Source organism: Solibacillus palustris (assembly GCF_022549215.1).
Lineage (GTDB): Bacteria > Bacillota > Bacilli > Bacillales_A > Planococcaceae > Solibacillus > Solibacillus daqui.
Genome location: NZ_JAKZFC010000008.1, coordinates 57,672 through 115,342, shown reverse-complemented (window position 1 = coordinate 115,342; position 57,671 = coordinate 57,672). Strand labels below are relative to the sequence as shown.

Sequence of the window (57,671 nt, the reverse complement as noted above, 5' to 3'; positions counted from 1 at the left end):
CCTAATGTATAGTCGACGAATTCTAATGAAAGATTTCCTGTAAAATCTTCGATTGGAGAAATGTCGTGGAACATCTCACGCAATCCTTCTTCAAGGAACCACTCATAAGATGCTGTTTGGATCTCGATTAAATTCGGAAGTTCCAGCACCTCACTAATACGCGCAAAGCTTCTACGCTGGCGGTGTTGTCCGTACTGAACTAGTTGACCTGTCAACTCATTCACCCCTCAATAAAGCGATAATAGGTCTTTGCAAAACCTTACAAATAGTGTATGATTTCGAAAGACAAAAAGAAAACGAGACTTTTTATAAAACCTCATTTTCGGTTAAACTTAACTTATTCTTAGTAAGTATACCCGTAATAATGTTTAAGTTATGCAAAAGGGCATACTACCTCAAAATAATAATTTTGCATTGTATCATGTTATCATAGTCGATTTGTCAAGTCAATATTTGAAACGAATCTTACTTATTTTTTTGCACGTACAATCCAATATCCTTTTTTCTTCTCAACAACTTCTACTTCCGTAAATAGCTCTTCTAAATGACTTACCGTCGATGGCGCACCTTGTTTCTTCTGAATCACTACCCACAGCTCACCATTCGTCACTAACAATTCATAGGCTTGATCATAAAATCTAAAAATCGTTTCTTTCCCTGCACGAATCGGCGGATTTGTTAAAATGGCAGCAGCTTGTGTTCCAGCTTCCACAGCACTTAGGCCATCACTTTCAAAAATACGCACATTTTGAATCCCGTTTAGTTGGGCGTTTTTTTGCGATAAACCAATAGCACGTGTATTAATATCCATCATTAATACTTCACGCTCCGGATGATCCTTTGCGATTGATAAACCAATCGGTCCATAGCCACAACCTACATCAAGCACAACACCTTCTACTTCGGGCATTTCAAAGGCATCAATTAACACACGGGAACCAAAATCTACTTCGCTTTTACTAAATACACCGGCATCTGTTTCAAATGTAAATGTATATCCTAATAAAGTAAACTTCCATTGGCGTGGTTTACTTTCCGTTTGAGGTTTATTTGAATAATAATGTTCAGACATGTGTAACACGCCTCCTAGATAGATGTAAATAAAGAAAAGCTCGCCGCAAAATTGTGACGAGCTTTCCTTATACAACTAAGCACACGACTTAGTAAAGTAAGTTAAACTAAAATTATTTAACTTCTACTGAAGCGCCAACTTCTTCAAGTTTAGCTTTAATAGCTTCAGCGTCATCTTTAGAGATTCCTTCTTTAAGAGCTTTAGGAGCGTTGTCAACAACCTCTTTAGCTTCTTTAAGACCTAAACCAGTGATTTCACGAACCACTTTGATTACTTTGATTTTTTCAGCACCAGCAGAAGCTAATACTACATCAAATTCTGTTTTTTCTTCAGCAGCGCCAGCAGCACCACCAGCAACTACAGCTACAGGAGCTGCTGCTGTTACACCGAATTCTTCTTCGATTGCTTTTACTAAATCGTTTAATTCTAGAACTGTCATAGCTTTGATAGCTTCTAAGATTTGCTCTTTGTTCATTTTAATTTCCTCCTATTGGATGTTTATTGTTTTTTTAGGCCGTTAAGCCGAGATTGGAAGTTAAGATGCAATTAAGCGCCTTGCTCTTCTTTTTGTTCTGCAACAGCTTTTGTTGCAAGTGCGAAGTTGCGCACTGGAGCTTGAAGTACAGATAAAAGCATTGATAATAGACCTTCGCGAGATGGAAGTTCTGCAAGAGCTTTAACGTCTTCAACAGATGCGACAGTACCTTCGATGATACCAGCTTTAATTTCTAACGCTTCGTTTTTCTTAGCGAACTCGTTGATGATTTTAGCTGGAGCTACTACGTCCTCGTTAGAGAATGCGATAGCGTTTGGACCAGTTAAGAATTCGTTGATTCCTTCTAAACCAGCGGCTTCAGCAGCACGACGAGTTAAAGTGTTTTTGTAAACTTTAAACTCAACACCAGCTTCACGTAATTGCTTACGTAATTCTGTTACTTGTCCTACAGTTAAACCACGGTAGTCAACTACTACTACAGATGCAGCAGCTTTGAATTTATCAGCGATTTCTCCAACTTGAACTTTTTTAGTTTCGATTGCTTTGCTCATGATGACACCTCCTATTAGAATGAGTCATTTATACCGACAAAGAAAAGCCTCTATATCATAATAGACACAGAGGCTGAAAGTACATCATCTTAAAAAGAATCCGAACTCCGATGTCCTCGGTAGGATCATTAAGTGACAAGTCACTCCTACTGTCTACGGTACAAATGGATGATTCACAACAGCATCCATCTTACCAAGTAAGCGGGCCGTTGTCAAGTAATTCAATCAAAACAATTAATAGAATTGTTTTGATTATTTAACTGTTACGTTAGAAGCGTCAACTTTTACAGCAGGACCCATTGTAGTTGTAACGTTTACAGACTTCATGTAAGTACCTTTCGCTGCAGCTGGCTTAGCTTTTTGAACTACTTCAAATACAGTTAAGAAGTTTTCTACTAATTTTTGAGTATCGAAAGAAACTTTACCGATAGGAGCGTGGATGATACCAGCTTTTTCAGCGCGGTATTCTACTTTACCAGCTTTAATTTCTTCGATAGCTTTAGTTACGTCAAAAGTAACTGTACCAGTTTTAGGGTTTGGCATTAAACCTTTTGGTCCTAATACACGACCTAATTTACCAACTTCACCCATCATATCAGGTGTTGCTACGATTACATCGAAATCGAACCAACCTTGTTGGATTTTGTTAACCATATCTGAATCGCCTACGTAGTCAGCACCAGCAGCTTCTGCTTCTTTAGCTTTCTCACCTTTAGCGAATACTAATACTTTTTGAGTTTTACCAGTACCGTGTGGTAATACTACCGCACCACGGATTTGTTGGTCATTCTTACGAGTGTCGATACCTAATTTGAATGCTACTTCTACAGTTGCATCGAAGTTAACTGTAGATGTTTTTTGCGCTAATGCTACTGCTTCTTCTACAGAGTATAAAGTAGCGCGATCGATTAATTTAACTGCGTCTTGCAGTTTTTTACCTTTTTTAGCCATTATAAATTTCCTCCTTGATTGTGGTTGTAACGGATTTGACCTCCCACGAATAAAGGTTGCGCACTCTTCTAAATGAATATCCGAGCGCAGCAACCTTCCAAAAACAAAAACATCATCAAGTGTGAAGATGGGATTAGTCTTCGATAACGATACCCATGCTTCGTGCAGTACCTTCAACCATTAACATTGCAGCTTCAACTGAAGCAGCGTTAAGGTCTGGCATTTTTTGTTCAGCGATTTCGCGAACTTTATCACGTTTAACCGTTGCAACTTTCTTACGGTTTGGTTCACCAGATCCAGATTGGATACCAGCTGCTACTTTAAGTAATACTGCTGCAGGTGGAGTTTTAGTAATGAAAGTGAATGAACGGTCTTCGAATACTGAAATTTCAACTGGAATGATTAAACCAGCTTGATCAGCAGTACGAGCGTTAAATTCTTTACAGAATCCCATGATGTTAACACCTGCTTGACCTAATGCAGGACCAACCGGTGGTGCTGGGTTTGCTTTACCAGCAGGGATTTGAAGTTTTACAACTTTAATAACTTTTTTAGCCACGAGACACACCTCCTTAAGTCCGTGATGTGGTAATTGGGTTGCCCCTCCCACTCAAATATCTGTTCGTCAGCTAACTTGCCGATAACATTAAAACTAATTTTATATCACACGTCATTTTATGACAGTCTGACCTATGAAATGATAACACTTTTAAAAAGCTTAATCAAGTATAAATAAATCTATATTTTTTGAATTTGGTTAAAGTCAAGCTCCATCACTGTTTCGCGACCGAACATATCAACTAAAACTTTTAATTTAGCTTTTTCGATATCTACTTCTTCAACGCGACCTTGGAAGTGTGCGAATGGTCCTTCAAGAACTTCCACAACTTCACCTACAGTAATTTCAACTTCACCTAATCGTTGTTCGTTCATGCCCATTTGAGCAAGTAAGCGCTCAGCTTCTTCCGGTAAAAGTGGAGTTGGTTTTACGCCACCACCCGAAGACCCGATGAACCCCGTTACACCTGGCGTGTTACGTACCACATACCATGCATCATCAGTCATGATTAGTTCTACCAATACATAACCAGGGAAGATTTTACGCATTACTGCTTTTTTCTTACCATCTTCTTTTACGTCGATTTCTTCGTGTTCTGCTACGATAACACGGAAAATTTTATCTTGCATTCCCATCGTTTCCACACGTTTTTCAAGATTTGCTTTTACTCGGTTTTCATAACCAGAATAAGTATGCACTACATACCAATTTTTTTCCATATTAGGTAGGACTAAATCGTCCGTCCCTCCTTTATATTAAAAGTGTTAAGGCGTGTTTCCCTATTTACTTACTTCAATTACACCTCGGCGTAATTGCGTCCAGATTTTTTCGAGCGAACTCGAAAAAATCCTCTAAAAAATCTATTTCTTCAAACAAAACGTATTTGTTTTAAAACAAATGAAAAAACCCGTTATTTGAAATGGACGGGCTCTTTCGCAATATTAACATGACCTAGCTTATAGAGACAAGAACCAACGGAATAATTCTGAGACTCCTAGATCTACAACTGTAAAGAATAACGCCATTACGATTACTGTTGAAATTACAACAACCGTATATTTCGTTAGCTCTTTGCTTTTTGGCCAGCTTGTTTTACGCATTTCAGAGCCGACTTCTTGTAAAAAGTTCGATACCTTACTCATTTTCGCCTACCCCCGAACAACAAATTAATCTATGTTTCGTTTATAACGTTTGTTTATGCATTGTATGTTCATTGCAATGCGAGCAAAACTTTTTAAGCTCTAAACGCTCTGTAGTTCCTTCTTTTTTCGGAATACTATAGTTTCGAGAGCCGCATTTTCCACAACTTAAAACGACTTTTTTTGCCATAATTTATCACCTTTTCGGCATTTTGTCCTTTAAAGACTAACACCTAATTTTGTCAATGTCAACAAAGGCTCATATGCTTTAGGTCATTTCTTTTAGCTCTAAATGACGCTCTAATTTCCGCTTGACGCGTTGCAATGCATTATCGATAGATTTGACGTGGCGATTTAATTCTTCAGAAATTTCATTATAGGATTGCCCCTCTAAATAGCGAGTTAGTACTTGTTGTTCTAGCTCGCTCAGCACTTCTCCCATCTTTTGTTCTAAATAATGATAATCCTCACGATTAATCATCAAATACTCCGGGTCATCTGAAATCGGACTTGTAATTATGTCCATTAGTGTACGCTCCGATTCCTCATCATAAATCGGCTTATCGAGCGATACATAGGAATTCAGCGGAATATGCTTTTGACGTGTAGCTGTTTTGATTGCTGTAATGATTTGTCTTGTAATGCACAGTTCAGCAAATGCGCGAAACGATGCAAGCTTATCCTCTTTAAAATCACGAATTGCCTTGTATAAACCAATCATGCCTTCTTGAATAATATCTTCTCGGTCCGCTCCTACTAAAAAATAAGACCGCGCTTTCGATTTCACAAATAATCGATACTTTGAAATCAAAAAATCTAACGCTTCTGTATTGCCTAGATGCACTTGCTCTACAAGTTGTTCATCTGATAAATGTCCAAATTGCCGTACGATTTGTAACTTCTCACTTTTAAGCAATGAAAATCACCTCGAGCTACGTCAGAATAAATTAGGAACAGTATAACTTAATTGGAAAAATCGAGCAAACTATTATTTAAGCCCTCTTCTCCACTTTTCAAATTGCAACTCTACTTCCTTTGATAATTTAATGCGTGAAGCAGGTTTTTCATCGCGCGCTTCTTTTACTTTCGATGAAATTTTCGATTGAATAATTTGCATTTCAATTTCAAGCTCACGTGCTGATTTTCGCAGCGCACCATGACCAAAGACAACATTTTGTTCAGTCATATCAGATGTGGCTACATGAATTTGAACTTTGCGGCCTTTTAACTCATTGGATAATTTTTCAATACGCTCATCCGCAGTTTCATTTTTGCGGGTATAAATCACTTCAACAGCATGCTGAATATAAAGCTGCTCCGTACCAGGAACAAGATGCGCATCAAAGACAACAATGACGCGCCAACCTGTATGTGCTTTATATTCCGCCATTCGCTCAATTAAGCGATCGCGGGCATCTTCAAAATGTGGCTCACGCAGAGGACGAAGCTCACGCCAAGCGCCAATCATGTTATAGCCGTCTACTAGCAAAATATTTTGCATATTAGCCGTTTACTTCTTGGCGTTTACGGTACACTTCGTACATTAGTAGCGCTGCCGCAACTGAAGCGTTTAACGATGTTACATGACCGATCATTGGTAAATGGTATAAGAAATCACATTTATCATTTAATAGACGGCTCATTCCTTTACCCTCACTACCAATAATTAAAGCTAGCGGCAATGTTGCATCCATTTTGCGATAATCTTGAGAACCTTTCGCGTCTGTACCAGCAATCCATACACCGCGATCTTTTAGCTCATCTACTGTTTGTGCTAAATTTGTCACACGAACAACAGGAACATGTTCAATTGCGCCTGTTGAAGCTTTAGCTACAACAGCTGTTAAACCTACCGCGCGACGTTTCGGGATAATGATCCCATGTGCACCAATTGCATCTGCTGTACGCATAATGGACCCTAGGTTATGCGGGTCTTCCAACTCATCTAAAATGATGAAAAATGGGTCTTCATTTTTTGCTTTGGCGACAACAAATAAATCATCTAGCTCTGCATAATCATACGCCGCGACAGAAGCGACAATTCCTTGGTGATTATCTGCTAATTTATCAATCTTTTGCTTTGGAACGAATTGCACTAATACACCTTGTTCTTTTGCTAAATCGATTAATTCTTGAATCCCTGTTTTCTTTACACCTTCAGCAATCCATACTTTGTTAATTTCACGCCCAGAACGTAATGCCTCAAGTACTGGATTTTTACCTGCAATCATTTCCCCATTTACTACTTCGGGAGCATTTTGCGGCTTGTCCGGCTGTTTTTTCTCTTGTGTTTTAAAGGCCGGCTTTTTGTCACGGCCTTTAAAATCACGTGGCGCTTTATGATTTCGATCTCGTTGTCTTTTTTCCGCCATAATTACACTCCTTTTGACTGCTCTACAATAACAATTGCATAGTCGATAATTTCATTTGCCCGCGCTAGCTCTTCACATAAAAATAGATAGCCTAATACCGCCTCAAAGCCCGAGCTATTACGATATGTGCGTACGTCTGTATTTTTAGGAACAGAGCCGGATTTCGCATTACGTCCTCTACGAAATACCGCCTGTTCCTCTTCTGTTAAAAAATTTTCATCAATCATTCGGTGTACAATATTTGCTTGCGCTTTTGCTGATACATACTTTGTGGCTTCTTTGTGCAATGTATGTGGCTTTGCACGACCTAATAAAATTAAATGCTTGCGAATGCGTTGTTCTAGCACGGCATCGCCCATATAGGCAAGTGCCAATGCATTTAATTGCTTTATTTCATGAGATGATTGCATTATTGGCCTCGTTTCCAGCGCGTCCCTTGACGAGTATCTTCCAATACGATATCCATGCTAAGTAATTGATCACGAATTTCGTCTGAACGTGCAAAATCACGATTTTTACGCGCTGCATTACGTTTCTCGATTAACGCTTCAATTTCTTCATCAAGTAAACCAGCCTCTACTTTTACTTGAATCCCTAATACACCACCAATTGTATCGAACATCGTCAAGATAGCTTGTAGCACAGCTTTATCCGTATTTGCTTCGTTTAAGTAGACGTTAGCAATACGAGATAGTTCGAATAATACTGAAATCGCATTTGCCGTGTTGAAGTCATCGTTCATCGCTAGCTCGAAATCAACTTTTGCTTGGTTCACCTTTGCAATCCATTCTTCACTATTATCTCCCAAACTTGCAGATGAAGCTAATCGGTGCTCTACGTTCGCATAAGATGTACGGATACGATCTAAACCATTTTTCGCGGCTTCCACTAAATCTTGCGCAAAGTTGATTGGATGACGGTAATGTACAGATAGCATGAAGAAACGGAGTACTTGTGGGTCGATTTGTTGGCGAATGTCATGAACTAAAATAAAGTTACCTAAAGACTTCGACATTTTTTCGTTATCGATATTAATATACCCATTATGCATCCAGTAACGCGCAAATGTTTTGTCATTATGCGCTTCTGATTGCGCGATTTCGTTTTCATGATGTGGGAATGTTAAATCTTGCCCACCAGCGTGAATATCGATTGTATCACCTAAGTGCTCACGTGCCATTACTGAACATTCAATATGCCAACCTGGACGCCCAGCTCCCCATGGTGAATCCCATTTCACTTCTCCTGGCTTTGCCGCTTTCCATAGTGCGAAATCTAATGGGTCTTCTTTTTTCTCGCCCGCCTCAATACGTGCCCCGACCTTTAAATCATCAACAGATTGTTGGCTTAATTTTCCGTAGCCATTAAACTTACGTGTGCGGTAGTAAACATCGCCTTGAGATTCATATGCATAGCCCTTGTCAATTAGCACTCGAATAAACTCAATAATATCGTCCATATGCTCAGTTACACGTGGATGTGCATCTGCTTTTTTGCAGCCTAATGCTGTAATATCTTCAAAATACGCCGCGATAAAACGCTCTGTTAATGCTGATGTTTCCTCACCTAACTCATTTGCCGCTTTAATAATTTTGTCATCAACGTCTGTAAAATTTGATACGAATTTTACATCGTAACCTGCGTATTGCAAATAGCGTCGCACTGTATCATAGACGATAACTGGACGTGAATTCCCAATATGAATGTAGTTGTATACGGTCGGTCCGCATACATACATGCTTACTTTGCCTTCTTCTAATGGCACGAATGCCTCTTTTTGTCGTGTTAATGTATTAAAAATTTGAATGCTCATAATCATTGCTCCTTTTTTAAGTTTGCAATTTCTTGCTGTAATTGTTCAAGTGTTTTTTCTAATGAATCACAGCGATCACCGACTGGGTCAGGGATGTTTTGGTGATCGAACTTTTTCGCTTCTGTCCGAACGCCGTCAATCATAACAACCTTACCCGGAATCCCAACAACAGTTGCATTTGGCGGCACTTCTTTTAAGACAACTGAGCCCGCGCCAATTTTACTGTTTACACCAATAGTAATCGAGCCCAGTACTTTCGCTCCCGTCGCAACTAATACCCCGTCTTCTAACGTTGGGTGACGTTTCCCCTTTTCCTTACCCGTACCACCAAGTGTCACTCCTTGATAGAGCGTAACATCGTTGCCGATTTCACATGTTTCACCAATCACGACTCCCATACCGTGGTCAATGAAAAATCGGCGCCCAATTTTTGCACCTGGGTGAATTTCGATACCGGTAAAGAATCGACTAATTTGAGAAATGGCACGTGCAACAAAGAAAAATTTACGTTTGAAAAAACAATGCGCAATTCGATGTGACCAAATGGCATGTAAGCCCGAATACGTTAATACAACTTCAAATACGCTACGTGCTGCCGGGTCATTTTCAAAAATATTATCGATATCTTCCCTTATTCGTTTAAACATGCTCTTGCCCTCTCTCTTTTTTCTTTTTAGAAAAAAAAAAAAAAAAAACGCCTCTGCCACCTAAATAGGATGACAGAGACGCATAATACGCGCGGTTCCACTCTGGTTGAAGAAAGCTACATGTTTCTTCCACTTGAAAGTCCGGTAACGAGGACAAGGCGATTTAACCTACTATTAGTTCAATTAAATACTCGAAGGTGCACTTCTGCTTTGCCTTGACCTAGATCACTTTCAGCCGGTGATGATCCTCTCTAAAAGGTATGCGCTGCGTACTTCTCCCTCTCGACGTGTTAACGTTATAATAAATTGTACATTTATTGTACATTTATTTTTTAAAAAATCAATCAATTTGTTTATTCGAAAAAGCAATTAAACGGAAAATTTCCCTACACGTACAATCGCCTTTTCTTTACCGATTAAGGCAATCGCATCTGCTAATTCTGGACCGTGTGTTTGACCTGTTGTCACAACACGGATTGGCATGAATAAGCCTTTACCTTTTACACCCGTTTCTTTTTGAACAGCCTTAATTGCCGCTTTAATTGAAGCTGCGTCAAATGACTCTAATGATTCTAATTGTGCCTTAAATGCAGCCATTACTGTTGGAACAGTTTCACCAGCTAATACTTCTTTCGCTTCTTCATCATATGAAATTTCTTCTGTGAAGAATAGGCTCGATAACTCAACGATTTCTGCACCGAAACTCATTTGCTCATGGTAAAGACCGATTAAGTCAGACGCCCAAGCTTGTTGTTCGGCAGATAATTCTTCCGGTAAAAGTCCAGCTTTTTGTAAGTGTGGTAATGCTAACGCCACAACCTCTTCGCGTGGTAATTTTTTGATGTATTGGTTATTCATCCAAGTAAGCTTTGTTTTATCAAACATAGATGCTGATTTTGATAAACGCTTTTCATCGAACATTTTGACGAACTCATCATGTGAGAAGATTTCTTCTTCACCTTCTGGAGACCAGCCAAGTAACGCGAAGAAGTTAAACATTGCTTCTGGTAAGTATCCAAGGTCTTTATATTGCGTAATGAATTGGATAATCGATTCATCACGTTTTGATAATTTTTTACGGTCTTCATTAACGATTAATGTCATATGACCGAAGCGTGGATACTCCCAGCCAAATGCATCAAAAATCATCATTTGTTTTGGCGTGTTTGATAAATGCTCCTCCCCACGGAATACATGTGAAATTTCCATGAAGTGATCGTCTAACACTACAGCATAGTTGTAAGTTGGAATACCATTAGCTTTTACTAATACCCAATCCCCAATATCTTTCGATTCGAATGATACATCCCCACGAACTAAGTCATTGAATTTATACGTAACGCCTTCTGGAACTCGCATACGAATTGTATGAGCAATACCAGCAGCCTCTTTTTGAGCTACTTCTTCTGCAGTTAAGTGACGGCATTTACCATCATAAGCTGGTGCAGCTACGCCTTGTGCTTTTTGCGTTTCACGAGATGCTTCTAATTCTTCAGAAGAACAGAAACATTTATATGCTTTGCCTTCTGCTAATAATTTGTCAGCGTGTTCTTTATAAATATCTAAACGCTCCATTTGTCGGTATGGTGCGTATGGACCACCGATGTCAATAGACTCATCTGGTGTAATACCTAACCAACGCAAGTTATCTAACTGAGAAGCTTCGCCGCCCTCTACGTTACGCTCGATATCTGTATCTTCAATACGTACTACGAAAGTACCGCCATGGTGCTTAGCATATAAATAGTTGAATAAAGCTGTACGTGCGCCACCGATGTGTAAAAATCCTGTTGGCGATGGTGCATAACGAACGCGAACTGGTTTCGTCATAATATTGCCTCCTAAATTTAAGCGTCAAATAAAATCGACCCTTTTAACTTTGTTCATTTTACCACTTGAAGTTGTTAAATAAAAGTGGTGCACGTCGAAATGTGACGCACACCTTCTTGATTAGGCTTTTACTAAAAGTATTGTTGCCATTGAGGCAATCCCTTCTTCACGACCAACAAAACCTAGTTTTTCAGTTGTCGTTGCTTTCACATTGACTTGTGATGAGTCGGCATTTAACAATTCTGCAATACGATTGCGCATTGGCTCGATATACGGTGCCATCTTTGGGCGTTGTGCCATAATCGTGCAATCCACATTACCTAATTTATAACCTCGTTCCTCAACCATTTTCCAAATGTACGATAGTAATTTCGCTGAATCCGCATCTTTCCATTCTGGATCTGTATCTGGGAAATGACGTCCGATATCACCTTCACCGATTGCGCCTAGTGCTGCGTCTGTTACTGTGTGTAGTAATACATCTGCATCTGAATGCCCTAATAATCCACGCTCATGTGGAATGGTAATACCGCCTAAAATTAATGGACGTCCTTCTGCAAATTCGTGAACGTCAAAACCTTGCCCAATTCGAAACATATATCCGCTAGCTTAAACTAATAAAGCTAGCCTTCACCTTCTTTCTCGTAATCTCATTAGTTCTAGTATAATCAACTTCTTGTGAAAAAGCACATTTCGTAACAAATTGACAATCAATTACGCTAAGGCGTAATTGCGAACAGGTTTTTTCCCTTTGAGTGAAGGACATACTTGGCATTCATCCCCCACTTTTAGAAATGGGGGATGAATGTACCTGTCGCTTTACGCGTGGTACAAAAAGAATTTGCTGAAGCAAACTAAAATACCTTGAAAAAACATTCACATTTTTCAAGGTATTTTTATTAAATGATTTGCTTTCGGCGATTTAAAATAGCCTCACCGAAAATTAAATCTTCCTGCGTGGTCATTTTGACGTTCTCATAGCTGCTTTCAACAATATGAATATCATGCCCTAATCGTTCCACAAGCATCGCCTCATCCGTCCCTAAAAAGCCAACCTTCTCAGCAACATCTTCTGCTTGGGCTAACAAATCAAATCGGAATGCTTGTGGTGTTTGAATCATCCAAAGCGATTCACGATCTACCGTTTCTTTAATCAAACCATGTTCAACAACTTTCATCGTATCCTTCGCATGTACACCGGCAATAGCCGCACCTTTACGATAGGCGACATTTGTCAGTTCCGTAATCGTTGGTAATGTAATAAACGGACGTGCAGCATCATGGACAAGCACCACTTCAACTGCTTGCATTTCCTTGATACACGAATGTACCGAATGCTGACGTTCTGCTCCACCAGTAGGTAAGCCTTTTACTTTTGTAATATTGTAATTTGCTAACAATGACTGAACAAACGCTCGCTCTTCATCTTTTACCGCAAGCCAAATACCTGAGCAGTTTTCATCACTTTCAAAGACAAGTAATGTGTGCACTAAAATGGGCTTGTCGACTAATGTTAAAAATAATTTATTTTGCCCGGCACCCATACGCTTTCCGCTTCCTGCTGCTGGCAAAACGACTTCATAACGCAAAATGCTTCACTTCCTAATCCTCTTTTGGCTTGGCGAAAATCATACGGCCTGCTGACGTTTGCAGTACGCTCGTTACCGATACTGTAATTACCTGACCAATATAACTTCGACCACCCTCAACAACAATCATTGTACCATCATCTAAATAAGCAACACCTTGGTTATGCTCCTTACCTTCTTTAATGACGACAACTTGCATATCCTCACCCGGAATAACGACTGGCTTCACCGCATTGGCTAAATCATTAATGTTTAACACTTCCACACGATGCAAATCACATACTTTGTTTAAATTGAAATCATTCGTTAAAATTTTGGCGTCCATCTTTTTCGCTAAACGCACTAATTTTAAATCTACTTCTGATACATCTTCAAAGTCAATTTCTGTAATTAATACAGTAGATGCACGCTCATCTTGTAGACGTTTTAAAATATCTAACCCCCGTCGACCACGCGTACGTTTTAACGTATCGGACGAATCAGCAATATGCTGTAACTCCGTTAATACGAATTGCGGTACGACTAAAATCCCCTCAACAAAGCCTGTTGCCGAAATATCTGCAATACGGCCATCAATAATGACACTTGTATCCAATAATTTATATTGCTCTTGGATATCTGCATCCTTTCCAGGCGCATCTCCAATCCGTTTCTTAGAAGATTTACCAGAAAACATCTGTAATAGCTCTTCACGCTTTGTAAAACCTAAACGGAATCCTAAATAACCAAGAATAATCGATAAAATCGCTGGGACTACCGAGGTAATCGAAGTAATAATTGGGATATTCATTTGATTAATCGCTACACCGGCTAATGTCGCCACACTTAAACCGACGATTAAGCCAAGTGTACCGAACAATAAATCTGAAGCGGGCAATTTAAATAGCTTTTCTTCTGACCACGTAATCAGCTTTACAAAGTAATCCGATAACGCAAACGATAATACGAATAATAGAGCAGCACCTATCGCAACACTAAAATATGGATTATTAAGCCAAGGATGGGATGATAAATTCATAAATTCGTATAATGGCGGTAAGAAAATCAGGCCTAATGCTCCACCGATAAATAAAAATGCTACTTGAATTACTTTCTTTAACATACAATTCACCTCCATATAATAATTATACATACAACCCTCATTTGTTGCGAAAAACAGCACTCATTTGTGTACTACAACAGGAAAAAACATTTTTATCTACCTTATAACAAAATAAGCTATTTCATTGAACTATTCTCTAAATTCGAGCGCTTTTTTCGAATAAAACTTTTGTTAAATTTGCATTATATCTTTTTGATAATGACTAACTTCCTTCAAAATTATACCAACCTCTAGTTTATATTGTTATTTTAGTATATTATCCGCATATAACAGGAAAAAAACACCCTGAGATAGGAGAATACGTTTTGAATTCAACAAAAGAAATAAAAATTTCTACCGCTGATCCATCGGCTATTGGTTTATTCGGTTTAGCCATTGTAACATTCGTTGCTTCAACTCAAAAACTAGGTTGGACAGAAGGTGTAAGTTTAGTTATTCCTTGGGCGATTTTCTTAGGTGGTATCGCACAGTTTTACGCATCGGTTTTAGACTCGAAGCATAATAATACATTTGGTACAACTGCATTTGGCGCGTACGGTTTATTCTGGATGGGCGTTGGGATGACTTGGTTCATCCAAGCAGGTGTTTTCGGTGAAGCATTACAAGCTTCAGTAGATACACATCAACTTGGGGTTGTGTATCTAGGTTACTTAATCTTTACCCTATTTATGACGATTGGTGCAGCAGAAACAAACAAAGTTTTATTTGCAATCTTCGTTATGATTGATTTCCTATTTGTCGGTTTAGCATTAAGCTCATTTGGTATTATGGAGCACGGTATGCACTTATTAGCTGCCTACTCTGAATTTATCATTGCCCTATTATCATTCTATGGGGCTGGCGCAAACGTACTAAACAAACACTTTGGCTTCAACTTCTTACCACTTGGTCGTCCATTCGGTATTTTCAAGAAGGAAGCATTCGAGAAAAAATCTAACGACGTAAAAGCTCATTAAGGCCGACTTATTTTTTCAGGTATATATCGAAAGGAAGTTCGCTCAAAAAGTGAACTTCCTTTTTTATAGAACGTTATAGATCCCTAAAAGATGCACGTAATGCGTCACTAATTGTTTCGACACCTACTACTTGAATACCTTCCGGAAAGTCCCATCCACCAATATTTGATGCTGGAATGACCGCACGACGGAACCCTAATTTCGTAGCTTCTTGCACACGCTGTTCAATACGAGAGACTCGGCGTACCTCACCCGTTAATCCAACCTCACCAATAAAGCAGTCAGTTGGATTTACTGCTTGATCTTTGAAGCTTGAAACAATGCTCGTTAAAACCGCTAAATCAATTGCTGGTTCGTCTAGCTTTACACCGCCTGCTACTTTAATATACGCATCTTGTGCCTGAAGCATCATGCCCATGCGTTTTTCAAGTACGGCCATCAGTAACTGCACACGGTTTTGATCGACACCAGTCGCCATGCGCTTTGGATAATTAAAGCTCGTTGGCGTAACGAGCGACTGAATTTCAACTAAAATTGGGCGCGTACCTTCCATTGAGGCTACTATCGTCGAACCTGGAGCACCTTGTGAACGCTCTTGTAAAAACAACTCGGACGGATTTAATACTTCCTTCAACCCACCTTGTAGCATTTCAAAAATCGCAATTTCATTTGTCGAACCAAATCGGTTTTTTTGACTGCGTAAAATACGATGATTATGATGACGTTCACCTTCAAAGTAAAGCACTGTATCTACCATATGCTCTAAAATACGTGGACCCGCAATTTGTCCTTCTTTCGTTACGTGACCAACTAAGAAAATCGCAATATTTTTCGTTTTCGCGATTCGCATTAGCTCTGCCGTACATTCTCGTACTTGCGACACACTTCCTGGTGCACTTGTAACTTCTGGATGATGCACTGTTTGAATCGAATCGACAATCACAAATTTCGGTTGAACTTCTTCAATTGTTTGATTTAAAAATTCTAAGTTCGTTTCTGAATAAATATAGAGCTCCGGGGATTTGACACCTAAACGTTCTGCTCGTAGCTTCGTTTGACGTACCGATTCCTCACCAGAAATATATAATACGCGCATGCCTTGGTTTGATAATAATGCCGATACCTGAAGGAGTAACGTTGACTTACCGATACCCGGATCACCACCGATTAATACGAGTGAGCCAGGCACAATTCCGCCACCAAGTACACGGTTAAATTCATCCATTTGTGTGACGATGCGTGTTTCTTCCTGTGCTTCAACTTGAATTATTGGCGTCGCCTTTGTTGTAGTCGATGAATGTTGGAATGCTCCGCGTGGCCCTTTGGAAATGACTTCGATTTCTTCATTCATCGTGTTCCACTCACCACAGCCCGGACAACGCCCCATCCATTTTGCTGCCTCATAGCCACAGCTACTACACATAAATTTCGATTTCTTTTTTGCCATATATCTTTAACCCCTTCGAATGTTTGTTCTTATTTTCTATTGTACACGATTGCATAGCCGTTCACCTAGCTAATCGTTGAAACTGTCTTTTTAACTTGCTTCAGCAAATTATTTTTGTACCATATGCAAAGCGACAGGTACAGAAGTTCTCCATTTCTATAAGTGGGGGATAAATGCCAAGAATGTTCATTATGCAGAGAGTTTTCAAACCCAAACTTAATAGATGAACTTAGGCTAAGAGCACCTCGTCGTGCGGCAAAGTCTAAGTGACCAACGTCGTGTTGGCCCAATGTCCTTGGCGGATGTCACAGATTTTTAGAGGAATTTTTCGAGCAAACTCGAAAAAAATCTCGACACAATTACACCGAAGCGTAATTGATCAAAAAAAAACGAGGTGAGCTTGCTGCTCACCTCGCTTGAATTAGTTTGCTACTTTTACTGCTGTTGTTACGACAAACTCATCATTTGTGTAATCTAATACGACTGTTTGCGATTTGTCTAACGTGCCCTTTAACAGCTCTTCAGATAGACGGTCTTCCACATTTTTTTGTAATGCACGACGTAATGGACGCGCACCATATTGTGGATCATAGCCTTCCTCTGCAATTTTTTCTAACGCTGAGTCTGTAAACTTTAATTGGATATCTTGCTCTTTTAAGCGTTTCGTCAATGAATTTGCCATTAATGAGACGATTTCTTTTAAGTGCTCTTTTTCTAATGAGTGGAACACAATCATTTCATCAATACGGTTTAAGAACTCTGGACGGAATGCTTTTTTCAATTCTTCTAGCATTGTTCCTTTCGCATTTTTGTTTTTCGAAGCAACATCTTCTGCCCCAAAACCTACATGCTTACGGAATTTCAATGCCTCTGCACCGACGTTTGATGTCATAATCACAACCGTATTACGGAAATCGACAACGCGCCCTTTTGAGTCTGTTAAGCGACCATCTTCTAACACTTGTAATAAAATGTTGAACACATCTGGATGCGCTTTTTCAATTTCATCTAATAACACAACTGAATATGGCTTACGGCGAACTTTTTCTGTTAACTGACCACCATCTTCGAAGCCTACATAGCCTGGAGGTGAACCAACTAAACGAGAAGTAGAATGTTTCTCCATGTATTCAGACATATCAACGCGAATCATTGCATCCTCATCGCCAAACATTACTTCAGCTAATGCACGTGCTAGCTCCGTTTTCCCTACACCTGTTGGACCTAAGAAGATGAATGATCCGATTGGACGTTTTGGATCTTTGAGCCCAGCACGCGCACGACGAATCGCACGAGAAATCGCTTCAACCGCTTCACTTTGACCAACTACACGCTTGTGTAATTCTTCTTCAAGATTTAATAGTTTTGCAGATTCTTCTTGTGCAATTTTCGAAACTGGAATTCCTGTCCACATTGCTACAACTTGTGCAATATCATCCACGCAAACTGTTGATTCTTCTTTGCCTTGTTTTTCTTTCCATTCTTTTTTCAGCTGTTCTAATTCTTGTTTTGCTTTTTGCTCTGAATCGCGGAGCGCCGCTGCTTTTTCAAACTCTTGACTTGATACAGCTGCATTCTTTTCAGATTTAATACCTTCTAATTTATTCTCAAGTTCTTTTAAGTTTGGTGGCACTGTGTACGAACGTAAACGTACTTTAGAGCCAGCCTCATCGATTAAATCGATTGCTTTATCAGGTAAGAAACGGTCTGAAATGTAACGGTCTGATAATTTTGCCGCTGCTTCTACTGCTTCATCTGATATTTTCACGCGGTGATGTGCTTCATAACGATCACGTAAACCTTTAATAATTAGAATGGTTTCTTCGACTGACGGCTCATCTACTTGAATCGGTTGGAAACGACGCTCTAATGCAGCATCTTTTTCGATGTATTTACGGTATTCATCTAACGTTGTCGCACCGATACATTGTAATTCTCCGCGAGCTAGTGACGGTTTTAAAATGTTTGATGCATCAATTGCACCTTCTGCACCACCAGCACCGATTAATGTGTGAAGCTCGTCGATGAATAAAATGATATTGCCTGCTTGGCGAATTTCATCCATCACTTTTTTCAGACGGTCTTCGAATTCACCACGATATTTCGTACCCGCAACAACTGTCCCCATATCTAATGTCATTACGCGTTTATCACGTAAAATTTCTGGTACTTCATTATTGATGATTTGTTGTGCTAAACCTTCTGCGATTGCTGTTTTACCAACGCCTGGTTCCCCGATTAATACTGGATTGTTTTTTGTGCGTCGTGATAATACTTCCACAACACGTGTAATTTCTTTTGAACGGCCGATAACTGGGTCAAGTGAACCTTCACGTGCTACTGCCGTTAAGTCGCGCGCTAAGCTATCTAATGTTGGTGTATTCACTGCCTGTGTTGACACTGAACCACCGTTACTATTCGTGTCGTTATTACCGAGTAATAATAACACTTGCTGACGCGCTTTATTAATACTCACACCTGTATTGGCTAATACACGTGCTGCTACCCCTTCACCTTCTCGAATTAATGCCAGTAAAATATGCTCTGTTCCAACATAAGCATGACCTAGTTTGCGCGACTCATCTAATGATAATTCGATTACTTTTTTCGCACGCGGTGTATAGTGTACAATCGGCCCCACTTCTTCTGTACCTTTACCCACGAGCTCTTCAATACCTGATTCAATCATTTGTGGGCTAATATTAATCGCTTCTAACGCCTTAGCTGCTATGCCGCCACCTTCTCGAATTAGCCCAAGTAAAATATGCTCTGTTCCAATTTCTTTATGCTTTAGGCGAATGGCCTCTTCTTGTGCAAGTTGTAACACTTTTTGAGCACGCTGTGTGAATCGATTAAACATCATAAGAATCCTCTCCTTTTTCCCCATTATTACTTGTTTGTTCATTCAATTTTTCTTGTAATAGCTTTGCGCGGTACATATCACGTTCAGTTGACTGAAGTGTCGCTCCGGCATACTGCTGAATAAGCCCTGGTTGCATAATTAACATACATTCATTTAACTTGCGCTGTGAGATTGGTTCAAGTAATCCTAAACTTACTCCAAGACGCACATTCGATAAACAACTTGCCGCTTCCTCGCTCGTTAAAATTTTGGCATATTTTAGCGTACCTAGCGAACGACTTAAACGGTCTTCTAAAACAGCAGGTGCACGCAACAGTAAATTTTTGCGGGCTAATTGCTCTTTTTGAATAATTTGCTCGACAACTTTTTCAAGTTCCTGCAAAATAACTTCTTCGGATTTCCCTAAAGTGATTTGGTTAGATATTTGGTAAACATTACCCAAATTATCACTACCTTCCCCATATATACCCCTTACGACCATTCCTAATCTTGTCATCATTTGAATTAATGCATTCATCTGTTTGGTCATTGTTAACACAGGTAAATGGAGCATTACCGAAGCACGTAAACCGGTTCCAACATTCGTAGGACAGCTTGTTAAATAGCCATAACGATCTTCATAAGCGTAAGCAATAGACTTACTTAAGTAGCGGTCTACTTTTTTGGCTTCTGCATATGCTTGCTGCAAATTCATCCCCTGTGCCAAACTTTGAATACGAATATGGTCTTCTTCATTTACTAATATGCTAATCGACTCGTCTTCTGTTAAAAAAAACGCCCCAATTTTTTGACGACGCGCTAAATTCGGGCTGATTAAATGCTTTTCAACTAATATTTGGCGCTGTAAATGCGGCATATCTTTCACTTTAAAATACGAAAATCGGTTTGGATTCTCACGATTTATCGCTAATAATGCATTCATTAACTGGTGTTCTATTTGTTCGGCATCTTGTTCTGTAAAGCTAATTGGAAATCGAACGTTCGCAATATTTCGAGCAAGTCGAATGCGCGTACTAATGACGATATCTGAATCGCTTTCGTATTGCATCCAACTTGGATTGGCATTCGTTAAAAAATGCTCAATGTTCATGCATGTTCCTCTCCTTGCTCGACTTTACTTTCGAGTGCTCGAATGTCATCACGTAATTTTGCAGCATCTTCAAAACGTTCTTCTGTAATAGCTTGCTGTTGCAATGTGCGAAGTTCACTTATTTGCTGATTGATTTTTTCTTTTAAGTGCGTTTCTTCAACATAGCCTACATGCTTCGTACCTGCTTGGATTTTTTCTAGTAATTGTGGTAGCTGTTCACTGAATGTTTTGTAACAATCACCACAACCGAATTTTACTTGCTTTAAAAACTGACGATACGTATTGCCACACGTTGGGCACGCTTTTGTTTTTGCCGTGCTCCCCGCTACATTTTCTTTTTTTAAGATTGGCACAAAATTAAACCAGTTCGTCATGAGCTGCTGTAATGATGCGGGCTCTTCTTTCATTTCAAATTGAAACGGATGATACTGTGCAGCACACACGTCGCAATAATGTCGCTCCATCTGTTGACCGTTTTGTATTTGTGTCACCGTTACATTGGCATGGCGTTGTTTGCAATGTTCACATATCATGATAAAACACCTCTATTTTTCAAAAGAAATCGTTTGTAGCATCGCGTGCAATAAGCGGGCTCGCACTTCATCACGGATTGGTAAACCTAGTCGTAATGTTGTACGATCTAGTGCAGCTCTCATAATACTTGCCTCTCGTTCACTTACAATATCTTCGTCTAATAAACGATAAAGTATGCGTTCCGCGTTTGCTTGTGCAATCGTTTCACCAATTTGCTCTTCCATTTCGTCTAATAAGTTTTTCTTTGAGTGGATCGTTACACGCAAAATCCGAATATAGCCCCCACCACCACGCTTACTTTCTACAAAATAACCGTGCTCTGTCGTAAAACGTGTATTAATGACGTAATTGATTTGTGAAGGTGCACAAGCAAACTGCTTCGCTAATTCATTACGCTTTATTTCAATATGTCCTTTTCCATCTAATTCAATAACTTCCTTCAAATACCCTTCAATTATGTCAGATATATTCCTCATGCTGTCCTCACCTCTCAACAACTGACTTTGACTATCTTTGACTTAAATATACAATAGCTGTTTTTTGAATTCAAATAATCACTCTCAAAATACTTTTCCCTAATCACTTCAAATAAATCCCCAAAAATGTAAAAAAGCTGCGGGGAACTTTTTCCCCACAGCCTTTTAATCCATACCCCGCTGAATCAAATTAAATCCAGCGACCTACAATTGGATAATTCCAATTTTTGTCTGATAAAGCTTTGACAATGCCAATGATTGGAGCAATCCAAAAGATTGCTATAAATATTAAGAAGAATGGTAATCCAATTAACACGAACGATAACACGCCCGCAATGGCAATTAAAACACCAAATACTACTTGGAATAATAACGCTTGCATTGCTATACGTTTTACTTCATCTTCAGAACTTATTAGGAAAAATAGAATCGGCACTATAAACGGCGCGAAAAACGCACTCGCATGGATAATAATCTTTGACCATTTAGACTCCATTTACAATCAACCTCACTTTGTTTTGTTATCTTATTTACGCTTGACGGTTGTAAAAGTTTCACAAACTAAAAAAAATCTTAGGTTGCCATACCTAAGATTATTAAAAACTATGTACGTGTTAATATGGCCCTCGATCATTTGGATTATCGCCCTCTTGCGGGAATAAAAAATACGCAATAACCGCTGTTAAAATTGTTGCACCAATAACGATGAATATCCGATCACGACTTGCTACTTCTTGGAATTTATTTGCTAACATAATGTAAGAAGCAATAGCAACCCCTAAAGAAATCGGCAACACAAACTTCAAACGCCCTTTATGAAACTTCATTTTTACAACGTCCTTTTCTAATAATTTTACTTGCTTTGGCAAATTCTTTTTGTACCATAAGAAAAGCAACAGGTACAAAAGTCCCCTACTTCTATATGAGGGGCGAGAATGTAAAGTATTTCCTTCAATTCAGTGATAGACTAATTCTCGACTGAATTAAATTATTGCTCCGTGGATGTCACAGATCTTTAGAGGAATTATTCGAGCAAACCCGAAAATAATCTGGACTCAATTACACCGAGACGTAATTGATAGCACCTTTATCTATTATTTATAATACATCGTACAAAATAGAAATACAAATTTAGTCAAATATAGAATTTATACTAAAATATTACTGATAACTCATTCAAAAAATAGTAAAATATGAATATGTAAAAAATACGAAATGAGGAATACTATGGTAAGTTGGTTTTCGAAATCATCGAAAGTTTCAAATCAGTCTTTTTTTGATAGCGCGAAATATTCTCATGAAATACATTTAGACGTTTCAAATTATCCTGACTTAAATAAGCAACTACAATTATTGAATTTAACAACCGAAGACTTAGCTATTATTAAGCAGTTAGAGCCCTATGCACCAGAGATCATTCCAGTTATGGTAGAACAATTTTATGCAGCTGTAACACTCAGTCCAGAATTAGTGAATATTATTAAACATACAACACAAATTGAGCGTCTAAAAATTACGCTCCACCGACATTTAGAAGGTATTTTTAAATGTAAAATTGATTCTAATTACATAATGGAACGCCAAACTATCGCCCAAGTCCATGTACGTATTGGCTTGAAGTCAAAATGGTATATTGCTTCATTCCAATCATTGATGAGTACGTTTATTTTATTTATCGAAAAAATTGATATGTCCTCACATGATATGGCAAAAGCAGTTAATGCCTTTTCTAAAATGATTAACTTTGAGCAACAACTCGTAATCGAAGCATATGAAATTGAAGAACAGCGCATTCGTACAGAGGCAGAAAATATTAAGATGCGTTTAATCGACCGTATTCAAACAACTGCTCAGGAACTCAATCTTATTAGTGATGAAACAAATAGCTCGCTACAGGAAATCGTCAATCAATCCGAGGAAATTGCGACGAATACAAAAGAAGGACTACACTTAGTTGCCGAAACGGAAGAAAAATCAATGACAGGCACAACGTATTTAGTCAATCAAACGGCCATTATGACAACCATTTTAGACCGCGTTGATACACTCGAAACGTCGATGGTTATGCTACGTCAGTCTTCTCAGAAAATTGCTGATATTGTTGGACTCGTAACAGGCATTGCCGACCAAACAAACTTATTAGCGTTAAATGCCTCGATTGAAGCTGCGCGTGCCGGCGAACACGGTAAAGGCTTTGCTGTCGTAGCCGATGAAGTTCGAAAACTAGCAGAAGAAACGAAAAACGCCGTACAAAACGTGTCGCATTTAATTAAAGAAACGGAAGTTAATATTTCACAAATGTCAGATTCTGTTTCAAGCGTAGACGAGCAAGTAAAAATGAGCGTCGATACACAAAAAAGTTTGGCCGATTCGTTCACATCGATTACAGAAGCTGTATCAGGTATTAAAACACAATACGAAAATACAAACGAAGACATTCACTCCATTACATCCGTTATTACAGGTCTTACGCATACGACAAACCTAGTTTCAACATCGTCCGATTCGCTGTTACACATCGTACATGAATTACATGACTAATACCAAAAGGGGGTGTCCGAGAAGTGATTCTGGGACACCCCCTTTGCGCCGAGGATGGTGGAAATCTTATTTCGACCACCGCAGAAGCACCGCCTGCAGCGGATAATTAATACACGAACGAAGCACTGCGCGAAAAGTATTTACTTTTCGCACAGTCCCTTTCATTTTATCCGCGACGTTTTTTTGATAACGCACGTTTTTGCTTACGATGCTCTTGGCGAATTGGCCCAGTCTCAAATAAATGACGCTCAAAATCATTTTCCGGTTCAACACCTGGCACTTCTTTTGGAGATCCCTCTTCATCAATTGCGACCATCGTTACGAATGACTCGGTTGTTAGCTTTTTCGCCCCCGTTTTAACGTTACGCGATACTACACGGACATACACTTCCATCGATGTACGCCCTGTACCTGTTACCATTGCTTCAAGTTCAATCACATCACCAGCATAAGCAGATGAGACAAAATCTACAGAGTCAAAAGAAGCTGTTACTACTTCCCCCTGTGAATGCTTCATTGCTGCGATAGCGGCTACTTCATCGATATATGCTAAAACCCTACCACCGAAAATCGAATGATGGTGGTTCGTATCAGGAGGTAAAACTAATCGCGTTTGATTTGCCTTAGAATAACTCATTGGATAGGTCTTTTTCATAATGCTCCACCTTTCTTGTCTACTCTCCATGTTACTATTTTTAGTCAATGGTGTACTAGTACGAAGATTAAATATTTCGCTTCATAGCAATCAATTTTAAGTCAGTCATTTCTTCCACTGCATATTTAATACCTTCTTTACCATAACCACTCATTTTCACACCGCCATACGGCATATTATCTGTTCGGAATGTTGGAATATCATTAATAATAACCGCGCCTGCTTGCAGTTCATCTGCTGCTTTTAATGCATCCATTAAATTATTTGTATAAATTCCCGCATTTAGTGCGAGTTCGGTATCATTCACAAATGCAATTGCTTCATCGAGTGTGTCGTAAGGAACAATGGATACAACCGGTGCAAATGTTTCTTCACAAACAATTTTCATAGTTGGCTTTACGTTTACCATGACAGTCGGCGTACATGTGCGTTCTGTAAATTCAGCACCTGTTGCGACTTGTGCCCCTTGTATCTTTGCTTCTTCAATCCAGTTTTTTATACGGGCTACCTCATTTGGGTGAATCATCGCACTGATATCAATGTTTGCGTCAAACGGGTCACCAACAACTAATTTCTCCGTTTCTTCTACAAACTTTTTTGTAAACTCTTCATAGATTGCGCTGTGTACATAAATGCGTTGAAGAGAAATACATACTTGTCCCGCAAAGCCAAATGCTCCACCAACACAACGTTTCATCATTTTATCGAGTTCTGTTGACGGCTCGACAATGACGCCCGCATTCGAACCGAGCTCTAATGTGATTTTACGTAACCCTACTTTTTCTTTTATTTTTAACCCTACCGCACCACTACCTGTAAACGTCACTTTTTTAACCAGTGGGTGCGTTACTAATGTATCGCTTAACTCAGCCCCACTGCCTGTGACAATTTGTAGTGCACCATCAGGTAAGCCGGCTTCCTTAAAAATTTCCGCCATAACAAGCCCGCTTATTGGTGTTTGTGATGCTGGTTTTAATACTACCGTATTGCCGACCGCAAATGCTGGACCTAATTTATGCGCAACTAAATTAAATGGAAAGTTAAATGGCGTAATTGCTGAAACAACGCCTAATGGTACACGCTTTGTATAACCAATATAATCTGCCGCGCCTGGAGCTGCATCCATTGGCACAGTTTCACCTATTAAATTTTTTGCGGCCTCTGCGGCAAATTGATAGGTCGCAATGGTACGATCCAATTCACCCAGCCCCGCTGATAATGGCTTTGCCGCTTCATTTGCTAAGATTTGCGCCAGCTCTGGTTTTCGCTCACGCATAATGGCTACTACTCTATATAAAATTTCTGCACGCTCATAAGCAGGCATCTTTTGAAACGTCTGAAATGCTTGATGTGCTCCTTCAATCGCACGTTCTACATCTGAAATCGTCGCTTTTGCTACCTGTGCAATAACCTCTCCTGTGTAAGGTGCCGTAAGTTCCGTCGTTTCCGCTGTTTGTTCCCACACACCATTAATCCATAGTTTCGTTTGTTGCATCGTGTTCACTCCTTTTAAATGAATAAATCAAAAATATTAAATGCTATCGTAAAGCCTGCATCATGTAAAAAATCACTCATATTTAATGCCTGTAAAAACAATAAGCTGTCATTGAATTGTTGAAGCTGATCGTTTTCAATCAATTGCTGTAGCACAAACTGTGTTGCCGTCATCAAAGCGAGCGAGGGCTCTAACGCAAACATGCTCAGCTGCTTCAGTTCATTATTCAGCATCACAACATCACTAAGCACATCCTCATTCGCGCGTGTCAGTGCAAGCATCGCAATAAATGGATAAAAATTACGTCGCACCTTTATGTTTTCCCTTTTTAAATGTGCTCGAATCGCAACAACATAATCTATTAACAATGGCTCAAACTGTACATCATACATCGTTAATAACTGTGTCATCGCTTGTAGTGCATCACCGCGCTTAAAGTCTTGTTGTATAAGCGCATCATAATAACGACGCATCGTCTGACCTTGTAACTTAGCATCTGCTTGCTCTCTCGTTAATAAAACCGCATACGGAATATCATCTTTACCAGTCAAAAATTGATGCTGCCTTTTCATCTCACTATGTAACTGCTTGGCACGCTTAGCATGTGCTTCATCGATTAAAAACAGCGCGGCAATGGATTGATAGGTGCTGCTTGCAAAACCCGCTGCTTCAAGATAACGCTCATTTTGCGCTATACGCTGAATTTCTTGCTCGGTTTGATCATGTAAAATCAGATGCACCGCTACTTTATAGCTTAGAACCGATTTTGTCGATACATTAGAAAAGAATTCGATTAGCGATTGTTTTACAGCTTTTCGTTGCAAGTTTTTCATTTGTGCTTCATATTGCATACCATGAAACGTTTCACGTGAAAATGAATATTGCACGGCTAGCGGCACTTTAATGGCAGGTGTCATGTCTGCATTAAAAAATAGTGACATTCTTTCATAGTTTTGCTGAAGGCTTGTTATAAAATGATTCTTGTCCATAGCTTCACACTCCTACGATTCATTATACGCCTAATTTTTTGCCATGAAAAAAGACTATGCAAAATCGCATAGCCTTTTCGTAATTTACGATGATAGTTGCTCTAGCTCTTCTTTAGAAAATGCCCGAGATCTAGATAAAAAACGCTTCCCTTCCACACCTTCAAGCGAAAACATCCCGCCCCGTCCATCCACAACATCAATAATAATTTGTGTATGTTTCCAATAATCATATTGATTTTTGTGCATATAAAATGGGCTGCCACCAAGATGGCCTAATAAAATATCTTGTTTCCCAACAATTAAATCCCCATCAGGATAACACATCGGTGACGAGCCATCACAACAGCCACCTGATTGATGAAACATAATGGGACCATGACGAACTTTTAACTTGTCGATTAGCTGCAATGCTTCTTCGGTTGCGATAACACGTTCAACCAAATTTCCGCACCTCCTCTTTCTTAGAAGAAGCCTAAGCGGTTTTCATCATAACTTACTAATAAGTTTTTCGTTTGTTGATAATGACTAAGCATCATCTTATGATTCTCACGTCCAACACCAGACATTTTGTAGCCACCAAACGCTGCGTGTGCTGGGTAGGCATGGTAGCAGTTTGTCCAAACACGACCCGCTTCAATACCACGTCCGAAGCGATACGCTGTATTCATATCGCGCGTCCAAACACCAGCGCCTAAGCCGTATAATGTATCGTTCGCAATTTCAAGCGCTTCTTCTTTTGTTTTAAATGTTGTAACAGCTACTACTGGACCAAAAATTTCTTCTTGGAAAATACGCATTTTGTTATGTCCTTTGAATACTGTTGGCTTAATGTAATAACCTTCTGCGAACTCGCCGCCAAGATCATTTTTCTCACCACCACTTAAGCATTCTGCGCCTTCTTCTTTCCCAATTTGTAAATAAGATTGAATTTTTTCCATTTGCTCAGAAGAAGCTTGTGCACCCATCATTGTATTTGGATCAAGTGGGTTTCCTAGTTGAATCGCTTCTACACGCTTTAATACACGCTCCATAAATTTATCATAAATTGATTCTTGAATAAGCGCACGAGATGGGCATGTACATACTTCCCCCTGATTAAGGGCAAATAATACAAAGCCTTCTACTGCCTTATCTAAAAATGCATCATCTGCATCCATTATATCTTCAAAGAATATATTAGGTGATTTCCCACCAAGCTCTAATGTTACAGGAATTAAATTTTGTGATGCGTATTGCATAATTAAGCGACCTGTTGTCGTTTCACCAGTAAAGGCAATTTTACCGATACGTGGGCTCGATGCTAACGGCTTTCCTGCTTCTAAGCCAAAACCATTTACAATATTTAATACTCCAGGAGGTAATAAATCTTCAATTAACTCAGCTAATACTAAAATTGATGCTGGTGTTTGCTCAGCCGGTTTAAGAACAACACAGTTTCCAGCAGCAAGTGCAGGTGCTAGTTTCCATACCGCCATTAACAATGGGAAATTCCAAGGAATAATTTGCCCTACTACTCCAATTGGTTCATGGAAATGATAAGCAACTGTATTTTCATCTACTTGGCTAAGAGAACCTTCTTGTGCTCTTAATGCACCAGCAAAATAACGGAAGTGATCAATCGCAAGTGGCAGATCGGCATTTAATGTTTCACGCACAGCTTTACCATTGTCCCAAGTTTCTGCAACAGCTAACATTTCTAAGTTCTGTTCGATACGATCTGCAATTTTTAACAAAATATTACTTCGCTCTGTTACCGACGTTGTTCCCCATGCATCTTTAGCCGCATGAGCCGCATCTAAAGCTAATTCAATATCTGCTTCTGTAGAACGGGCAATTTGTGTAAATACTTTACCTGTTACAGGTGTAACGTTGTCAAAGTATTCACCATTTGCTGGTGCAACCCATTCGCCACCAATAAAATTGTCATAACGTTCCTTAAAATGTACAAGTGCACCATCCGTATTTGGATTTGCATAAACTCCTGTCATTACATTAACCTCTGCCATTGAAAATTCTCCCCTTTTCTTAAATAATGGTGATCATACCTATTAAATTTTGTTTAAGCTTACATTCATGCCGAAAATGATCTGTAATAAAATAGGTATCTTCTATTCTTATATTGTCAGAAAAGTAATTAAATTTCAAATATTAAACTACAATTTACAGAATTTTAAAATTGTTTACAAGCACTCTTAAAGAAATCTAGACACAATTACGCCAAAACATAACGGATATAGCCCATAACAATTAACCTTCGAGATGAATTATTGTATACTGAAGATATTCTATTAGTAGGTGAAAAAATTATGCGTATCAATAAATTTTTAGCAGAAACAGGCATCATCTCTCGTCGTGGTGCAGATAAATGGGTAGAAGAAGGTCGAGTAACGATTAACGGTGAACTTGCAACAAATGGTAGCCAAGTAGAAACTGGCGATCATGTTTGTGTAGATGGTAAACCAGTACAACGTGAAGATCAGCTAGTATACATCGTGCTCAACAAACCAGTAGGCATTACAAGTACAACCGAAAAACATATCGAAGGAAATGTCGTGGATTTTGTCAATCATCCGCTACGTATTTTCCATATTGGGCGTTTGGACAAAGATTCAGAAGGGTTATTGTTATTAACAAATGATGGAGACATCGTAAACGAAATTTTACGTGCTGAAAACCATCATGAAAAAGAATATGTCGTACAAGTTGACAAGCCGATTACCGACAAGTTTTTACAAGAGATGCGTGCGGGGGTAGAAATTTTAGATACAAAAACATTGCCTTGCCGTGTTGAAAAAATATCCTCACAAGTATTTAAAATCATTTTAGAACAAGGTCTGAACCGTCAAATTCGTCGTATGTGTTCGGCACTTGGCTATTCCGTAAAACGTCTACAGCGCATTCGCATTATGAATATCCATATCGGCAACTTAAAGGTCGGCCAATGGCGTGATTTAACAGACAAAGAACGGAACGAACTTTTTACACTACTCAACTACACACCCAAGCAATAAGTGATGCCCTCTAAAAGTAGCTCACTTATTGGACAGACCATGCTTACAATACAGCCAATTGTAGACCTAACACAAGACTTCAGTAAGTGGTGACTATTGGGATTTAGATGATATTATTAAAGCCACTCATAAAATTGTAGGCAAGTAAAAGCATTATTTTCATTATGAAATAGAGCTAGCATTAAAATATCCGAATGATGATGTTATTATTTGGTGATCATATGAACAAAAGCGCTAAAGCGCCTGTTCAGCCCCGAGTGGACAAAACGCCACGTCCATGTGGCATGCCCCCAATGACTCACATCGTGTGAGCCTCAGGCATTGGAGGACCCGACGCAAAAGTAAACGCTCCACCACTTTTGCAGGAGGGATCGAAATGGTCGAGGGGCTGGCGCTTTAGCCTAGACGGAAGATGAGTTTTTGTAAAAGTTATCTACAATTCGATAATTTATAGTTTCCTTATCAATGATAAAAGCGAGCCAAATTTTTAAGTTCGGCTTGCTTTTTTAAAGTTGTTCAAATGCCATTTTTTTAATTATCACTTCATGCTTCGGATAGATTTCCAGTAACTGCTGCTGTGTAAACAGCTCAAAATCTTCAAAATCAAAGCCTGGTGCCACCATACAGCCTACTAAGCCAAATGTATTTTCCTCCTCAACCGAAGAACCAAAGATTGTCCCCTTCTCGACTAAAATTTGTGGTTGCTCACCGTTCTCAATATTTAATCCTAATTTCTTTGCCTCATACGTACCGTCCTCATAAATCATATGGATAGTTAAAGCACTACCACCGTGGTAATACCATACTTCATCCGATTGAAGCCGATGCAAATGTGAAATGTCCTGCGAGCGTAGTAAAAAGTAAATGCTTGAATAAAGTGGACGCTCTCCATGCGCTAAGCTTAGCTTTTCATCATCACGCATCGTTGAACGGTAAAAGCCGCCTTCTGGATGTGGTTCTAGCTGTAGTGTCTCAATCAATTGTTCAATCGTTTGCATAGAAATCGCCCCATTCAAAAAAAGTTTCCTATAAGCATAAGCTTACAGGAAACATCATTAAAATTATAGTCCCCCTAGGTAGGCCGCTTTTACTTCTTCACTTTCCTGCAACTCTTTTGCTGTACCGGAAAGCACGATTTTACCCGTTTCTAAAACATACGCGCGGTTTGCTACGGAAAGCGCCATATTGGCATTTTGCTCTACTAGTAAAACGGTTACGCCTTCTTTATTAACCATTTCAATAATATTGAATATATTTTTTACCATCAGCGGTGCAAGACCCATTGATGGCTCATCCAAAATAATTAGCTTTGGTTTTGCCATTAATGCGCGGCCCATTGCTAGCATTTGCTGCTCACCGCCAGATAATGTACCCGATAGCTGCTTGCGACGCTCTAGTAATCGTGGGAACAGTTCATAAACATGATCTAAATCCTTTTTAATACCGTCCTTATCTTTACGTAAGTACGCACCAAGCTCTAGATTTTCTTCTACGCTCATATTTGAAAATACGCGACGCCCTTCTGGTACATGCGAAATCCCTGCTTTTACAATCGATTGTGCAGCCTTACCATCAATCGCGGTGCCTAAATATTCAATCGAACCACGCTTTGGCTTTAGTAAACCCGAAATCGTCTTAAGAAGCGTACTTTTTCCAGCACCGTTCGCTCCGATTAGTGTAACAATTTCACCTTCATTTACTTCGAGGGAGAGCCCTTTTAAGGCTTGAATATTGCCATAGTATACATCGATGTCATTAATTTTTAGCATATTATTCTGTAACCTCCTCACCTAAGTATGCTTCAATAACTTTTGGATTTGAACGAATTTCCCCAGGCGTTCCTTCCGCAATTAATTGCCCATGGTCTAACACGTAAATACGCTCACAAATTCCCATGACTAAGTGCATATCATGCTCAATTAAAAGAATCGTTAAATCAAATTCCTTACGAATAAATGCGATTAACTCCATAAGCTCATGTGTTTCCTGCGGGTTCATACCAGCAGCTGGCTCATCTAGTAATAGCAACTTTGGCTTTGCAGCAAGTGCACGCGCAATTTCTAAACGACGTTGCATTCCGTATGGTAAGTTTTTCGCTAACTCATCACGGTAGACATCTAAACCAAAAATTTTTAAGAATGCTAGCGACTCTTCTTCCATTTTCACTTCACCTTTAAAGTGACTCGGCAAACGGAAAATGCTCGAAATTAAATTGTGCTTTGCTAAGCCATGATTCGCTACCTTTACGTTGTCTAACACGGATAGTTCTTTAAATAGACGGATATTTTGGAATGTACGGCTAATCCCTTGGCGCGTTACTTTATAAGGATCTAGCCCGCCAATTGATTTACCGTCAAATGTAATTGTTCCTTCCGTTGGAGCATAAACACCTGTTAACATATTGAATGTTGTTGTTTTACCAGCACCATTTGGCCCAATTAGTCCGATTAACTCACCGCTGTTCATGTGGAGATCTACATTTTGCACAGCCTTTAATCCGCCAAATTGAATGCCTAATTTATCTACTTTAAGAAGTGTACTACTCATACACGAGTACCTCCTTTTTTACCGAACTTGAAGAATTCTGTAATCTCTTTCGTGCCAAGTAATCCCGTTGGACGATACAACATCACTAAAATTAACACTAAAGAATAAATAATCATACGCGTTTCTGGGAAACCTTGTAAGTATGTTGAAACAATTGTTAATAAAATTGCGGCAATGACTGAACCCGAAAGACTTCCTAAACCACCTAATACTACGAAAATCAAAATATCAAATGACTTTAAGAAACCAAATGCAGTTGGCTGAATTAAATAATAGTTATGCGCATAAATGGCACCAGCAACCCCTGCAAAGAACGAACCAATCGCAAATGCGACTACTTTGTAATACGTTGTGTTAATACCCATTGCATCGGCTGCGATTTCGTCTTCACGAATCGAAATACATGCGCGGCCATGGCGTGAATTCGTAAAGTTCGCAATGACTAATATTGTAATAAATGTCCCAAAAAATGCATATGTCCATGTCGATTGATGTGTTACCGATATACCAGCCGCACCTCCAACATAATCCACGTTTAAAAACACAATACGAATAATTTCTGCAAATCCTAATGTCGCAATTGCTAAATAGTCCCCCTTTAAACGCAGTGTCGGAATTCCAACTAAAAGCCCCGCAAGTGCCGCAACAACTGCACCAATTAAAATAGCCGTAACAAACGGTAACCCTAACTTCATTGTACAAATGGCGGAAATGTATGCACCTACCGCTAAGAAACCAGCATGGCCAATCGAAAACTGCCCAGTAATTCCGATAATAACGTGTAAACTTACCGCAAGCATAATGTTAATACACATCGTGATTAACATGTTTTGATAGTAGAACGCAACGAACCCGTTGTTGATTAATAATTGAACAACAACATAAATGACAAGTGCTAGAACGGCATAACCCCAAAAGATTTTTGATTTTTTCATGCTGCTCACCTACACTTTCTCGCGTGTATTTTTCCCGAAAATACCCGCTGGACGAATAATTAAAATTAAAATTAAGATTACAAATGCAGCTGCATCGCGCCATAGCGAATAACCAAGCGCTGAAACGATTGTTTCTACGACGCCTAATAATAACCCACCAACCATCGCACCTGGAATAATACCAATACCACCTAATACGGCTGCGATGAACGCTTTAATCCCCGGAAGCATACCCATTAATGGATCGATACGTGTGTAGTAAATACCAAAAATAACGCCTGCTGCACCAGCTAACGCTGAACCAATTGCAAATGTTGCAGAAATCGTATTGTCTACATTAATCCCCATTAATTTTGCCGCGTCCGCATCATGAGATACCGCACGCATCGCTTTCCCGATTTTTGTTTTATGCACGATGAATTGCAAGACAATCATTAAGAAAATGGATATTGATAAAATAAAAATCGATAATGTACTAATTTGTACGCCGAAAATTTCAAAATTCGTTTTTGTAAATACATTTGGATAGGCCTCTGGTGATGCGCCACGGAAGAAAATCACCGTATACTCAATTAGTAATGACACCCCGATTGCTGTAATCAGTGCCGCGATACGTGTAGCATTTCGAAGTCGCTTATAGGCAATACGCTCAATAATAACCCCAATAACTGCACAGAGAATCATTGCTAAAACAAGTGCTAAAAATACATTCATTTCCCAACGCGCAATGGCATAAAAGCCAATGAATGCACCAAGCATGAATACGTCACCATGGGCAAAGTTGATTAACTTAATAATCCCGTATACCATCGTGTACCCTAATGCAATTAACGCGTAGATACTGCCTAGCGAAATCCCGTTCACGAGCTGTTGAATCCATTCCATACATTTCACTCCTTTTTTTTAATATTGAAGTTCGACCATATTAAAAAGGGAGGCTAGTTCCGCCCCCCTTACTTGTAAATAATTAAGGATTTACTTTAGAGTTGAACTGTTGCTTACCGTCTACAAATTCTAGAACTGTTGCTGATTTTACTGGGTTGTGGTTTTCGTCAACTGTGAATGTACCTGTAACAAGGCCTAAATCTTTTGTTGCAGCTAATTGTTTTTGAATTGCTTCACCTGTAATATCACCATCAACACGTTTGATTGCATCTACAATAAAGTAAATTGAATCATAGCCTAAAGCGTGGAAGGCATTTGGTGCTTGACCATACTCATCTTTAAACGCTGTAACGAAATCTTGAATTTTTGCATCTGGATCTTCAGATGAATAGTGGTTTGTAATGAATGTGTTGTTTAACGCATCGCCACCCGCTAATTCCACTAATTTTGGTGAATCCCAACCGTCAGCACCCATTAATGGAGCTGTAATACCTGCTTCACGTGCTTGCTTAACGATGATACCTACCTCTTCGTAATAGCCGGGAATAAAGATGAAATCAGGATTTTTCCCTTTAATGTTTGTTAATTGTGATTTGAAATCTACATCTTTTGCCACATAAGCTTCTTCAGCAACAACTGTACCGCCATTTGCTTCAATAGTTTCTTTGAATGATGCCGCTAAACCTTTTGCATAATCAGAAGCGTTATCCGCAAAGATTGCAACATTTTTCGCTTGTAGCTCATTTGTTGCGAAGTTTGCTGCAACAGTTCCTTGGAATGGATCGATGAAGCATGTACGGAATGCATAATCATTTACAGTTCCATCGTCATTTACTGTAACGTTTGGTGCTGTTCCAGAACCCGTTACCATAGGAACTTTATGTTGATTTGCAATTTGCACTGTTGCCACTGAGTTACCAGAAGTTGCTGGAGCAATCATCGCAACTACTTTTTCTTGCTCTGCTAAACGGATCGCTGCAGAAGTTGCTTCAGCTGTTTCTGATTTATTGTCAACTGGAACATACTCGATTTTTTTACCATCAATGCCGCCAGCAGCGTTAATCTCTTCAACTGCTAATTTAGCACCGTCGTTAATAGATGATCCATAAGATGCTACAGCGCCTGATAATTCTAAGTTCGCACCGATTTTAATGACATCACCTGATGCTGAATTACCACTACCACTTGATGAAGTTGAACTAGAGTCATCTGTACCACATCCCGCTAAAGCCCCCGTTAACATTGCTGTTGCAATAAATAAAGAACCATATTTTTTCATTTTGTTGTGCTTTGTCATCATTGCATCCCCCTACTAACGCTTAATTGTTTGATATTTCTGATAATTATAATCAATTTAACTCATTTCCACAATCTATTTTTATAATTTTCTGAATAAAAAGTTTCATTGAAAAAAATTGTAGCAATCCAACTTCTGTATTGTAATAGAAACATAATATTTAGTCTAGTGTGATTTTTCAGTAAATTATGTAAATTTATATTTCACTGAATATAAAATCAAATACTGATTAATATTATGTGGGAATTTTACCCAATATTTATGGTTGCAGACGGAAAATTACAATGCGTTCATTTTCATTTTTTTCATTGCGCAATTTTATATTCAAGTAATAATCTAGCCCTAAATCTTGGTGCAAATAGTGCAAGTAATCGGGAGATGGATAATACAAAATAATGTCGATTGTGCGGGTGTATTGCTCATAGGATTTTAAAATATTGCTCATGAACTCACGAAACACGTGAATCGAAAAGGGGTTGAAGAAGAAAAAGACTTGATCTTTTACCTTAATTTGATAAGTTTCTGCTACCATGTTAAAAAATTGTAGCGATGAACGCTTCTTCCCTGCCTTTTTCAAATATTGCGCTGCATTATGTTCAGCTTCTACAAAAAATTTTGGATCCATTTCAATACCGATGGCTGGAATATCAAAACGGTGATGTACATAAATAGGGACCCGTCCTTTGCCACAGCCAATATCTAAAAAATTGGCTCCCTGCGGTAACGCATATACTTCAAACAATTGCTCTAACCCGCTATACGGTGTCGGTTCATAGCGATGATATTTTGCTAATTTCGGAAATCCATATTGGAATCCTGTTGTTTCGATATTTAAAAATTTATCAAATTGTTGTTCATTCATTAAAAAACTCCTCACAAAAAACAGCCCTGTAAACAAGGGTTTACAGAACAGTTCTCAATTTACTATATTATTTAAGGCAAAAATTTGGCTCTTACATCATTATTTTGAAAATAATCCATTTTCCTTCTTGTGAAGTTTTTATGGTTTAAAAATCCTTTTTCTCATGCTCAAGTAGCCACTCTTTTCGCCAAATACCACCTGCATACCCTGTCAGTTTACCACTTGCTCCTATAACACGATGGCACGGTACGATAATACTAATTAAATTTTTACTATTGGTCATCCCTACTGCTCGCACTGCTTTTTCATTACCAATTTGTTGAGCAATCTCTTTATAAGAAGCCGTTTTTCCAAAGGGTACGGTCGTCAAAGCCTGCCAAACACTGTTTTGGAATTCTGTTCCCTCAAAATGGTATGCAACCGTAAAATCCTTTCGTTTGCCATTGAAATATTCATCTAACTCCCGATAACAAGTATTTATAATTTCAGGCATTTGTTCCACTTGTTTATGTTCTACAAGCTCTCGTTCTGGAAATAAAATCGAAGTTATATATTTTTCTGTACCTGTTATCTCTATAATTCCAATAGGTGAATCATAATCTAATTTATATAGCATAAAAAACCCTCCTACTATGAACTGTATTGCCTTCTACTATAGGTTCATTTATTCCAATCAATTACGCTGAGACATAATTTGTGCTTTGACACCCACTGAAAAAAGGTTAAAAAAGAACCTTTAATCTCTGAATAAATTAAAGGTTCTTTAATCATTATTTATTTAAGCCTAACGCTTCAGAAGTTGTTGCTTTTACTTCTTGTAGAAGTGCTGTGTTTTCAACTAAGTTTTGACCGTAAGCTGGAATCATTTCTTTAAATTTTGCTTCCCAAGTTTTCATTTCTTGTGGGAAACATTGTTTGATTACTTTTAACATAACCGATACAGCTGTAGAAGCACCTGGAGATGCACCAAGTAATGCTGCGATTGACCCGTCTTGAGAGTTAATTACTTCTGTACCGAATTGTAATGTACCTTTACCAGCGTCTGTGTCTTTTATTACTTGTACACGTTGACCTGCTACAATAATCTCCCAATCTTCGCTCTTCGCTGTTGGTACGAATTGGCGCAATTCTTCAATACGTTTTTCTTTAGATGCTACAACTTCTTTTACTAAATAAGTTGTTAAGTCCATGTTTTTCGCACCACAAGCAAGTAATGTTACTAAGTTGTGTGGTTTGATAGATGCGAATAAATCCATGTATGAACCTGTTTTTAAGAACTTCGGAGAGAAGCCTGCGAATGGTCCGAATAATAATGATTTTTTGCCATCAATGTAACGTGTATCTAGATGAGGTACTGACATTGGTGGAGCACCAACTGCCGCTTTACCATATACTTTTGCATGGTGTTGGTTAATTACTTCTTCATTGTTACAAACTAAGAATACACCTGAAATTGGGAAACCACCGATGTGTTTCGACTCAGGGATACCTGATTTTTGTAGTAACTCAAGGCTACCACCACCAGCACCTAAGAATACAAACTTTGCAGTGTGGTATTCAACTTTACCGCTATTTTTATCATGAACTTTAACTTCCCATAAGCCATCTTTTGTACGCTTAACATCAAGAACGCTGTGGTTATAGTTAACGCCTACGTCTTGTTTTTGTAAGTTGGCAATTAATGTACGAGTTAACGCACCGAAGTTTACGTCTGTACCAGAATCAATTTTTGTAGCTGCGATTGGCTCGTTTGATTTACGGTCATTCATAATTAACGGAATCCATTGTTTAAGTGTTTCTGGATCGTCAGAGTATTCCATACCTTCGAACAATGGGTTTGCTGTCATTGCTGCATGTCGCTTCTTAAGATACTCTACATTGTTTGCACCTTGTACCATACTCATATGTGGTAGAGGCATAATGAAATCTTCAGGGTTTTCGATTTGACCTGTTTTTACAAGGTGAGACCAGAACTGTAAAGAATCTTGGAATTGCGTATTTACATTAATTGCTTTAGTAATATCGATTGTTCCATCTTTTTTCTCACTTGTGTAGTTTAATTCACATAAAGCAGCATGCCCTGTTCCAGCATTGTTTAATTCGTGAGAACTTTCCTCACCTGCTTTTGCTAACTGTTCGAACACTGTAATTTTCCACTCTGGTGCTAACTCTTTAAGCATTGTACCTAAAGTAGCACTCATAATTCCGGCACCAATTAAGATAACGTCTGATTTGATATGCTTGTTACTCATTTTTACCTTCCCTTATATATATATTAAGATTTTTAGAATTTTGAAAGCGCTACCGTAAATTATCGACAACATAATATTGGCAGAGACCTACTTATTCTATATCAATTATTACCTTATTGTAGTGTAACACAATTGCTAAAAGATTAAAATATATACAGAATGCTTAGCTGTAAGGTATTGAAAAGCACATCATTTACGAGAAATCTACCAACAATTGTGAGCATTTTTTGTCTTGTAAGAGTTCAATTGTTTTTATTTTCTGTATTTTCTCGCTGGATATTGTCATTTTTTGTACCATCTATAATAGGAACATAACCTTTTTATTGAACTGGCTTACCTATATATTTTTCAAAGCCTTTATATGCAGTGTTTTTAAGTCCCTGCTTTACAAGCCATGCAAATAGTTTGCGCTGTAACCAAAATGGTATACCGACAATTAATGTATTTTGCATTGATAAGATGAGAGCCGTATGCGCCATATTTTTAGGATTGCCTTTTGCATCGACTAAACCATCATCAATTAAACCGTAATGAATACGCAAGTATTGCTCAAATTGGCTTGGTGGCGTTAAACGCACACGAAATACAACTGGTTGATCATGATTATTTGTAAAAGTATGTGCAGTGTTTATAGAAGTTATTTTATAATAAGGGAATTAGAACAATCATTATGACAAATGTAAATAGTTTTAAATGAACATTAATATTAGTATTAATAATAAGTAAGATAAGGGGGATTTTTATGAAAATTTTTACGGATAGTGGTTCAGACTTACCAAAATCATATTTTGATAAGGAAGATGTGCATCTTTTTCCGTTACGTGTATTAATGAAAGGTGTCGAATATGATGACGTTATTGGCATCTCAAATGATCAAGTATACGCAGCAATTGCAGAAGGCGAAATTCTAAAAACATCACAAGTTTCATTAGAAATCTTTTTAAACGCTTTTGAACAACTAGCAAAATCAGGTGATGAAGGGATTTATATTGCCTTTTCTTCAAATTTATCAGGTACTTGTCAAAGCGCTTTTTTAGCAAAAAATCAATTACTTGAAACCTACCCAGATTTAAAATTAGCAATTATTGATACAAAATGCGCTTCTTATGGACAGGGCTTAGTTGTTAAAGAAGCAGTACGTTTAAATAAATTCGGCGTAGCGTTTGACGACGCTGTTGCACAATTAACAGATATGGCCGATTCAATGGAACACCTATTTACAGTTGGCGATTTAAATCACTTAGCAATAGGTGGGCGTATTTCAAAGACAAGCGCTTTTATGGGGGGTCTACTGAACATTAAACCGATTTTAAATATTGATGATGGAAAGCTTGTCCCACTCGAAAAAACGCGTGGCTTTAAAAAAGCAATACAGCGCATGATTGCCATTATGAAGGAACGCGGCGGCGACTTCACAAATAAAACTGTCGGTATTTCTCATAGTAATGATGAGGAATTAATGCACGACGTAAAGGTTGCAATCGAAGAAGCACTTCATCCAAAATCCATTGAAACGACAACAATTGGCTCAGCGATTGGAGCCCATGTCGGACGTGGTACAATCGCCATTTTTTTCACAAGCAAATAATGAAAAGCTAGCACAAATACAGAGTGTGCTAGCTTTTTTCATTAAATGAAAAAAATTGAAGCAAGTACGATGCCTGTAATCGCTCCTAATGCAATTCCGTAGCCAAATCCAGGTTCACCAAAGCCCCAAAAGCCAATACCGTAACCTGCACGATCTGGCATCAGCCAAACATTTCGATTATCTACATTTGTAATGCGCCCAACATGTACATTTCCGCGATTATCCGTTATTCTGACACGCTTGCCGTGGTATTTACAGCACATGTCATAAGCTGCTTTTGAATTCATTTTTTCCCCTCCTTTCTTTTCCTACTATATGTATAAGCAAATCGCACACACGAGCCTATCGTCCAAATCATATAGTAGAATGAAGGAGGGATTATTTGATAGTGCTTGATACGCAAAGTTTATTTCAAGATTTAACAGAGCGCGTCCAACATACCTATCCACTTGTTCAATCCATTTTCCCAAACACTCCAGCTAAAGCCGTACAATATGAGCTTCTCCAGCAAGGATTGTTAGAAACAGGGGCACTTCCTTTACAGCTCAATGTATGGGACATTGTAAAACGGCAGCTCTATGATTTGATGAAGATGTGGGATGGCCCTAACACTCAGGTAGCTATTTTGCCAATGCGGCATGGCTTTATGAAAAATGGTGTCGCCTATAAACACGGCATTTGTTTATTCATTTCGAATCATGTTTCTGTAAAAGAGCTTCACGCCCTCATTACCCATGAATATCATCATATTTGCCGACAACATTATCAGTCTGAATTGCCGACATTACTAGATTCCGTGATGATGGAAGGCTTAGCCGAACACGCTGTAGAAAGCCTACTTGGAGAACATGCCATTAGCTCTTGGACGAGGCGCTATAACTTAGAGCAAGTAAAACATTATTGGCACACCCACTTTATAGATGCTTTAGCGTTGCGCGGCTTACATAATCATCAAAGTTATTTATTTGGTGACGCTTCCGGGCAACTCCCCGCACATATCGGTTATTGTGTCGGTTACCGTATTGTCGAAGCCTTTTTAGAAAAAAACGGCCCTTTGACTACTCATCAATTACTACAAATCCCTTCTGAACAAATCGCTTTAGGAGCTGAGTTTCCACTCACTAAATGAACAACGCGTTAAAGTGCACGTCTAGCTCCGAGTGGGCAAAACGCCACGTCCATCTGGCATGCCCCCAATGACTCACATCGTATGAGCCTCAAGCTTTAGAGGGCCCGACTAAAAAGTATGTACTTTATCCAAGACGAAAAAAACCATTAAAACTCGTCTGTTGCCCTACGAATTTTAATGGTTTTCTTTATTGTTTTTGCGTTACTGGTGCCGGATAATCAAAGCCTTTTGTATCGACTTCGACTTTTTTCATTTTTTGATCTTGTAATGGTTTGTCGTTACTATCGCGCTCTGCTGCTACGATTTCGTCAACAACCTCCATCCCTTCGATCACTTTACCAAATGCAGCATATTCACCATCTAAATGAGTAGCTGCCTCTGTCATAATAAAGAACTGTGAACCGGCTGAATTTGGATCCTGTGTACGAGCCATTGACAAGACACCGCGCTCATGAGCTAGCGTATTCTCAAAGCCATTTGAAGAAAATTCGCCTTTAATTGAATAGTCTGGACCACCCATACCTGTACCATCTGGATCGCCACCTTGGACCATAAATCCTGGAATGACACGGTGGAAAATTAAACCGTCATAAAAGCCGTCTTCCACTAATGAAATAAAGTTCGCCACTGTATTTGGCGCTGTTTTTGGCTCCAATTCGATCACGATTTGCTTATCATTTTCCATTGTAATCGTTACAATTGGATTTTCTTTTACATCGTTTGCATAATCGCTAGTTGTTGTCTGTTCGCCACTATCCGTCTTATTGTTGTCACCACATGCAGCGATAATAAGCATAGCGATTGCAGTTAACATTAAAAGCATGTATTTTTTCATATAATTCCCACTCCTTTCCAACGTAATTCAATCATACTTAGGAAGGTTTAATCAAGTATTCACAATCAAATATTTCGGGCACGTTCGAGCGCAGCAATATCCAGCTTTTTCATTTTTAGCATCGCCTCTGTTACACGTTGATTTTCCTCACGCGAACCCTTATTCAAAATAGCCCCTATATTGGCTGGTACAATCTGCCACGACACGCCAAAACGGTCCTTTACCCAACCACATTGTTCCGCCTCCTCGACATACGATAAATGTGCCCAGTAAAAGTCGATTTCCTCTTGGTCCTTGCAGTTAATAATAAACGACACCGCTTCATTAAAATGAAAATCAACTTCCATTCCATTATCCATTACAACAAATTGCGTATCCTCTATTTGAAAGCGCGCAAAACTTACATTAGCTTTCTTTGCTGGCACTTCCCCCTCAGCAAAATAGGCTATTTCCTGCAGCTCTGCAATTGGGAATAAACCTGTGTAAAAATGCAGTGCTTCTTCTGCTCGTCCATTAACTTCATGTGAAAATAGGAGGCTTGGCGTAATTTTTTGAAGCATTTTTTCTACAGGTACCAACATCAGTTGCCAAGACAGACCGTAGCGATCCTGCACCCATACATACCAATCACTAAACGGATATTCTCCGAGCGGCATCAGTTCTGTACCACCTTGTTTTAACCCTGCGTACAATCGGTCTACTTCTTCTTTTGAATAACAAGCTACCATAAATGAAATGGACGGGTTCAATTGAAAATATGGCCCGGCACTAATTGCTTGAAATTCTTGATTTGCCAGTTGAACCGTTACAAATTCAGTATCTCCAGACGGTGTATTTTCAATGACAGTTTCATTAATAATTTTTGAATCATCAAATAAGCTTACATAAAAGTTTGCTGCCTCTTTTGCTTCTTTATCGAACCATAAATGAGGAATGATTTTTGGCATTCCACTACCCCCTTTCCTTGAATGTGCTATTAAAACGCACGTAATTAACTATCTATACCCTTACTAGTGTTTAAAAAATCCCATCTGTATTGACAATTTCCTGTGGGATTGCTTGTCCAACATCCCACATCTCAACGATTTTTCCATTATCTATACGCACAATATGCACAACTACTACCCCTAAATCTTCAGGCTTATGCTTTAAATGCGAGTACGTCATTACTTTATTGCCATCTTCTAATGTAAGCTTTACTGTAAATTGTTTATTGGGTGTCATCTTTGCACTTTCTTCCATTCCGCGCATTAAGGCCTCACTCCCTGCTGCAAAATACGCATTATGATGTACAAAATCTTCGCCTATATAAAGCTCATATGCCTTTTTCACTTGCCCATCTGCTACTAATTGTAAAAAATTTTTTGCGATTTCTTTGTTTGATTCGTTTAGCATGCCTTATTCCCCTTCAACGATAGTTTGAATGACATCCTGTTCACATGGGGAATGTAAAAATCCACTTGGCTCCCCTAAACTGTAAAGTGTTAGCTGATGCATCGCTCTAGTACAAGCTGTATAAAGTAAACGACGCACACGCTCTTGTCCATAACGATACTTGGATGCATCATAAATCACTACTGCATCAAATTCAATCCCTTTTGCTAAGTACGCCGGAATGATAATCACACCTTGTTCATATTCGGCAGAACCCGATTTCATAAGCTTCAATTGATCGATAGAACTAGCTAATCCTTCATATGCGTCTTTACTCTCTTGCGCAGACTGACAAATAATTGCGATCGTTGCCATTCCTTGTTGCTGCAAGGCTACAACACGATGCTGAATTTTTTCATGTAACTGCTGTCTGCTTTGAAGTATTGTCAGCGTTGGCACGTCACCCGCTCGATTAAATGGAATAATTGCTTGTCCTTCTGGAATGAGCTGACGCGTAAATTCAATAATCGATTTTGTAGAACGATAGCTACGATGCATCGCTAATAGTGTTGTTTCTTGCTCTCCGAACAGCTCGATTAAGTGCTCGAAATTATTGAGTTGATGTGCGTGTGAAAAAATCCCTTGATTAAAATCACCTAAAATCGTAAATTTCGCAGCAGGAAATAAACGCTTCAACACCTCAAATTGAAATGGTGCATAATCTTGCGCCTCATCAATAAAAATATATTTAATTTGACGGTTCACTTGCATACCTACAAGCCATTCTTTCAACAAAACGTAAGGCGTTGCATCTTCGTACAACAATATCCCAGACGCTAGCTGTTGCTTTGTAACCTGACAAATTTCAGCCCAATGCTCATCTTGGGATATAAAAGTATTCTCGTCAAACAGCCCTTCATAAATAGCGGGTATATCAATAAATTCCAACGCCTCAATTGCTTCACGTAACGGCTTAAAACGTCGTGCTACCAGTAGTTGTGCAAGCTGTTGTTCTGACATTTCAAATTGTTCTACCTCTTCACGCTTAAATCCTTTCTTTCTCGCAAAATAGCGACGTGCCTCCTCAAAAGCCACATCACTCAACAACTCCATTTCTTCTTGTACCCAATTCTTTGTACGTTCATACTTCGCTCGTTTTTTTAATGTATTAATCAGCCCTTGTTGAATCTTTTCTAAACGGGCTGCAAATGGTAATTGTCCATAGATCATATAAAACTGTTGTGAAATTTCATTCGCAGAAACAATTTCTTCACCGCGGAAAACAATCGGTTTAAATTGCATGCCCTTTTCTGTTAAAGCTATAAAATACTGTTCGATTTGAGCAAAAAACGCCGTTGATGCTTTATAGTGAATGGCAGCAAATCGGCTCTTCATCTTTTCTGTAAGGGAGTTCGTTAACAGTGTTTCTAATTGTTCATACGCTGTTTCTAGCGTAAAATCACCATCAATACGCTGCTGCAAATATTCCTGAAATGTCGTCTGTTGCATATTTTCTTCTCCCAGCTCTGGTAAGACATTTGCTACATAGCTGTTAAACATCCCATTGGGAGAAAATAATAGTACTTGATCGGCCTTTAAAGTGGCACGATGCTTGTATAATAAATAGGCTATTCTTTGCAAGGCTGCTGAAGTTTTGCCACTACCAGCTGCACCATGGACGATTAATATTCTGCCCTGTTCATGACGAATGAGTTTATTTTGCTCCCGTTGAATCGTCGAGACGATGCTTTGCATTTGCTTATTTGTACCTTGCCCAAGCACCTCTTGTAATAACTCATCTACAATTGTCAGGCTTGTATCAAACATTGAAATTAGCTTGCCGTTACGAATTAAATATTGCCACTTCTTTTCAAGTTCGCCTTCAACTGTTCCACTCGGTGTTTTATAACTTACATGGCCTGGTTCATCATCGTAATACACACTTAATACAGGCGCACGCCAATCATATACAATAAAATCCTCACCAGTTTCATCCATTAGTGACGAAATCCCAATATAAATTGGCTCTGCCTCATTCATACCTTGTTCCTTTAAATCAATTCGTGCAAAATAAGGAGCGTTTTGCATTTTTTGCAACGTACTTAGACGTTTTTTCACATGGTCATAAGTCGTTTCGCCAACTGCTAAAGCTTGCGTTTCTTGGCGCAAGTTAATAACGGTTTCTAAAAAGTCGTCAAATGTATCGGTATTAATTTTTACCTCATCCCAAAAATGACGTCGAATCGATACTACCTCTTGCTGACGCTTCGATGTTTCTGCTTTTAGCTTTTGCGTTTGCTGATCCACTACCTCCAAAACATCCTGTAAATGTTGTTGCTCTTGCTGAAATAATGTACTCATCGCATTCACTCCTTAAAAATAGATACAAAAAGATTGACGCACACATAATTTTGATGTATGATTATTATAGGGATAATATACAATAATTATAAAAATATGTGTATATCTTTAATAAGATACCATATTTTTCTGTGATTCGCAATGATGATATTTCTAAATTAATGGGACCAATTCGAAGTTTATTTCGAGTTGGTCCCTTATTTTTGAGGATTGAAAAAGATTCTTTTTAGTAAAAGCCACCTGAAAATAGTCTAGACGGTTTATCAATTACGCCGAGGCGTAATTGCGTCCAGATTTTTTTCAAGCTCGCTTAAAAAAAACCTAAAAAATCTGTTCCATCTGCCGGGGATTGGGCTAACACGATGTTAGTCACTCAGGTGTTGCCGCACGACGCGGCGTCCTTAGCCTGAGATCCTCCATTCAGCCGTGGTTCCAATCCAGCTGAATAGAATAACATATTCGGCACTCATCCCCCACTTATAGAAGTAGGGGACTTCTGTACCTGTCGATTCGTTTTCGGTACAAAAAGAATTTGCTGAATCGAGTTAAATTTTCTGTGCTCTTATGATTAAAAACGGAGGGCTTCGAAGTATTTTTTTGAAATTGGGCACGTGTTGCAAAATTTCTCCTGATGGAATTGGTTCAACTACTTTTTCAATGGATAAGCCATTATTCATTAACGTATTAAATATTGTGGCAATGGACCTATGATACATAATGACACCATCTACTAACCAATCTTCCTTTCTTATCCCCTCTTCATGATAACGATCCACCGCAAAATGCAGGATATTTCCATCTTCATCTGTTATCCAGTTATCCTCTCCCATATTCGCGGTATAAATGGGGTGCTGAATTGAAAATAATAATACCCCTCCTCTACTTAAGGCTGCACTAATTTTTTGGATGACATCATGCAAATTAGCCATATAGTGAAGAGCAAGAGAACTACTAATAAAGTGAAAATGACCCTGTTGTAAAATTAAATCTTCAAAAGCAATATTCATAAATTTTAAATATTCTTGCTCGTGACGTTTTTTAGCCGTAGTAATCATATTAGCAGATATATCAATTCCTAAAACTTCTTTCGCACCTTTTTGTATACAATATGCAGCAAAATCACCAGCACCACACCCAATATCTAAAGTGACTAGCCCCTGAAGATCTGGTACATGCTGCAAAAAACTTGGTTGCTCTATTTGCTTGTTATAATTATATTCTCTCGCTCTAATTTGCTGGTACCGTTCAAAAAATTCGGAGTTATCATAAATGTTCTGTTTCATATCCATCAACCATTCTCATAACGTTATGATGTATTTGCGCAAAATTATTATCTCACCCTACCTTGACCAATAATAGACTTATAATTAAATATTTGGTAGGATGTAGATAGAGGCATGTCACTTTTCTTAAATTACGCTTTATCACCTTCTGAAAATCATATGACAGGCAATAATCGAAAATATTTTCTTTTGTAAAACAATACACTTACCAATTAAATTTATAGACCGATTTGAGATAAAACACGTCTCAAATCGGTCTATTGTTAATTTATGTTACGTTTCATAGATGTAGCATAATCCGTTGCCTCTTTTAATGCCTTTTCTTCTATTGGAATTCGGACAGCAAGCATGAGGAAATTTAAAATTGTAAAAATAAGTGCTGTAACGTAGGCCTGGAATAGTAAAGGCAGCACTAAAATTTCCAGACATACCACTAAATAATTGGGGTGGCGAATATAAGAGTACGGACCTTTCACAACAACATTTGCCCCAGGTAAAATAATAACTTTTGTATTCCAATACATACCAAGCGACACTAAACACCATATTCTAAACAGTTGTAATAACACAAAAACAACTAGCAACCCATAAAATGGGACAACCATGGATTTAAAATACAATACTTCTATTAGCAGACTTATAAAAAAGCTGACATGTAACGCAATCATAAATGGATAATGAGAAGCTCCAACTTCATAAGCCCCTTTTGCCCGCATTAATTTTTCATTTCTTTTTGCAATTAGCAGTTCCACTAGTCTTTGAATTATAACGAAAACAAAAATGAAGTAAAAAATCAACTTATGCCCTCCATTCTAATAACACCGCTTCCCCACTAAAACCTGGACCCAGTGCAACAAGTAAACCAAATGGATTGGATTGATTATCCTTGAGCATAAATTGCTCTAATACATAAAGAACCGTTGGAGAAGACATATTACCATGCGTTTTTAATATTTCACGTGAAACACTTGTATGCATTTTTGTTAAATTCAGGGCATCCTCATAAGCATTCAATACTTTTTTTCCACCTGGATGTGCTACAAAATTATTAATTTGGCCTGGTAAAATATTGTAGCTACCTAAAAATTCATGAATAAACGGACCAAGCCAATTTGAGATGATGCCGGGGATACTTTTAGAGAATACAACATGTAATCCCCCGCTTTTCACGTCCCACCCCATGACATCTTCAGAATTTGGCATCCATTTTGATTTGCAACCAAGGATATGTGGGATAGCTCTGTCCTGTTCAAGCTCCACATCATCGCCACAAACAAGCACACAGGCCGCTCCATCTGCAAACAAAGATGTCCCAACTAAATTACTTTTTGTATAATCCTCTTTCTGAAATGTTAAGCTACAAAGCTCTACACAAACTACAAGCACTTTAGCGTTTGGATACGCTTTACAATAGTCGTATGCCCTACTAACGCCGGCCGCTCCACCAGCACAGCCAAGTCCCCAAATCGGTATTCGAACAATATGCTCTGAAAAGGATAAAACATTCATAACACGGGCATCAATGCTAGGCGTTGAAATTCCTGTGCTACTAACAAAAATAATGGCATCAATATCTTTTGTAGCAATATCTTTTTGTAGAAATGAACGATTAGCCAAGCACCGTTGAATGACTTCCACACTATACTCTGTAGTTAACCGAATATAAAGTTCATTACGTTCTTCAAATGTATGGTCCTCACGATACCAATCTGGTGGAACACAAAAATTTCGTGTTTCTATATCACCATTATCAAAAACCTTTAATAGCCTTTCTAATCTAGAAATTTTGCCTTGAAAAAGCTCTTTCGTTAATTGCTCAATATTGGACTGAGCTAATGAATAAGGTGGCGTGTATGTACCAACCGAAACGATTTTAGGAATAGTCATTGCTCCTTATATTGAATACTTTCTTTCAATGTATTGATAAAGTAAGAGAAATATACAAATGCGCTAGAAAATTTCCTCCTACTAATTCCACTTGGCCGTATTTTCTAATGCGGATTTCTTTGAAAAATTGATCTATACCTGTCCAATAAAAAAAGCCCCCTTATCACTTACATAAGTAATAAGGGAGCATCCGTTTTATAATAACATCGCTACTAAGCGTACAAAATATCGTATCCTGTTCGCCGTTGAAAGTAATGTACTACTCAATGTTATGATAAAGTCATTTTACGGTAGTATTAATTCCATAAACCTGCTTTTTCTAATTTCTTTTTACCTTTAAACGCTAATATTACTAATAATGCATTTAAAATCAACATAATAGCAAGTGCATACAGTACAAATGTATAGCTACCAGTAAATTCATAAACATAACCATATCCAGGTAACGCTACGATACCAGCAACCGCTAAACCAATCGCAGCTGTAGAATAAATTTGACTGTATTCTTTATTTCCAAATAACGCTGTTGTTAATAGAGGACCTAATGTTCCTAGTGACGAAACAATGAAACCAAAAATTACAATAGCTACCATAAAAAGAGTTTTGTTCCCAGGAACAGTTAGGAAAATGGCAACTGGAATTAAACCTAATAACATCGCGAAAATGGCTGTGTTTTTTGCACCAATTTTATCGCTTAATACACCAAATGATAAAGCACCAACTAATACACCGATTTGCATGGCACCTAATGCACTACCTGCAAATTTTATATCGTAGCCAACGCCCATTGCGAATGGTGCAAGATGCTGACTAAAGCTCGCAATCGATGTAATGATGAAGAAGAAGCCAAATAAAGCAAAGAATGCGCTAGATTTTTTTGCTACTGAAGCTGTAATTCCTTTTGCCGTTTCTTGTTGAGCAGAAGAATCATCACTTGTTTTTACTTCGTCTATGCCAACTGGTTGTAAACCTTTTTGTTGAGGAGTCATTCGAATAAATAATAAAATAATTGGAATAATAATCACCGCTACAGCAATACCTGAAGCAATATACGAAAATCTCCATCCTTGGTTGGCAATTAAATTACCTACTGTTGGTTGAATGATTGCACCAAATACACCACCGATTGCAACCATAAGTCCGATTGCTAATCCATTATGCTTTTTAAACCAGTTATTGATTAAAACAGGACCTGCCATTTGTGTAATAAAAATTGATCCAATTGCCATTGGAATACTGAATAAGTACCAGCCCCAAACTGAGCTCATGAATCCGAACATTGCGAATGAACCAGCCATTAAGATAATCGATACGATTAAAATTAAGCGGATATCATATTTTGCCATTAATTTACCTGCAATTGGCAAGAAAATCATTGTAACGATTGATGCGATACTAAAGTATAGTGTAAAGCTCCCCATACCAATACCTAAATCTTGAGTAACAGGTGCTAGATACAATCCACCTGCTGTTGAAATACCATTTTTACCTAGAGCGACCATAATCGATACGGCGATTAATAGCAACCAAGCATAATGGAATTTATTTTTTTGTTTAGTCATGATGAAATCCTCATTCTATAATTTATTAAAAATTTATTAAACTGCCTTGCTACTTGTCCTTCATGCAACACGGCAGTTTGTTTGTCTTAAAAACAAACTAATACGAATTAGCGTAATTTAATTGATCCGCCGTCTACCATGATTGTTTGACCAGTAATATAAGCCGAATCTTCGCTAGCTAAAAATACTGCAACGCGACCGATATCTTGTTCAACTTCTCCAAGTCTTCTTAGAGGAATTTTCGCAAGCATTCCCTCGTAATATTCTGGGTTTGCTTCTGCCCATTGGATCATACCTGGTGATTTAGCGATTGGTGAAATGATGTTAACATTAATACCAAATGGACCAAATTCATTTGCTGCTACACGTGTAATACCGCGGATTGCTTCTTTAGCAACAGCGTATGAACCTTGATTTACATCTCCGTTAATTCCTGCACCAGATGCGAAGTTGATGATGTTTCCTTTTGTTTCTTTTAAGTAAGGTAGTGCCGCTTGCATCAAGTAGAATGTTGGGTAGAATCCTGTATTAAACGAGAAATCGAAATCTGCTTGAGTTGTGTCTTCAATTGAGTTCATTCTTGAAGCGTGTGCATTGTTTACTAAAATGTCTAATTTTCCATACTTGTCAACAACTTGATTAACGATGTTACCTAATTTAGCATGCTCTGTAAGATCTGCTTGGATGAACATTGAATCTGGTTCATGCGCTTGTAATGTTTTGACCGTTTCATTTCCTACTTCTGCGTTTAAGTCTACAATTACAACTTTTGCTCCCTCTTTTACAAAGGCAGTTGCCATACCCATACCAATACCACCAGCGCCACCTGTAATAATTGCTACTTTTCCTTCTAATTTTTTCATTGCTATATCTCCTTATCTAAACCAATAACCTTCTTGAGTATTAAAATACCCCTGTTCAAAGCAACGCACTTTTTGAATTGACTAGTTTCCTTATTTTTCTTAACCTATCCTACTTCAATTCGCAGACGGTCTATCAAACCCTGGTTTTCGTGGGAAACTAACGGAAATCAATTCACTTAACCAAATTTGAAGTAGCGAGAATCTAAAAAAAAGCATTAAATTCCGAAAGTATACAGCTAAAAAGTATACATCTAAAAAGTTTACGACTAAACGAATAATAATCGTTTTTGCTTATTGTGTCAATAATGTGAATTGTATTCTCTCAAAAACTTTAACAAACAGAATCTATAGTTTTATTTTCCATTACCTATCTGCTATTAGTTACTTTACGTAACCATAGTAGCCTCGGTACTTTTATGTGCCAATTTAATGAACTCGACCATTTTAAAATTGTATTTTGGCTAGTTAAAAAACTAATAAGAGGAAAGTGAAAATCCGTGTTCATACAAGAATAGAAATGTTAGAAAAACACATTTCTCACCAAAGCGCACGACACAATATCTTTTCTTAAAGTTCAATAAAAATTAATACTTTTCTAACCACAAAAAAACTAGCTAGAATTTAGCTAGTTAATTCCTTTATTTTTATTATTGGCTATTTGCCACTTGGTAAAACTTTATTTAATACAATTGCGGCAATTGCAGCTGTTGCTACTGGAGAGCCAAATAAATATTGTACTGTCGTCGGTAAAGAATATAAGAAATCCTTAGGTAATAATGTTAATGCAAGTGTTAAAATCATTGGAACCGCAATAACGTACATTTCTTTTTCGCCGATTCTTACATTTTTCATCACTTGCAAACCGCTAATCGCGATAATGCCACAAACGATGACGAACACACCACCAATTACTGCTGAAGGAATAGCAGATATTAAGGCTGCTAGTTTACCTGAAAACCCAAATAATACAAACCAAATCCCCGCAGCTACGAAGACACGTCGACTTGCAATACCTGTAATTGAAATGACACCTGCGTTAGTTGAGTATCCTGTAACTGGTGTTGAACCAAGGAAAGAAGCAACGAAACAACCAATCCCCTCACCAATCACTCCACGATTTACTTGCTTATCTGTTAACGGTTGATCGATAACATTACTAATCGCAAACCAAGTACCTGTTGTTTCAGCCATTAATACAATATAAATAATGACCATTGTTATAATCGCAGAAGCATTAAACGTGAAACTAAAATCAGAGAACGGAATTTGTGGCAGGCTAAACCATTTAGCTTGTGAGACTGCCGATAAATCTAGTACTCCCATAAATTTCGCTGCAATGCTCCCTGCAATTAACGCAATAAGAACCGAAGCAATACGGAAGATGCGACCTTTTTGTTGGAAGAAAGAACCTATCATAACGCAAACGATTAAAACCGTAGCTGTAATAAGCGCTAAATAAATGTTTTGGTTAATTGTAGCACCTGCTCCATTATAAATATTGCTACTTAAACCAACAGGCATTAATGAAAGACCAACGACAAAGATAATCGTACCTCCGACGATTGGCGGAATGAAAATTTTTACAATCTTATTAAAAAGACCCGTAAATCCTAAAATAATAACTAATATAGCACCGATTAAACTTGCCCCAAGCACAGAACTCCAGCCAAGTTCGCCACCACCACTAGCAGCATAAATACCCACGATGGCACCAAGCGGAACATAAGACGGACCTTGGGCAATCGGCAATTTCATACAAAAATATGTTTGAACAATTGTTGCAATTCCTGCTGCAATAAATGTTGATTGTATTAGCGCTGAAGATTGCCCTGATTGTAAACCGATTAACAACGCAATAAGGAAGGGTACTACATACACATCCATCGCCATTACATGTTGTAATCCTAAAAAGGCTGATTGACCAAATGAGATTTTATCATCAGGTAAAACGGTTAATTGTTGGGTACTGCTTTGATTGTTAGCTTGCTTGTTTTTTTGCGTTTCCACTTATTGCACACCTCAAAGTTTTAATTTGTTTAATTCAATTTATCGACGTTTTAGGATATTGAACTTTCGTTTATACCGTTCTGTTATGCACTTTGTTGCCTTGCACCCAAACTTCAAGAATATTTTCAGGTCGAACAAGATACATGATTTTTTGAAAAATATCAGTTAAATTTTCATTCGCATCGAAAATCGGTAGTTTTGCAGATGCTATTTTCGTATCAATTATTTGTACATCCCATGCATAGTTTTCTTGTAAACGGCCAATTGGTAAACTTAAACTTTCCCCACCGCCTGCTGTTGCTAAATAAAATGCTTCGTTAATTGTAATACGAGAATTTGCTACGCCACGTTTTTCAGCAGGGAGAGATGGATTTACGCCGTCTTCTAGCATTCTAGATGACATTACAGCTTGTCTAGCATTATCGAAAAGGCTTGGAGAAAAACCTCCAGAAACATCTGAGCCTAAACCAATATCGACTCCTTTTGAATGGAAATGAGCAACCGGAATAACACTATTAGCAAAGTAAGCATTAGAAATCGGGCAATGACTAATAGCAGTACCTGTTTCGGCAAATAGTTCTACATCCTCATCATCTAAAAAATTACAATGTGCCATAACCGCTTTGTCGCCTAATAAACCAAAATCATGTAATGCAAACGCATCATTTTTATTGAATCGCTCTTTTACATAACCATGTGCCCAATCGCTTTCACTACAGTGAGATTGAATATGAGTATCGTACTTATCAGCCAATTCTCCTAAACCTTTTAAAGCACCGTCTGTACAACTTGGGATAAATCGTGGTGTGACAACCGGATAAACTCCTTGTTTCGTCGTTTTCGCTAATTCTTTAACAGCTATAATGAATTCTTCTGTATCTGCTAATGCTGTTTGAATATCAGCGTCTCGGTAAAATTCTGGCGTTTGCTCAGGATCATCCATCACAACTTTTCCTACTAGACCACGTTGTCCCTTGTTGGCACATATTTCAGCGAGCAATAAACTAGCCTCTTTATGAACAGTAGCAAAATAGAGTGATGTAGTTGTGCCATTTGCTAGTAATGTACTTACTAAATCTTCATAGACCTCTTTAGCAAAATTTAAATCTGAGAACTTCGATTCAATTGGGAAGGTATATGTGTTTAACCAATCAGAAAGGGGAATATCTAGTGCTGTTCCAGATTGTGCCCATTGAGGTGCATGAACGTGCAAATCAACAAAGCCTGGTAGGAAATACTGCCCTTCCGCTAACTGGTGGAAGTTTTCTTTCCCTCGATATCTATTTAGTAGTTCTTGATAGTCAGCATCCTCAGGTGCAACTACTTTTTCAATCATTCCGTCAGCATTTATGCAAAACAGATAATCTTTTAAAACTTGTATTTCTTTAGATGACTTACTCGAAAAAGCAGTCCCTCGGAAAATTTGCGTATATTTAAACATAAAAACCACCTTAATGTTCGTTTTTAATGAAGAATAGGGAATATTATATGGGATAAAAGTCGTTTAGTCTATACAAAACACGAATAAAATTTTTAAATTAAAGAAAATTAGAGAAATGGATTATTTTGTAGTAAAAAGAGGAATAATTCTTTAAAAATAAAGTTGTAAATAAGCCTTGCATCAATACTTTACTTTGAACTTATTAACAAAAGATCCTAATATAGTATAAATATGAGCATTAAAAATCAGATTTACTTCATAGCTAAAGCAACTAATTTTAATTAGAAAACACATTTCTCCCCAAAATAGCGCGAAATGATTTCATACTTACCCTTTAGTAATGAATCTTGAGTAAAACGAGGCTCAGACAGAATTAGTTTTAGTCCAAATAAAAAATCGAAATGGCACAAATGCCATTTCGATTTTTTATTGCTTTTTGTTAAATGTAGAGAGATTCACTACTCTCTCACCACATATTTCCGAAAAATTTCATGGATTATTCAGTTCAATTATTCAGAAAGCCATGTCCCACTAACTGAGAACATTATTCTTAATTCTCTACTCAACCGCTTTAATTACCAGCCTCTTCTTTTAGAACAGCCACACCCATTTGGTCTAAATGGCGTTCCGCACATTGTATTTGTTTCAAAGCATTCATTTATTACCGATTCAGTATGAGGGAAATAATGTTGGTTATTAATATAATGTTGATTAACAGTAGTTAAGTGTGAAGGGTGAATGTGTGGTACAACCGTATTTGTAATATTTCTTTGAACATATTGTCTTGACGGTGATACTTGTGGTGATGCATATTGCGTCGGTGAAGTCTGCGCTGGCAATTGTTGTGCATTGTTAAAGAAACCTTGACCTGTATTACCGCCAAACGGATCAAACCAGTTTCTATTGACCATTTAAATCTCCTTCCCTATTTGTAATAGTATCTTTATTAACATATGAAAGGAAATCTTGGTGACCTATTTACTTGCCTATTAAAAAGTCTTAAAAATTTGATCAAGTTAAACCGCGATAATGTAGCATAGTTTATCGACTCTTTAAATGCTTTTCTTTCACCTGTATTGGATCGATTTTCCTTGAGCGTAAATTGCTCAAATACATAAAGAACCGTTGGAGCAGACATATTGTCATACGTTTTTAATATTTCACGTGAAACAATTGTATGCATTTTTGTTATATATTGTGCATTCGCATAAGCATTTAACACTTTTTCCACCTGGATTATTGTCAATTTCAATACGCCCATCATTCAAGAATGCTTTAAGCCCATCCGCCCTGTTCAATGCCCTTAAGCTAGCTGGACCTCTTCATCAACACAGAGGTCCAGCTAAGTAAAAGCATGGTAATTGAAAATAAGGTGAGAGAATATAACTCTTTCCCATAAAAAGATAAACGACCGATTCCCTATTAAATTTAGGAAAGCGATCGTCGCTGGCACATACGGACACATTTCTGAGAACATTTCACTAAGGTGCTTGTACCCCGGCAAAAGGCACAACGGCTCTGCGGTATTTCATAAGACCGACACAAATATCGCGAAGTAGGCATTCTTTATGCTCGCCGTGATCAGGATATCGTATCAAATCGCCACCGTTATGCACGAGGACCTTGCCGCCACTCCCATCTATTGTAGGATACTGCCATATATAATCGGCGAAGTATTTTGCATGTTCAGCCCCTATAGATGTAAGACCTAAAGCATGTTCAGGTAATGCAGTAAATCCTCTTGCATACGTCCCGAGTATTCCTTCCCAGCCATCAAAGTCTTCTGGCATATTCTTGAAAAATTCAAAGGGATCGTTCTCTACTCTTATCTTGAGATTCGTATAGGGAACAGGCGGTACCGTTTGGGATGGTTTTAAAATTGGAAGCACGCATACAGCAACCTCTATATTTAATATGAGTTGTCCGCCATTTTTAACATAATCCATTAGTCTATCCGATTGTTGTTGCATATATATTTGATCGCAATGACCAGGGATATAGATGATATCACAGTCCCAAACCTCATCTGGAATAGGATGGATTCCATAGTATTCGATTTGTCCGCTTGTACCTTCAAACGTTTTCGCTAAATACGGGGGAGTATCCACAGAATCTGTCCCTGTTGCTTGTAAATAACCCACTTTAAATGGTTGTATCTGATTTCGATCAATTCCAAGCTCGTTATTAAGCCATGGATAAAACCCTTGAAGGAATTTAGTTGTTGTTGGCATAAATCGTTGACCGTTATGACTATGAGGGTCAAGTGTTGTGATAAAAACTCTACCCCCGCCTTCTAAATCCTTAAAATCAATGACAACGGAATCATGAGTATCTTCTATCGAAAGCAATGTAGTCCCGTTATGATTCCCCTTGTATGCACCATGC

The 57,671-nt window shown here is 38.3% G+C and carries 60 protein-coding genes, 1 pseudogene and 2 other annotated features (2 of these 63 cut by a window edge); of the genes and pseudogenes, 6 read left to right on the top strand and 55 right to left on the bottom strand.

Annotation, left to right across the window (positions count from 1 at the left end; translation table 11 throughout):
- From rpoB to LZ480_RS16855, 19 genes are all read right to left on the bottom strand, one after another.
- Positions 1-215, bottom strand: the beginning of a protein-coding gene (gene rpoB / locus LZ480_RS16945; RefSeq protein ID WP_241370730.1) for a DNA-directed RNA polymerase subunit beta. 3,346 nt of this gene lie to the left of the window's left edge; 215 of the gene's 3,561 nt are visible here — the first part of the coding sequence; its start codon is at positions 213-215; the stop codon falls past the left edge of the window.
- A gap of 254 nt (positions 216-469) precedes the next feature.
- Positions 470-1,072, bottom strand: a complete 603-nt coding sequence (locus LZ480_RS16940; protein WP_241370729.1) for a class I SAM-dependent methyltransferase — start codon at positions 1,070-1,072, stop codon at positions 470-472.
- Positions 1,073-1,184: 112 nt separating this feature from the next.
- Complete coding sequence (gene rplL, locus LZ480_RS16935; RefSeq protein ID WP_241370728.1) at positions 1,185-1,547, bottom strand: 50S ribosomal protein L7/L12; 363 nt, start codon at positions 1,545-1,547, stop codon at positions 1,185-1,187.
- Between the two features lie 71 nt (positions 1,548-1,618).
- Positions 1,619-2,119, bottom strand: coding sequence for a 50S ribosomal protein L10 (gene rplJ / locus LZ480_RS16930; RefSeq protein ID WP_241370727.1), 501 nt, complete (start codon positions 2,117-2,119; stop codon positions 1,619-1,621).
- A gap of 32 nt (positions 2,120-2,151) precedes the next feature.
- Positions 2,152-2,296: a sequence feature (ribosomal protein L10 leader region), on the bottom strand.
- Between the two features lie 75 nt (positions 2,297-2,371).
- Positions 2,372-3,070, bottom strand: coding sequence for a 50S ribosomal protein L1 (rplA, locus tag LZ480_RS16925; protein ID WP_241370726.1), 699 nt, complete (start codon positions 3,068-3,070; stop codon positions 2,372-2,374).
- Between the two features lie 133 nt (positions 3,071-3,203).
- Positions 3,204-3,629 (bottom strand): 50S ribosomal protein L11, encoded by a 426-nt coding sequence (rplK, locus tag LZ480_RS16920; protein WP_042478596.1) that lies wholly within the window; start codon positions 3,627-3,629, stop codon positions 3,204-3,206.
- A gap of 179 nt (positions 3,630-3,808) precedes the next feature.
- Positions 3,809-4,348, bottom strand: a complete 540-nt coding sequence (gene nusG, locus LZ480_RS16915) for a transcription termination/antitermination protein NusG (RefSeq protein ID WP_241370725.1) — start codon at positions 4,346-4,348, stop codon at positions 3,809-3,811.
- Between the two features lie 237 nt (positions 4,349-4,585).
- Positions 4,586-4,771 (bottom strand): preprotein translocase subunit SecE, encoded by a 186-nt coding sequence (gene secE / locus LZ480_RS16910; RefSeq protein WP_241370724.1) that lies wholly within the window; start codon positions 4,769-4,771, stop codon positions 4,586-4,588.
- Between the two features lie 40 nt (positions 4,772-4,811).
- Positions 4,812-4,958 carry a 50S ribosomal protein L33 gene (rpmG, locus tag LZ480_RS16905; protein WP_241370723.1) on the bottom strand — a complete coding sequence of 49 codons (147 nt, stop codon included), beginning with the start codon at positions 4,956-4,958 and terminating at the stop codon, positions 4,812-4,814.
- Between the two features lie 78 nt (positions 4,959-5,036).
- Complete coding sequence (gene sigH / locus LZ480_RS16900; RefSeq protein WP_241370722.1) at positions 5,037-5,684, bottom strand: RNA polymerase sporulation sigma factor SigH; 648 nt, start codon at positions 5,682-5,684, stop codon at positions 5,037-5,039.
- Between the two features lie 72 nt (positions 5,685-5,756).
- Entirely contained in the window at positions 5,757-6,269 is a 513-nt protein-coding gene (locus LZ480_RS16895; RefSeq protein ID WP_241370721.1) for an NYN domain-containing protein, read from the bottom strand.
- A gap of 1 nt (position 6,270) precedes the next feature.
- The gene (gene rlmB, locus LZ480_RS16890) at positions 6,271-7,140 is read right to left on the bottom strand and encodes a 23S rRNA (guanosine(2251)-2'-O)-methyltransferase RlmB (RefSeq protein ID WP_408641634.1); all 870 of its coding nucleotides are present in this window, start codon (positions 7,138-7,140) and stop codon (positions 6,271-6,273) included.
- Between the two features lie 2 nt (positions 7,141-7,142).
- A complete protein-coding gene (locus LZ480_RS16885) occupies positions 7,143-7,550 on the bottom strand; it encodes a Mini-ribonuclease 3 (RefSeq protein ID WP_241370720.1) in 408 nt (135 codons plus the stop codon).
- Positions 7,550-8,953 (bottom strand): cysteine--tRNA ligase, encoded by a 1,404-nt coding sequence (cysS, locus tag LZ480_RS16880; protein ID WP_241370719.1) that lies wholly within the window; start codon positions 8,951-8,953, stop codon positions 7,550-7,552. The genes LZ480_RS16885 and cysS overlap by 1 nt, the downstream gene beginning before the upstream one ends.
- 2 nt (positions 8,954-8,955) lie before the next feature.
- Positions 8,956-9,600: a serine O-acetyltransferase EpsC gene (epsC, locus tag LZ480_RS16875; RefSeq protein WP_241370718.1), complete on the bottom strand. Its 645-nt coding sequence runs from the start codon at positions 9,598-9,600 to the stop codon at positions 8,956-8,958.
- 71 nt (positions 9,601-9,671) lie between these two features.
- Positions 9,672-9,895 (bottom strand) — a binding site (T-box leader).
- 74 nt (positions 9,896-9,969) lie between these two features.
- Entirely contained in the window at positions 9,970-11,430 is a 1,461-nt protein-coding gene (gene gltX / locus LZ480_RS16870; RefSeq protein ID WP_241370717.1) for a glutamate--tRNA ligase, read from the bottom strand.
- A gap of 120 nt (positions 11,431-11,550) precedes the next feature.
- Positions 11,551-12,027: a 2-C-methyl-D-erythritol 2,4-cyclodiphosphate synthase gene (ispF, locus tag LZ480_RS16865; RefSeq protein WP_241370716.1), complete on the bottom strand. Its 477-nt coding sequence runs from the start codon at positions 12,025-12,027 to the stop codon at positions 11,551-11,553.
- Positions 12,028-12,329: 302 nt separating this feature from the next.
- The gene (ispD, locus tag LZ480_RS16860; RefSeq protein WP_241370715.1) at positions 12,330-13,019 is read right to left on the bottom strand and encodes a 2-C-methyl-D-erythritol 4-phosphate cytidylyltransferase; all 690 of its coding nucleotides are present in this window, start codon (positions 13,017-13,019) and stop codon (positions 12,330-12,332) included.
- Between the two features lie 13 nt (positions 13,020-13,032).
- Positions 13,033-14,121 (bottom strand): PIN/TRAM domain-containing protein, encoded by a 1,089-nt coding sequence (locus LZ480_RS16855; RefSeq protein ID WP_241370714.1) that lies wholly within the window; start codon positions 14,119-14,121, stop codon positions 13,033-13,035.
- Between the two features lie 305 nt (positions 14,122-14,426).
- Here LZ480_RS16855 and LZ480_RS16850 point away from each other — a divergent pair, with 305 nt between their 5' ends.
- On the top strand, positions 14,427-15,077 hold the full coding sequence (locus LZ480_RS16850; protein ID WP_241370713.1) for an acetate uptake transporter: 651 nt from the start codon (positions 14,427-14,429) through the stop codon (positions 15,075-15,077).
- 73 nt (positions 15,078-15,150) lie between these two features.
- On the opposite strand, the gene radA is transcribed toward LZ480_RS16850, so the two are convergent.
- The 7 genes from radA to LZ480_RS16815 all read right to left on the bottom strand — a co-directional run bounded on the left by radA (position 15,151) and on the right by LZ480_RS16815 (position 22,314).
- Positions 15,151-16,524: a DNA repair protein RadA gene (radA, locus tag LZ480_RS16845; RefSeq protein ID WP_241370712.1), complete on the bottom strand. Its 1,374-nt coding sequence runs from the start codon at positions 16,522-16,524 to the stop codon at positions 15,151-15,153.
- Between the two features lie 421 nt (positions 16,525-16,945).
- Positions 16,946-19,387 (bottom strand): ATP-dependent Clp protease ATP-binding subunit, encoded by a 2,442-nt coding sequence (locus LZ480_RS16840; RefSeq protein ID WP_241370711.1) that lies wholly within the window; start codon positions 19,385-19,387, stop codon positions 16,946-16,948.
- Entirely contained in the window at positions 19,377-20,477 is a 1,101-nt protein-coding gene (locus LZ480_RS16835) for a protein arginine kinase (protein ID WP_241370710.1), read from the bottom strand. Before LZ480_RS16835 ends, LZ480_RS16840 begins: the two co-directional genes overlap by 11 nt.
- On the bottom strand, positions 20,474-21,010 hold the full coding sequence (locus tag LZ480_RS16830) for a UvrB/UvrC motif-containing protein (protein ID WP_241370709.1): 537 nt from the start codon (positions 21,008-21,010) through the stop codon (positions 20,474-20,476). Before LZ480_RS16830 ends, LZ480_RS16835 begins: the two co-directional genes overlap by 4 nt.
- A 12-nt stretch (positions 21,011-21,022) precedes the next feature.
- On the bottom strand, positions 21,023-21,487 hold the full coding sequence (locus LZ480_RS16825) for a CtsR family transcriptional regulator (RefSeq protein ID WP_241370708.1): 465 nt from the start codon (positions 21,485-21,487) through the stop codon (positions 21,023-21,025).
- Between the two features lie 190 nt (positions 21,488-21,677).
- Positions 21,678-21,983 (bottom strand): DUF4870 domain-containing protein, encoded by a 306-nt coding sequence (locus LZ480_RS16820; protein WP_241370707.1) that lies wholly within the window; start codon positions 21,981-21,983, stop codon positions 21,678-21,680.
- Between the two features lie 118 nt (positions 21,984-22,101).
- Positions 22,102-22,314 (bottom strand): acyltransferase, encoded by a 213-nt coding sequence (locus LZ480_RS16815; protein ID WP_241370706.1) that lies wholly within the window; start codon positions 22,312-22,314, stop codon positions 22,102-22,104.
- A gap of 388 nt (positions 22,315-22,702) precedes the next feature.
- On the opposite strand from LZ480_RS16815, the pseudogene LZ480_RS20160 reads away from it, so the two are divergent.
- A pseudogene (locus LZ480_RS20160) lies at positions 22,703-23,263 on the top strand (protoglobin domain-containing protein); the annotation flags it as partial.
- Positions 23,264-23,305: 42 nt separating this feature from the next.
- Positions 23,306-24,028, top strand: coding sequence for a methyl-accepting chemotaxis protein (locus tag LZ480_RS20155; protein ID WP_456299983.1), 723 nt, complete (start codon positions 23,306-23,308; stop codon positions 24,026-24,028).
- Positions 24,029-24,194: 166 nt separating this feature from the next.
- On the opposite strand, the gene LZ480_RS16805 is transcribed toward LZ480_RS20155, so the two are convergent.
- From LZ480_RS16805 to adh, 5 genes are all read right to left on the bottom strand, one after another.
- Positions 24,195-24,683, bottom strand: a complete 489-nt coding sequence (locus LZ480_RS16805) for an acyl-CoA thioesterase (protein ID WP_241370704.1) — start codon at positions 24,681-24,683, stop codon at positions 24,195-24,197.
- A 67-nt stretch (positions 24,684-24,750) separates the two neighbouring features.
- Complete coding sequence (locus tag LZ480_RS16800; RefSeq protein ID WP_241370703.1) at positions 24,751-26,178, bottom strand: aldehyde dehydrogenase family protein; 1,428 nt, start codon at positions 26,176-26,178, stop codon at positions 24,751-24,753.
- A 14-nt stretch (positions 26,179-26,192) separates the two neighbouring features.
- On the bottom strand, positions 26,193-27,167 hold the full coding sequence (locus tag LZ480_RS16795) for a DUF4003 family protein (RefSeq protein ID WP_241370702.1): 975 nt from the start codon (positions 27,165-27,167) through the stop codon (positions 26,193-26,195).
- Between the two features lie 84 nt (positions 27,168-27,251).
- Positions 27,252-27,608, bottom strand: coding sequence for a DUF779 domain-containing protein (locus LZ480_RS16790; protein ID WP_241370701.1), 357 nt, complete (start codon positions 27,606-27,608; stop codon positions 27,252-27,254).
- Between the two features lie 20 nt (positions 27,609-27,628).
- Positions 27,629-29,155: an aldehyde dehydrogenase gene (gene adh, locus LZ480_RS16785; protein WP_241370781.1), complete on the bottom strand. Its 1,527-nt coding sequence runs from the start codon at positions 29,153-29,155 to the stop codon at positions 27,629-27,631.
- 318 nt (positions 29,156-29,473) lie between these two features.
- On the opposite strand from adh, the gene rluF reads away from it, so the two are divergent.
- Positions 29,474-30,178, top strand: coding sequence for a 23S rRNA pseudouridine(2604) synthase RluF (rluF, locus tag LZ480_RS16780; protein ID WP_241370700.1), 705 nt, complete (start codon positions 29,474-29,476; stop codon positions 30,176-30,178).
- A gap of 506 nt (positions 30,179-30,684) precedes the next feature.
- On the opposite strand, the gene LZ480_RS16775 is transcribed toward rluF, so the two are convergent.
- From LZ480_RS16775 to LZ480_RS16730, 10 genes are all read right to left on the bottom strand, one after another.
- A complete protein-coding gene (locus tag LZ480_RS16775) occupies positions 30,685-31,176 on the bottom strand; it encodes a cupin domain-containing protein (RefSeq protein WP_241370699.1) in 492 nt (163 codons plus the stop codon).
- A gap of 63 nt (positions 31,177-31,239) precedes the next feature.
- Positions 31,240-31,947 carry an ABC transporter ATP-binding protein gene (locus LZ480_RS16770; RefSeq protein ID WP_241370698.1) on the bottom strand — a complete coding sequence of 236 codons (708 nt, stop codon included), beginning with the start codon at positions 31,945-31,947 and terminating at the stop codon, positions 31,240-31,242.
- Between the two features lies 1 nt (position 31,948).
- Entirely contained in the window at positions 31,949-32,725 is a 777-nt protein-coding gene (locus tag LZ480_RS16765; RefSeq protein WP_241370697.1) for an ABC transporter ATP-binding protein, read from the bottom strand.
- On the bottom strand, positions 32,722-33,660 hold the full coding sequence (locus LZ480_RS16760; protein WP_241370696.1) for a branched-chain amino acid ABC transporter permease: 939 nt from the start codon (positions 33,658-33,660) through the stop codon (positions 32,722-32,724). Before LZ480_RS16760 ends, LZ480_RS16765 begins: the two co-directional genes overlap by 4 nt.
- Positions 33,661-33,669: 9 nt before the next feature.
- Positions 33,670-34,545 carry a branched-chain amino acid ABC transporter permease gene (locus tag LZ480_RS16755; RefSeq protein WP_241370695.1) on the bottom strand — a complete coding sequence of 292 codons (876 nt, stop codon included), beginning with the start codon at positions 34,543-34,545 and terminating at the stop codon, positions 33,670-33,672.
- An 82-nt stretch (positions 34,546-34,627) separates the two neighbouring features.
- Positions 34,628-35,842 carry an ABC transporter substrate-binding protein gene (locus LZ480_RS16750; protein WP_241370694.1) on the bottom strand — a complete coding sequence of 405 codons (1,215 nt, stop codon included), beginning with the start codon at positions 35,840-35,842 and terminating at the stop codon, positions 34,628-34,630.
- A gap of 259 nt (positions 35,843-36,101) precedes the next feature.
- Entirely contained in the window at positions 36,102-36,704 is a 603-nt protein-coding gene (locus LZ480_RS16745) for a class I SAM-dependent methyltransferase (RefSeq protein ID WP_241370693.1), read from the bottom strand.
- Positions 36,705-36,849: 145 nt separating this feature from the next.
- The gene (locus LZ480_RS16740) at positions 36,850-37,320 is read right to left on the bottom strand and encodes a methylated-DNA--[protein]-cysteine S-methyltransferase (protein ID WP_241370692.1); all 471 of its coding nucleotides are present in this window, start codon (positions 37,318-37,320) and stop codon (positions 36,850-36,852) included.
- 154 nt (positions 37,321-37,474) lie between these two features.
- Positions 37,475-38,956: a malate:quinone oxidoreductase gene (locus LZ480_RS16735; protein ID WP_241370691.1), complete on the bottom strand. Its 1,482-nt coding sequence runs from the start codon at positions 38,954-38,956 to the stop codon at positions 37,475-37,477.
- A gap of 320 nt (positions 38,957-39,276) precedes the next feature.
- Positions 39,277-39,534: a hypothetical protein gene (locus LZ480_RS16730; protein WP_241370690.1), complete on the bottom strand. Its 258-nt coding sequence runs from the start codon at positions 39,532-39,534 to the stop codon at positions 39,277-39,279.
- Between the two features lie 164 nt (positions 39,535-39,698).
- Between LZ480_RS16730 and LZ480_RS16725 the strand changes: the two genes are divergently transcribed.
- On the top strand, positions 39,699-40,544 hold the full coding sequence (locus LZ480_RS16725) for a DegV family protein (protein ID WP_241370689.1): 846 nt from the start codon (positions 39,699-39,701) through the stop codon (positions 40,542-40,544).
- A gap of 41 nt (positions 40,545-40,585) precedes the next feature.
- Here LZ480_RS16725 and LZ480_RS16720 read toward each other — a convergent pair whose 3' ends face one another.
- A complete protein-coding gene (locus tag LZ480_RS16720) occupies positions 40,586-40,831 on the bottom strand; it encodes a hypothetical protein (RefSeq protein ID WP_241370688.1) in 246 nt (81 codons plus the stop codon).
- Positions 40,832-40,932: 101 nt separating this feature from the next.
- On the opposite strand from LZ480_RS16720, the gene LZ480_RS16715 reads away from it, so the two are divergent.
- The gene (locus LZ480_RS16715) at positions 40,933-41,673 is read left to right on the top strand and encodes a DUF2268 domain-containing protein (RefSeq protein WP_241370780.1); all 741 of its coding nucleotides are present in this window, start codon (positions 40,933-40,935) and stop codon (positions 41,671-41,673) included.
- A 187-nt stretch (positions 41,674-41,860) separates the two neighbouring features.
- On the opposite strand, the gene LZ480_RS16710 is transcribed toward LZ480_RS16715, so the two are convergent.
- The 13 genes from LZ480_RS16710 to LZ480_RS16645 form a co-directional block, all read right to left on the bottom strand.
- Positions 41,861-42,508 carry a peptidylprolyl isomerase gene (locus LZ480_RS16710; protein WP_241370687.1) on the bottom strand — a complete coding sequence of 216 codons (648 nt, stop codon included), beginning with the start codon at positions 42,506-42,508 and terminating at the stop codon, positions 41,861-41,863.
- A 65-nt stretch (positions 42,509-42,573) separates the two neighbouring features.
- A complete protein-coding gene (locus LZ480_RS16705) occupies positions 42,574-43,455 on the bottom strand; it encodes a VOC family protein (protein ID WP_241370686.1) in 882 nt (293 codons plus the stop codon).
- A 70-nt stretch (positions 43,456-43,525) separates the two neighbouring features.
- Positions 43,526-43,903 (bottom strand): nuclear transport factor 2 family protein, encoded by a 378-nt coding sequence (locus LZ480_RS16700; protein WP_241370685.1) that lies wholly within the window; start codon positions 43,901-43,903, stop codon positions 43,526-43,528.
- Between the two features lie 3 nt (positions 43,904-43,906).
- Positions 43,907-46,243 (bottom strand): RNA polymerase recycling motor HelD, encoded by a 2,337-nt coding sequence (gene helD / locus LZ480_RS16695; RefSeq protein WP_241370684.1) that lies wholly within the window; start codon positions 46,241-46,243, stop codon positions 43,907-43,909.
- 545 nt (positions 46,244-46,788) lie between these two features.
- Positions 46,789-47,532 carry a class I SAM-dependent methyltransferase gene (locus LZ480_RS16690; protein WP_241370683.1) on the bottom strand — a complete coding sequence of 248 codons (744 nt, stop codon included), beginning with the start codon at positions 47,530-47,532 and terminating at the stop codon, positions 46,789-46,791.
- A 257-nt stretch (positions 47,533-47,789) separates the two neighbouring features.
- Positions 47,790-48,323: an isoprenylcysteine carboxyl methyltransferase family protein gene (locus LZ480_RS16685; protein ID WP_241370682.1), complete on the bottom strand. Its 534-nt coding sequence runs from the start codon at positions 48,321-48,323 to the stop codon at positions 47,790-47,792.
- A 1-nt stretch (position 48,324) separates the two neighbouring features.
- Positions 48,325-49,407, bottom strand: coding sequence for a type III polyketide synthase (locus LZ480_RS16680; RefSeq protein WP_241370779.1), 1,083 nt, complete (start codon positions 49,405-49,407; stop codon positions 48,325-48,327).
- A gap of 302 nt (positions 49,408-49,709) precedes the next feature.
- Positions 49,710-50,975 carry an MFS transporter gene (locus LZ480_RS16675; protein ID WP_241370681.1) on the bottom strand — a complete coding sequence of 422 codons (1,266 nt, stop codon included), beginning with the start codon at positions 50,973-50,975 and terminating at the stop codon, positions 49,710-49,712.
- A gap of 107 nt (positions 50,976-51,082) precedes the next feature.
- Positions 51,083-51,838, bottom strand: coding sequence for an SDR family NAD(P)-dependent oxidoreductase (locus LZ480_RS16670; protein WP_241370680.1), 756 nt, complete (start codon positions 51,836-51,838; stop codon positions 51,083-51,085).
- Positions 51,839-52,492: 654 nt separating this feature from the next.
- Positions 52,493-53,845 (bottom strand): uracil-xanthine permease family protein, encoded by a 1,353-nt coding sequence (locus tag LZ480_RS16665; protein WP_241370679.1) that lies wholly within the window; start codon positions 53,843-53,845, stop codon positions 52,493-52,495.
- 70 nt (positions 53,846-53,915) lie between these two features.
- Positions 53,916-55,286 (bottom strand): guanine deaminase, encoded by a 1,371-nt coding sequence (gene guaD, locus LZ480_RS16660; protein WP_241370678.1) that lies wholly within the window; start codon positions 55,284-55,286, stop codon positions 53,916-53,918.
- A gap of 575 nt (positions 55,287-55,861) precedes the next feature.
- Entirely contained in the window at positions 55,862-56,197 is a 336-nt protein-coding gene (locus LZ480_RS16655) for a CotD family spore coat protein (RefSeq protein ID WP_408641633.1), read from the bottom strand.
- 570 nt (positions 56,198-56,767) lie between these two features.
- Positions 56,768-57,671: the 3' portion of a hypothetical protein gene (locus LZ480_RS16645; protein ID WP_241370677.1), read on the bottom strand. The gene runs 404 nt beyond the window's last position; only the last 904 of its 1,308 coding nucleotides appear in the window; the start codon falls outside the window, past its right edge; the stop codon is at positions 56,768-56,770.

Bases quoted from the DNA above. Each gene is read 5' to 3' on its own strand.
- LZ480_RS16940 (WP_241370729.1), bottom strand. From the start codon at position 1,072: ATGTCTGAACATTATTATTCAAATAAACCTCAAACGGAAAGTAAACCA.
- rplL (WP_241370728.1), bottom strand. From the start codon at position 1,547: ATGAACAAAGAGCAAATCTTAGAAGCTATCAAAGCTATGACAGTTCTA.
- rplJ (WP_241370727.1), bottom strand. From the start codon at position 2,119: ATGAGCAAAGCAATCGAAACTAAAAAAGTTCAAGTTGGAGAAATCGCT.
- rplA (WP_241370726.1), bottom strand. From the start codon at position 3,070: ATGGCTAAAAAAGGTAAAAAACTGCAAGACGCAGTTAAATTAATCGAT.
- nusG (WP_241370725.1), bottom strand. From the start codon at position 4,348: ATGGAAAAAAATTGGTATGTAGTGCATACTTATTCTGGTTATGAAAAC.
- secE (WP_241370724.1), bottom strand. From the start codon at position 4,771: ATGAGTAAGGTATCGAACTTTTTACAAGAAGTCGGCTCTGAAATGCGT.
- rpmG (WP_241370723.1), bottom strand. From the start codon at position 4,958: ATGGCAAAAAAAGTCGTTTTAAGTTGTGGAAAATGCGGCTCTCGAAAC.
- LZ480_RS16895 (WP_241370721.1), bottom strand. From the start codon at position 6,269: ATGCAAAATATTTTGCTAGTAGACGGCTATAACATGATTGGCGCTTGG.
- rlmB (WP_408641634.1), bottom strand. From the start codon at position 7,140: ATGGCGGAAAAAAGACAACGAGATCGAAATCATAAAGCGCCACGTGAT.
- LZ480_RS16885 (WP_241370720.1), bottom strand. From the start codon at position 7,550: ATGCAATCATCTCATGAAATAAAGCAATTAAATGCATTGGCACTTGCC.
- cysS (WP_241370719.1), bottom strand. From the start codon at position 8,953: ATGAGCATTCAAATTTTTAATACATTAACACGACAAAAAGAGGCATTC.
- epsC (WP_241370718.1), bottom strand. From the start codon at position 9,600: ATGTTTAAACGAATAAGGGAAGATATCGATAATATTTTTGAAAATGAC.
- gltX (WP_241370717.1), bottom strand. From the start codon at position 11,430: ATGACGAAACCAGTTCGCGTTCGTTATGCACCATCGCCAACAGGATTT.
- ispF (WP_241370716.1), bottom strand. From the start codon at position 12,027: ATGTTTCGAATTGGGCAAGGTTTTGACGTTCACGAATTTGCAGAAGGA.
- LZ480_RS16855 (WP_241370714.1), bottom strand. From the start codon at position 14,121: ATGTTAAAGAAAGTAATTCAAGTAGCATTTTTATTTATCGGTGGAGCA.
- radA (WP_241370712.1), bottom strand. From the start codon at position 16,524: ATGGCAAAAAAGAAATCGAAATTTATGTGTAGTAGCTGTGGCTATGAG.
- LZ480_RS16840 (WP_241370711.1), bottom strand. From the start codon at position 19,387: ATGATGTTTAATCGATTCACACAGCGTGCTCAAAAAGTGTTACAACTT.
- LZ480_RS16835 (WP_241370710.1), bottom strand. From the start codon at position 20,477: ATGAACATTGAGCATTTTTTAACGAATGCCAATCCAAGTTGGATGCAA.
- LZ480_RS16830 (WP_241370709.1), bottom strand. From the start codon at position 21,010: ATGATATGTGAACATTGCAAACAACGCCATGCCAATGTAACGGTGACA.
- LZ480_RS16825 (WP_241370708.1), bottom strand. From the start codon at position 21,487: ATGAGGAATATATCTGACATAATTGAAGGGTATTTGAAGGAAGTTATT.
- LZ480_RS16820 (WP_241370707.1), bottom strand. From the start codon at position 21,983: ATGGAGTCTAAATGGTCAAAGATTATTATCCATGCGAGTGCGTTTTTC.
- LZ480_RS16815 (WP_241370706.1), bottom strand. From the start codon at position 22,314: ATGAAGTTTCATAAAGGGCGTTTGAAGTTTGTGTTGCCGATTTCTTTA.
- LZ480_RS20155 (WP_456299983.1), top strand. From the start codon at position 23,306: ATGCGTTTAATCGACCGTATTCAAACAACTGCTCAGGAACTCAATCTT.
- LZ480_RS16805 (WP_241370704.1), bottom strand. From the start codon at position 24,683: ATGAAAAAGACCTATCCAATGAGTTATTCTAAGGCAAATCAAACGCGA.
- LZ480_RS16800 (WP_241370703.1), bottom strand. From the start codon at position 26,178: ATGCAACAAACGAAACTATGGATTAATGGTGTGTGGGAACAAACAGCG.
- LZ480_RS16795 (WP_241370702.1), bottom strand. From the start codon at position 27,167: ATGGACAAGAATCATTTTATAACAAGCCTTCAGCAAAACTATGAAAGA.
- adh (WP_241370781.1), bottom strand. From the start codon at position 29,155: ATGACAGGAGTTTATGCAAATCCAAATACGGATGGTGCACTTGTACAT.
- rluF (WP_241370700.1), top strand. From the start codon at position 29,474: ATGCGTATCAATAAATTTTTAGCAGAAACAGGCATCATCTCTCGTCGT.
- LZ480_RS16775 (WP_241370699.1), bottom strand. From the start codon at position 31,176: ATGCAAACGATTGAACAATTGATTGAGACACTACAGCTAGAACCACAT.
- LZ480_RS16770 (WP_241370698.1), bottom strand. From the start codon at position 31,947: ATGCTAAAAATTAATGACATCGATGTATACTATGGCAATATTCAAGCC.
- LZ480_RS16765 (WP_241370697.1), bottom strand. From the start codon at position 32,725: ATGAGTAGTACACTTCTTAAAGTAGATAAATTAGGCATTCAATTTGGC.
- LZ480_RS16760 (WP_241370696.1), bottom strand. From the start codon at position 33,660: ATGAAAAAATCAAAAATCTTTTGGGGTTATGCCGTTCTAGCACTTGTC.
- LZ480_RS16755 (WP_241370695.1), bottom strand. From the start codon at position 34,545: ATGGAATGGATTCAACAGCTCGTGAACGGGATTTCGCTAGGCAGTATC.
- LZ480_RS16750 (WP_241370694.1), bottom strand. From the start codon at position 35,842: ATGACAAAGCACAACAAAATGAAAAAATATGGTTCTTTATTTATTGCA.
- LZ480_RS16745 (WP_241370693.1), bottom strand. From the start codon at position 36,704: ATGAATGAACAACAATTTGATAAATTTTTAAATATCGAAACAACAGGA.
- LZ480_RS16740 (WP_241370692.1), bottom strand. From the start codon at position 37,320: ATGCTATATAAATTAGATTATGATTCACCTATTGGAATTATAGAGATA.
- LZ480_RS16735 (WP_241370691.1), bottom strand. From the start codon at position 38,956: ATGAGTAACAAGCATATCAAATCAGACGTTATCTTAATTGGTGCCGGA.
- LZ480_RS16725 (WP_241370689.1), top strand. From the start codon at position 39,699: ATGAAAATTTTTACGGATAGTGGTTCAGACTTACCAAAATCATATTTT.
- LZ480_RS16720 (WP_241370688.1), bottom strand. From the start codon at position 40,831: ATGAATTCAAAAGCAGCTTATGACATGTGCTGTAAATACCACGGCAAG.
- LZ480_RS16710 (WP_241370687.1), bottom strand. From the start codon at position 42,508: ATGAAAAAATACATGCTTTTAATGTTAACTGCAATCGCTATGCTTATT.
- LZ480_RS16705 (WP_241370686.1), bottom strand. From the start codon at position 43,455: ATGCCAAAAATCATTCCTCATTTATGGTTCGATAAAGAAGCAAAAGAG.
- LZ480_RS16700 (WP_241370685.1), bottom strand. From the start codon at position 43,903: ATGCTAAACGAATCAAACAAAGAAATCGCAAAAAATTTTTTACAATTA.
- helD (WP_241370684.1), bottom strand. From the start codon at position 46,243: ATGAGTACATTATTTCAGCAAGAGCAACAACATTTACAGGATGTTTTG.
- LZ480_RS16690 (WP_241370683.1), bottom strand. From the start codon at position 47,532: ATGGATATGAAACAGAACATTTATGATAACTCCGAATTTTTTGAACGG.
- LZ480_RS16675 (WP_241370681.1), bottom strand. From the start codon at position 50,975: ATGACTAAACAAAAAAATAAATTCCATTATGCTTGGTTGCTATTAATC.
- LZ480_RS16670 (WP_241370680.1), bottom strand. From the start codon at position 51,838: ATGAAAAAATTAGAAGGAAAAGTAGCAATTATTACAGGTGGCGCTGGT.
- guaD (WP_241370678.1), bottom strand. From the start codon at position 55,286: ATGTTTAAATATACGCAAATTTTCCGAGGGACTGCTTTTTCGAGTAAG.
- LZ480_RS16655 (WP_408641633.1), bottom strand. From the start codon at position 56,197: ATGGTCAATAGAAACTGGTTTGATCCGTTTGGCGGTAATACAGGTCAA.